Here is a 57,671-nt window from a genome sequence, read left to right on the forward strand (position 1 = left end):
CCGTGACCGGCGCCTATGCACGCATCCGCAAGCAGTTTGGCCTGTCGGTCGGCCGCTTCGAAGGCGTGGAAGAAGCGCTGGCCCGCATCGGCGGCAAGGCGTACAAGATCAGCGCACTTTCGCAGGCCACTGCGGCGGCGGTTGACCGTGGTGACGTGCCGTCGGTGCCGTCGGCGATCGCCAAGTACCACTGCACCAACATGAGCCGCGAAGTGATCTCGGACATGATGGACGTGATCGGCGGCAAGGGCATCATCCTGGGGCCGCGCAACTTCGCCGGCCGCAGCTGGCAGGCCGCGCCGATCGCGATCACCGTGGAAGGCGCCAACATCATGACCCGCAGCCTGCTGATCTTCGGCCAGGGTGCGATCCTCTGCCACCCATGGGTGCTGAAGGAAATGAAGGCTGCGCAGGATCCGGATACCCGTGCCGGTCTGCAGGAGTTCGATCGCAGCCTGTTCGGCCACATCCGCTATGGCCTCTCCAATGCCGTGCGTTCGTTCTGGTTCGGCCTGACCGGTGCACGCTTCGGTGCTGCCCCGGGTGACGCCTACACCCGCCGCTACTTCCGCAAGCTGGACCGTTACTCGGCCAACCTGGCGCTGATGGCCGACATCTCGATGATGACTCTCGGCGGCAAGCTGAAGTTCAAGGAATCGCTGTCCGGCCGCCTGGGCGATGTGCTGAGCCACGTCTACATGACCAGCGCCATGCTCAAGCGCTACCACGACGAAGGCGCACCGCAGGCCGACCAGCCGCTGCTGGCCTGGGCCTTCCATGACAGCGTGCACAAGATCGAAGAATCGCTGTCGGCCGCGCTGCGCAACTTCCCGATCCGTCCGATCGGTTGGCTGATGTGGGCGTTGATCTTCCCGCTGGGCCGTCGTGCCGAGGCCCCCGGCGACCGCCTGAGCCGCCGTGTTGCCGCTCTGCTGATGGCGCCGAACGAAGCCCGCGACCGCCTGGCCAGCGGCGTGTTCCTGACCCCGTGCGAGAACAACCCGGGCGGCCGTATCAACAGCTACCTGAGCAAGGCGATCATGGCCGAGCCGGTGGAGCGCAAGTTCCTGAAGGCGCTGAAGAGCAAGGGCATCGAAGCGCTGGACTTCAAGAGCCAGCTGGACGAAGCCGTGGCCGAAGGCGTCATCACCCAGGACGAGCGCAGCCTGCTGGAAGAACTGCGTACGCTGACCCTGGACACCATCACCGTGGACGACTTCGACACCCACGAACTGCGCGCGGCCAGCTACTACGACCGCCAGCACAAGGACCCGCATTCGCAGGCGGCCTGATCGCCCGCGACACGCGTTGCCACGACGGCGGGCCTCGGCCCGCCGTCGCTTTATCCGCCGACCGGAACATCAACCATGTCCACGCCCCTGCTCTCGCTTTACCACCGCCTGCAGCGCTGGCCTGCCGGCAACTGGCTGTTCTCACGCGCGGTGTGCTTCAAGGCGCCCTACTTCGCCAGCATCGCGCCCACCATCACCGCACTGGAGCCAGGCCGCTGCGAAGGCGTGATCCGCCAGCACCGCCGCATCAACAACCACATCGGCACGGTACATGCGATCGCGATGTGCAACCTGGCCGAGCTGGTCGGCGGGGTGATGGTGGACGCCAGCCTGCCGCCAGACATGCGCTGGATCCCCAAGGGCATGGAAGTGAAATACCAGGCCAAGGCCTTGGGCACGTTGAAGGCCGTGGCGACGCCCATGTTGTCCATCGTCAGTGCTGCGGACGGCTACGACCTGCCCGTGAAGGTCAGCGTGACCGATGCGGCAGGGACCGAGGTGTTCCATGCGACCATCGCGATGTGGGTATCGCCGCGCCCTCCGCGCACAGGCTGATCAACCATGACGACCGCTGAACTGCTTGTGCGCCTGGCAGGCATTCACAGCCTGGGGTTTGCCGCCTTCCATCTGGCGTTCTGGCGGCTGTTCGGCTGGAAACGCGAGCTCGCCCAGCTCGGCACGGTCAACCGCGCGATCATGCAGATCCTCAATCTGCGCGTGATCTATGTGTTCCTGGGAATGGGGCTGATCGCGCTGATCTTTGCCCCGGACCTGGTCGGCACTCGTCTGGGGTTGGTCCTGCTGGGTTTCATGGCGGTGTTCTGGGTGGGCCGCGCGCTTGAACAATTCGTCTTCCTGCGCATCAACGACTGGCGCGTACACCTGCTGACGGGCCTGTTCGTGCTGGGTGCGGCGCTGCATGCCGTGCCAATGTGGCTGGGCATCATGCGCGCCATCAGCCGCTGAGCGGCGGCGCCTGCCAGCACGCGCCGACTTCAGAACGCTCGCGACGCCAGCGCCAGAATGGCCGGTACGGCCTGGATCATGAAAATGCGCCGGCTCACGCTGTACGCGCCATAGCACCCGGCCACCACCACGCAGGCCAGCGAGAACGTCACCAGCACCGGCTGATCGATCACCAGCCCCACCACGATGCCCGCCGCCAGGAAGCCGTTGTACAGGCCCTGGTTGGCCGCCAGCACGCGCGTGGTCTCTGCCCTCTCGGGCGTGTTGCGGAAGGTCTTCAGGCCCAGCGGGCGGGTCCACAGGAACATTTCCAGCACCAGGAAGTACAGGTGCAGCACCGCGACCAGCACGGTCAGCAGCAGCGCGATCAGCGACATCGTTTCTCTCCTCAAAAAGACTGGACGGGATCAGCGGTCGCGCGGCAGCTTCTTTTCTTCGCGCAGCACACCGAATGCGGCGGCGGTCATGCACGCGGCAACCACCACGCCGCCGATGAACACCACGTGTGAACCAAACAGCGACAAGCCCTTGTGCACCCAGGTGAAGCTCAGGTCGGCACCACGGTAGACCACCGTGTCGATGGCCGCACCGGCCTTGTAGCGCCATTGGCGGTCCACCCGGGTGTAGATGGTTTCGCGTGCCGGCTTGAAGAGCGAGAATTCACTGGCGCGGGTCAGCACCTGCACCACCGCCACCATCATCGGCAGCGGCGATGCGGCCAGCACCGAGAAGCCGATCAGGATGGCGAACGCGGGAATCAGCAGGGCCGGGGCTATGCCGTGGCGCGACAACAGCCAGCGAGTCAGACTCAACTGCAACAGAAGCGTCAGCGCGTTCACCGCCAGGTCGATGCGCGAGAAGAACGCGGTGCTGGCAGCCGGGTCGTTGAAGGCCGCGCGCACGATGCTGGCCTGCTGGTTGTACAACAGGGTGCCCACGCCCACGCCGAACACCACCAGCACGGCCAGCCAGCGCAGCAGCGGCTCGCGTGCGATCAGCTTCAGGCCGTCAAGCACGCTGCCGCCCATCGGCTTCTCGCCCGAGACCAGCTGCTGCTCGCGTTCGCGCAGCACCGCCCAGTGCCGTAGTCGCCAGATGCTCAACAAGCAGACAATCAGGAAACCCGCAGATACCAGCATCAGGTTGGCGATGCCCACACGCTGTGCCAGCGCGCTGGTAATGAGCGGGCCCAGGAACGCGCCGATGGTGCCAGCCGCGCCGATGTAGCCGTAATACGCCCGCGCCTGCGCGTTGGAGAACACGTCGGCCATGAAGCTCCAGAACACCGCCACCGCGAACAGGTTGAACACCATCACCCAGAGGAAGAAGGCCATGCCGCGCCCCGGCACGTTGCTGTCGAACAGCGCGTAGAAGCCCAGCAAGGTGACGATGAAGAACCCATACACCGCCGGCAGGAACACCCGCCGTGGGAAGCGGCTGACCAGCCAGCCGTACACCGGCTGCAGCACCAGCATGATCACGAACACGCAGGAGAACAGGAACTGCAGGACGAAATCCTTCAGCGCGATGCCGTGGCTGGCGAACCAGGCGATCAGCATCGGCGGAAACACGGTCTCCAGATCGGCCGAGGCAGCCATCGCCTCACGCACCGGGCGCAGCACGTAGTAGCCGCTGAGCAGGCAGAAGAAGTACAGGAACGACCACCACAGCGCCGGCGACTCACGCAGTGCCGCCGTCAGCCCACGCAACGGCCCCTTGCCCTTCACCGCGCTCACGCGGTGTCCCTCGCCAGAAGACGGCGGTTGGACAGCGGCATGGCAGGCTCCGGGGGCGGTGAAGCGCGTACGTTAGCCAATGCACTGCAACATCGCCAGCAGCAGCCACGCAGAAGGCCGCAACGCAGTGTCACGGCCCCGCCCGGACGACACGTTCCGACACATGCTTTCGGGGCGTCAAAATTCCAACTTTTTCAACGAGATGCGCATTCATCTTCGCTTTGTTTGTGCACAAGGGAAAAGCGGCGCTAGAATCGCCATCAGCAGTCGCGCACGGGTCTCCACGATGAAAAAGAACAGCCTGCGTCGTCCGATCCGTTCGGCGGCCACCGGTTTGCTGGGCATGTTGATGCCCGTTGCCTTGTCCACCACCGCGCAGACCCCGCCGCCATTGCCGCCGATGCCGGCCAACATCGAATCCGCCGCCACCGCCGTCGCCCACACCCAGCCCGCCGCTTACCGCACCGGCCTGGTGCCGCAGGTGCAGCTGCCGGCGGCCGGCTTCAACGTGGCCAACATCGAATCGATGGCGCAGCAGCTCACCTATGGCGAGCGTGTGCCCGGCATGGCCGTGGCCATCGTGCAGGGTGGCCGCGTACTCAGCGCGCGTGGTTATGGCGTTACCGATGTCAACAACCCGCTGCCGGTCGACGCCCACACCGTGTTCCGCCTGGCATCGCTGTCCAAGGCCTTCGCCGGCACCATGGCCGGACTGCTGGTCAACGATGGCACGCTGCGCTGGGACAGCAAAGTCACCGACTACGTGCCGGGCTTCCGCCTGAACTCTCCGGAAGCGACCGATCGCCTGACCGTGGCCGACGTGCTCAGCCACCGCGTCGGCCTGCCGTACAACGCCTACGACCGCGACATCGAAGGCAACGCCGAGTACTACGCACTCACCCAGAAGCTGGCCAATACCAGCCTGAAGTGCCTGCCGGGCGACTGCTACGCCTACCAGAACGTGGCCTTCAGCCTGATCGGCGACGTGGTCTATGCCGCCTCGGGGAGCTTCTACGAGCAGTCGGTCGAGCGCCGCATCTTCAAGCCGCTGGGCATGAACGATGCCAGCCTCGGCCTGGCCGGCATCCAGGCCAGCTCGCGCTGGGCGCGTCCGCACGTGCGCAGCCGCAATGGCTGGGTGTCGCTGACACCGAAGCCGACCTACTACCGCGTCGCCCCGGCCGCCGGCGTCAACGCCAGCGCCAGCGACATGGCGCAGTGGCTGCTGGCCCACACCGGCCATCGCCCGGACGTGCTGCCGGCACCGCTGCTGGCCACCCTGCATTCGAGCCTGATCAACACCCCGGGCGAAATGCGTTCGGGCTGGCGCCGCGAGCGCCTGCATTCGGCCGGCTACGCACTGGGCTGGCGCACCTTCGACTACGCCGGCCACGATGTGGTGTTCCATGCCGGTGCCGTGCAGGGCTATCGCGGCCTGGTCGCGCTGGTGCCGGAACGCGATCTCGGCATCGCCATCATGTGGAACGGCGAAAGCGGCCTGCCCAGCGGCCTGCTGCCGACGGTGCTCGATTCCGCGCTCGGCCTGCCGACGCAGCGCTGGCTGGACGTGGACACCGACTTCGGCAGTGACAACCTGATGGCCGAAGGCGCGAGCCCGGCGCAGCAGGACAAGCGCAAGGGCAAGGGTGCTTCGAGCAACCGTGCGGTGGCCTCGCCGCGCTGAGTTGGCGGGCTTCACCGTGTGTGCGAAGGGCGGCCTGCGGGTCGCCCTTTTTGTTGGCAGTTGTAGAGCAAAGCAGTCGAGCACCGCTCGACTCTACAAACGGAAGGCTAATGCGCGAAGTAGTGCATGCCGCCATCCACCGGAATCACCGCGCCGGTGATGTAGCCGGCCAAGGGCGAGGCCAGAAAGGCCACCAGCGGCGCCACCTCCTCCGGATCACCAAAACGCCCGATCGGAATGTTGCGTTCGATGAACTCACGCCGGCTTTCTTCGGTGGGATGCAGCCGGTCCCGGATCTGAGCACTGTTGATGCGTCCCGGCGCGATTGCATTGACCGTGATGCCCTGTGAGGCCAGCGCCGACGACAGCCCTTTGCTCCACAGATGCAACGCCGCCTTCGCCGCCGTGGCAGCATTCACCGCGCGCGGCTCCATTGAACCGCTGAGGTTGATCACCCGCCCCCAGCCCTGCGCCTGCATCGCCGGCAGCAGTGCCTGGGTCAGGCGTCGTGCCGAAGAGAAGTTCAAGGCCATGGCTTCCTCCCAGACATCGTCCCCCGCATCCACGGTGGTCGGCCGGCCTCCTCCAGCCGCATTGACGAGGATGTCGACACGCGTCAGTGCCGCCGAGGCTGCATCCGCAATGTGGCGTACCTGCTCCGCATCGGTGAGGTCGCCCAGCAGGACGATCGGTGCCGGCGCGCCTGCAGATTCGATCTCTGCCGCCAGTGCATGCAGCGGCTCGGCACGCCGTGCGCTGATCGCAATGCGTACTCCCTGGGCCGCCAGCAGCCTGGCCACACCGGCACCGATGCCACTGCCCGCCCCGGTGACCAGCGCGGTACACCCTTCAAGCCCCAGATCCATGATGCTCTCCCAATCCGCCAGCCGGTACATCCGGCCCGTGCAGTACATGCTGTTTGATCACCCCTGATTGATAAACTCCGCGCAGGTTTCAGCATTCAACACCCGGGGTGTCAGATGAATCTGCTGGAGAGCATGCAGGTCTACGTGCTGATCGTGGACAAGGGCAGCCTCAGCGCTGCGGCGGCGGCGATGGATATCTCGGCGACGATGACCGGCAAGCACCTGCGTGCGCTGGAAGCACGGCTGGGAATGCAGCTGTTGAGCCGTACTACCCGGCGCCAGCACATGACGCCCTTCGGCGAGGACTACTACACCCGCTGCCGGGAGATCCTGCGGCTGGTGGAAGAAACGGACGCACAGGCGCAGCACCAGCAGCTGGCACCGGCGGGCACGTTGCGCATCAGTGCGCCGGTGATCTTCGGCACGCACGCACTGGTACCGGCACTGGCCGAATACATGGCGCGCCATCCGGATGTCCGGGTCGAAGTCACGCTGAGCGACCGCGTGGTCGACCTCGCCGAGGAGGGTTTCGAAGCGGCGCTGCGCATCGGCACGCTGGCCGACAGCAGCATGCTGGTGGCGCGTGCGCTGGCACCGTATCGCTTGATGATGTGCGCATCGCCGGCGTACCTGGCCAGGCATGGCACGCCTCGCAGCCTGCAGGACCTCGCCCTGCATCAGTGCCTGTCCTTCGAACCGAGCGCACTCGCACAGTGGCTGCAGGCCGATGCTGGCGAACTCGAGCGTGTGCCTGGCGGCCGGCTGCAGATCAACAACGGCGAAGCGCTGCGCACGGCAGCGCTGCATGGGCTGGGCATCGTGCTGCAGTCGGCACTGCTGCTGGCTGCCGACATCGACACCGGACGCCTGGTGCAGCTGTTCCCTGAGTTCGGCCAGACCGGTCGGCCGATGCACGTGGTCTACGCCCACGATCGCTACCACTCGACCCGCCTGCGCAGCTTCCTGGACTTCCTGGTGGAGCGCTTTCCACCGGCGCCGCACCGCTAGCGTCGACCGTCAGAAAAGCAGTCGAGCACGGCTCGACCCTGCAAACGGCCCATAAAAAAACCCCCTCCCCGCTGGGCAGTCAGGGAAGGGGGTTTCAGGATGCGGCTATCGGGAAGTACTTAGATCAGCGGCGCCGGGGTTGCCGGCAGAGCGACCGGAGCAGCCTTCTTCTTGCGGGCGGCCGGCTTGCGCTTGGCAACCTTCTTCGCTGCCTTCTTCGGGGCAGCCTTCTTGGTCGCCTTCTTCGCGGTCTTCTTTACTGCCTTCTTGGCGGTCTTCTTGACGGCCTTCTTGGCAGTTGCCTTCTTCGCGACCTTCTTGGCCGGCTTGCGGGCCGTTGCCTTCTTGGCAGTCTTCTTGGTGGCCTTCTTGGCTACCTTCTTGACGGCCTTCTTAGCGGTCTTCTTGACGGCCTTCTTGGCAGTGGACTTCTTGGCTACCTTCTTCGCCGCCTTCTTCACTGCCTTCTTCGCAGTGGTCTTCTTGGCGACCTTCTTCGCAGCCTTCTTCACTGCCTTCTTGGCGGTCGCCTTCTTCGCGACCTTCTTCACTGCCTTCTTGGCAGCGGCCTTCTTCGCGACCTTCTTCACCGCTTTCTTGGCGGCGGGCTTCTTCTTCGCAGCTTTCTTGGTTGCCATGGGATGGCTCCTCGTCAGTGATAGGGAGTTGAAACGCCCAGGTGGATCAAACCCGCGGATGCTGCGTGCGGGGACCGCCGGCGCGTCAGGCGCGCCGTTACGGATGCGGCAATGCCCGCCTCGATCGGCGGAGCGGACATCGGAACGGGAGTTGCCTTGCATTTCTCCGGGGGAAGCGGGGCCATGTCCACCGTCATCAGGGTCGCGGTGGTCTTGAAGGGGCTGCTTCGCATCGGACGATTGATTCTGCGCACTCGGTTGGGCAGGCAAGGTCTGCTGAGGCGAAACCTAATCACGGTTTTTTTTACTGTCAACAACCCCCGCGAAAAATTTTCACATCCGCGCCATCCCGGACGCCGTCCTCGCCACCGCCGTGCGCGCCCTGCAACGACCATTGAAGCGGCGCGCACGCGCGCCGCATACGACGAAGTCGATGCGCTCTCTGAACAAAAAACACTTGAAATAAGCACTCTGCGCAGATAGGCACATGTTCCGGACAACAGCGCACGTGCATCGCCGATGGTCACCCGCACCGTCGCCAACGCCAGCACAACGGGGCCGCAACGGGGGGCGAAAAGTTTTCACATTCGATCGCTTCGGCGCGGGGCGGAAACGCGGATTTGCGCAAAACTGCGCACGCTGATCGGCACCGTTCGTCTGTCGGCTGATGCCACGCCGAGGGTGCAGAGCGAACCCGCCGTCATGAGTCCGACGCACTCGCCAAAACAAAAACGGCCACCCGAAGGTGGCCGTTCCAGAACCCGGAAGTGACGACTCAGTGGTCGTCGTTTTCCAGGGCTTCGGCATACGCGTCCGGATCCAGCAGTTCGTTGACCTCTTCAGCGTTGGTCAGTTCGACCACGAACATCCAGCCTTCGCCGTAGGCATCTTCATTGATGGTTTCCGGCTTGTCGGACAGCGCCGAGTTGACCTCGACGACCTTGCCGCTGATCGGGCTGTAGACGTCCGAGGCGGCCTTCACCGACTCGACAACGGCGATCTGCTCGCCAGCCTTTGCGTCGGCGCCGACTTCCGGCAGTTCGACGTAGACCAGGTCACCCAGCAGGCCCTGGGCGTGGTCGGAAATACCGACGGTGACACGGCCATTGCCTTCGACACGGGCCCACTCATGGGACTTGAGGAACTTGAGGTCGCCGGGGATCTCGCTCATGGGACTGCTCCAGAGATATGCAGGGGTGGAAAAAACGGGGCTAGTGTAACCAACCGGCCGCCACTGCTGTCAGTGACGATCGGCAGTTTCGGATCAGGCGTCGGCGAGCACGCCGGGCTGGGCCTGGCCTTCGCGCACGAACGGGAACTTGACCACGCGCACCGGCACCTGCCGGCCACGGATGTCGACGGTGACCTCGCCGAGTTCACCGGCCGGTACACGGGCGAAGGCGATGCCCTTGGCCAGGGTCGGCGAGAAGGTGCCGGACAGGATCTCGCCCTGGCCGCCGGCGGTGGTCACCGCCTGACCATGGCGCAGCACGCCCTTCTCGTCCATCACCAGACCGATCATCTGGCGGGCGGTGCCGGCAGCCTTCTGCGCTTCCAGCACCTCGCGGCCGATGAAGTCGCGGCCTTCGTCCAGCGACACGGTCCAGGCCAGCGCCGCTTCGTACGGGCTGATCTCTTCGTCCATGTCCTGGCCGTACAGGTTCATGCCGGCTTCCAGGCGCAGCGTGTCGCGTGCGCCGAGGCCCGCCGGCTTCACGCCCGCCGCCAGCAGGCGGTTCCAGAACGCGACCACGGCGTCCTGCGGCAGCAGGATTTCGAAGCCGTCTTCGCCGGTGTAACCGGTACGGGCGACAAACAGTTCGACGCCGTCATCGGACTGCACCTGCAGGGCGGCGAAACGGCCCAGCTTGGCCAGCGCTGCGCGATCGCTTTCGCGGGCCAGGCCGATCACGATGTCGCGCGCCTGCGGGCCCTGCACGGCGAGGATGGCCAGGTCCGGGCGCTGCTCGACGGTGACGCCGAACGGTGCAGCCTGCTCGCGCAGCCAGGCCAGGTCCTTCTCGCGGGTGGAGGCATTGACCACCATGCGGAAGAAATCGTCGCCCAGGTAGTAGACGATCAGGTCGTCGATGACGCCGCCGCGCGGATTCAGCATGCACGAGTACAGCGCCTTGCCGGTCACCTTCAGCTTGTCGACCGAGTTGGCCAGCAGGCGGCGCAGGAACGGCTTGACCTGGTCACCGCGCAGGTCGACCACAGTCATGTGGCTGACGTCGAACACACCCGACTCGCGACGAACGAGGTGGTGCTCGTCGAGCTGCGAGCCGTAGTGGATGGGCATGTCCCAACCCCCGAAATCGACCATCTTGGCGCCAAGGGCGCGGTGGGTATCGTTGAGCAGCGTCTTCTGGGTCATGACCGGGTCCGGCAGCAGAGGAAACAAGAATCCCCATTATCCCAGATCGGTCGCCCGCAGGTCGCGCCGCAGCGCAGCGGGGTGTTTGGCAGGCCTGCGGCCGGCGCCGCCTTCTACAGCTGGAGCGCAAAGCCTGAGTTCATCGGCTCTGGATTGACTCGGCCTGGGCGGGTCGGAGCGAGTGCTTTTGCTCTTTGCTCTTTTTCTTTTTCCGTGGGCTGGACGCGCACGGAAACTGTCGGGGGCCGGGCGGGTTGGGTTCGCGGGACCGTTGGCGCCATGGATGGCGCCATCGAGCCCCCATGGGTGAGGGCGCTTTGCTTGCGAAGCACTGCTTCGCAAGCGACCGAACGCGCAGCCGCCAGCGGCTGGGCCGGACCGCGGAGCGGGGTCTACGGCGTGTCCCGCGAACCCAACCCGCCCGACCCAGACACATGAACCACCTTCCGCGACCACCCACGAGGGGCTCCGCCGTTGGCTGGGAACCCCTAGGCCACCGCTTCGACCAGCAGCGTGCTGCCCTGCACCGCCACCACCCGTACCCACGTACCTGCAGGCAGCTCCGGACCGCTCACCTGCCAGGACGCATCGTCAATGCTGACCCGTCCTTGGCCACCGACGATGGCCTGCTGCAGTACCACCTCCCGGCCGACCAGCTGCTCGGCACGGCGGTTGAGCAACGGCGCATCGCTGGGCCGTGCCCGCGGCCTCCCCCAGCGCCGGTAGCACTGGATCGAGACCACACTCAGCAGGACGAAAGCGATCACCTGCCACAACAGTGGAATGTCGCTGAACACCGCAACCAGTACGAACACCGCCGCCGCGCCAATGCCGATCCACAGCATGAACGCACCCGGCGCCAGCGCTTCGGCAGCGAACAGCAGCAGCGCCAGCGCGCCCCAACCGACGACTTCCCAGCGCATGTCAGCCTCCGAGCGGCGGCGGCCGCTTGCCGGCGGCCTTGTTGTCCTGGCTGGCCAGCGCCTGCTTCGCCAGTTCGGCCACGCCCGCGATCGAACCGATCACGCCACTGGCCTCCATCGGCATCAGCACCAGCTTCTGGTTCGGCGAACTGGCCAGCTCCTTGAACGCTTCCACGTACTTCTGCGCGACGAAGTAGTTGATCGCCTGCACGTCACCCTCGGCAATCGCCGCCGACACCACCTTGGTCGCCATCGCTTCGGCCTCGGCCAGGCGCTCGCGCGCCTCGGCATCGCGGAACGCAGCTTCGCGACGGCCTTCGGCTTCCAGCACGGTGGCCTGCTTCTCGCCATCGGCGCGCAGGATCTCCGACTGCCGTGAACCCTCTGCCTCGAGGATCTGCGCGCGCTTTTCGCGCTCGGCCTTCATCTGCCGCGCCATCGCATCCAGCAGATCGCGCGGCGGCTGGATGTCGCGGATCTCGATGCGGTTGACCTTCACTCCCCAGGGATTGGTGGCATGGTCGACCACGCTCAGCAGCTGGGCATTGATCACCTCGCGCTGGCTGAGCGATTCATCCAGGTCCATCGAACCGATCACGGTACGGATGTTGGTCTGCACCAGGGCGATCATCGCCACTTCCAGGTTGGCCACCTCATAGGCGGCCTTGGCGGCATCCAGTACCTGGAAGAACACCACGCCGTCCACGCGCACGGCGGCGTTGTCCTTGGTGATCACTTCCTGGCTGGGCACGTCCAGCACCTGCTCCATCATGTTCACCTTGCGCCCCACCCCGTACACGATCGGGATCAGGAAATGCAGGCCGGGGGTCATGGTGTGCGTGTAGCGCCCGAAGCGCTCGACGGTCCACTCGTAGCCCTGGGGCACCATCCGTACTGCCTTGAACAGGATGACCACGGCCACGAAGGCCAGTACCACGGTAAAGAACATGGTCGGGAACATCTTGCTTTCCTTATCTATGACGTCCAGGCCCCAGCATAGCGCGTGAAGGCCACATTCACAGCGGAGCTACCAGGGCACGCGCCCGCGCAGGATGTCGGCGAACATCACCCAGTCGCCCATGAACGAGTACAGCGGGTGCTGGAAGGTGGCCGGGCGGTTCTTCTCGAAGAAGAAATGGCCGACCCAGGCGAAGCTGTAACCGCAGAACAGGGCGGCCAGCAACAGCACCGGCTGCCCGCGCAGGATTGCTGCAACGACCAGCAGCAGCACGCCGCAGCTGCCGACGAAGTGCAGCCGGCGCGATACCGGGTGGCGGTGCTCGCTGAGATAGAACGGATAGAACTCGCGGAAGCTGGCGAAGCGGGACATATGCGTGCTCCGGGGGCCGTGGTCACCGCCATCATGCGCCTTCCTGGGAGGGAAAGCGGCCTGGACGGCGTGGCCGATTCTGACAAGGCAGTGCATGATCCGGTGGCGCTGCCTTTGTAGCGTCGAGCCATGCTCGACTGGCCCTCCCAGTTGCGGTCGAGCATGGCTCGACTCTACATAAGAGCGGAAGCCGTCGAGCATGGCTCGACGCTACAAAAGCCGAAGCGGCCGAACATGGCTCGACGCTACACCGGGGGCGTGCGCGGCCCGAACATGATCACCGCCATGCCGGCCAGGCAGAGGGCTGCGCCGAACAGGTCCCAGCGGCTGGGGCGGATGCCATCGACCAGCCACAGCCAGAACAGCGCGGTGCCGATGTAGACACCACCGTAGGCCGCATAGACCCGGCCACTGGCGGTCGGGTGCAGGGTCAGCAGCCAGGCGAACAGGGCCAGGCTGGCGGCAGCCGGCAGCAGCAGCCACACGCTGCCGCCCTTGCGCAGCCACAACCACGGCAGGTAGCAGCCGACAATTTCGGCCAGCGCGGTCAGCAGGAACAGCGCGAGCGTCTTCACGCCTTCTCCGCCGCCTTGGCGTGCTGCCACAGTGCTTCCTGCGCATCCAGGTCCATCGACGCCAGCGCTCCACCCTGGGCGTCAGCCTGCGCTTCCATCGCACGGAAGCGGCGTTCGAACTTGTGGTTGGCCCCGCGCAGCGCCGCACCCAGATCGATATCGGCGTGGCGTGCCAGGTTGGCGCAGACGAACAGCAGATCGCCCAGCTCTTCCTGCAGGCGCGCTTTGTTGCCGGCAATATCGCCGCGCTCGAACTCCTCGCGCAGCTCCTGCAGTTCCTCCGCCGCCTTGTCCAGCACCGGCAACGGGCCCGGCCAGTCGAAACCGACCTTGGCCGCGCGCGACTGCAGCTTCACCGCTCGCTGCCATTCGGGCAGGCCACGCGAGATGCCGGCCAATGCGGAGGTGTCCTGCTCGCCCTTGGCGGCACGCTCGGCACGCTTGATCGCATCCCAGTTACGCGTCACCCCGTCGGCGTCATCGACGCTGACATCGGCGAACACGTGCGGGTGGCGGCGCTGCATCTTGTCGCTGATCGCGCGTGCGACCTCGGCGAAGGCAAAGGCGCCCTGCTCCTCGGCCATGCGTGCATGGAACACCACCTGCAGCAGCAGGTCGCCCAGCTCATCGCAGAGATCATCGAGGTCGCCACGGTCGATCGCATCGGCCACCTCGTAGGCTTCCTCGATGGTGTACGGCGCGATGGTCGCGAAGTTCTGTTCCAGGTCCCAGGGGCAGCCGCCCTGCGGATCGCGCAGGCGCGCCATGATCGCCAGCAGGCGTTCCAGTTCGTTGCTGGCTGCACTGCCGGCGATGGGGGTGTCATGCGCGCTCATGCGGCCTCCAGGGTCAGTCGGACAACCAGTCGCGCCACGGCAGGCTGGTATCACCAAGGGCAATGAAATCGCCGTTCAACAGGGTCTCGCGGCGGTTGTAGCGGAACGGCTTGCCGGTCGCTGCCGACAGTACCGCACCGCCGGCGGCGTGCAGTACGCACTGGCCGGCGGCGGTATCCCATTCGGAGGTCGGGCCCAGACGCGGATAGACATCCAGGCCACCTTCAGCGATCCGGCAGAATTTCAGCGACGAGCCCTGCGCGATGGTCTCGATGCGGCCCATGCGCGCCAGCAGCGCCTCGGTTTCCGGTGAGCGGTGCGAGCGGCTGGCGGCAACCCGCAGCGGTGCGGTGGCCGGCGTGCGGGTGCGCAGCACGGTGTCGTGCAGGCCCTGCCGGCGATAGGCCAGCTCGCCGCGCATGGCATGCCAGACGATGCCCGTCACCGGGGCCAGCACCACGCCGAAGGCCGGTGCGCCCTGGTAGATCAGCGCGATGTTGACGCTGAACTCGCCGTTGCGCTTGACGAACTCACGGGTGCCATCGAGCGGATCGACCAGCCAGTAGGCGCCCCAGTGGCGGCGCTGCTCCCAGGGTACCTGCGCCGATTCCTCGGACAGGATCGGCAGATCCGGGGTCAGCTGCTGCAGGCCCTGTTCAATGACCTGGTTGGCCGCCAGGTCGGCACTGGTAACCGGGCTGTTGTCGTCCTTGATCTGCACGTCGAAGCCATCGGCATAGACCTGCATGATGGCCTGTCCGGCTTCCTGGGCAATGGCGATGGCGGTCTCGCGCAGGTCCGTGGTCAGTTTGATCATCGCAATCCCTGCAGCCACTGGCGGGCGATGAACAGCGCTGCCAGCGAGCGTCCCTCGGAGAAGTCCTCGCGCAGCATCAGCTGGTCCAACTCGGCCAGCTTCCACGGGACGACTTCCAGCTCTTCCGGCTCGTCGCCGGCCAGCTTTTCCGGGTACAGGTCGCGCGCCACCACCAGCCACGACTGGTGGCTCATGTAGGTCGGGGCCAGGGTCATCGCGCGCAGCACATCCACCCGGCGCGCGCCGTAACCGGCCTCTTCCTTCAGTTCGCGGTCGGCGGCCTGCTCGGGGGTCTCGCCGGCATCGATCCGGCCCTTGACCAGGCCCAGTTCGTAGCGGTGCATGCCGGCGGCGTATTCACGTACCAGCAGCACGGTTTCGTCGTCGAGCATCGGCACCACCACCACCGCGCCATGCCCCCGGCTGACCAGCCGCTCGAAGCGGCGGCGTTCGCCGTTGGAGAACTCCAGGTCCAGGTGCTGGCGCTGGAAGGGACCGTTCTCCTCATCGGTGATCCGATGGATGATCGGCAAGCGACGGCCGGCACGGTCATCGTTCATGCGGAATCTCCGCGGCGGCCGGCGCCTGCGCCGGGGCCGATAGAATGTGCAGGCAGCAACATGTTCATGAGCCCGAAATGCTAGCAGACCCAACCCCCTCCCCGCTGGCCCGCCATTGGCGGCAGCGCGACCTGCAGGTGCTGTGGCACCCCTGCACGCAGATGCGCGAGCATCCGGATACCCTGCCGCTGGTGCCGATCGCCCGCGGCGAAGGTGCCTGGCTGATCGACCACGACGGCAATCGCTATCTGGATGCGGTCAGCAGCTGGTGGACCAACCTGTTCGGTCATGCCGAACCGCGCATCGGTGGTGCCATCGCCGCCCAGGCCACGCAGCTGGAACAGGTGATGCTGGCCGGCTTCGGTCATGAGCCAGCCATCACCCTGGCCGAACGCCTGCTGGCGCTGGCGCCGCGGCAGCCCGGCCGCGAGCCGCTGGCCAAGGTGTTCTACGCCGACAACGGTTCAGCTGGCGTGGAAGTGGCGCTGAAGATGGCATTCCAGTACTTCCAGAACCGCGGAGAGCCGCGCCGCACGCGCTTCATCGCGCTGGAGAACGGCTACCACGGCGAGACCCTGGGCGCGCTCGCGCTGGGCGACATCCCCCTGTACCGCCGTGTCTATGCACCGCTGCTGGCCGAAGGCCTGTTCGCGCCCTCGCCCGACGCTTACCTGGCCGAGCCGGGCCAGAGTGCGGCAGATCGCGCGCGGCAGGCCGCGGATGGACTGGCCACGCTGTTCGACCAGCACCCGGGCGAGATCTGCGCGGTGATCCTGGAACCGCGCCTGCAGTGCGCCGGCGGCATGCGCATGCACGACCCGGTGTACCTGCAGCGCGTGCGCGAACTGTGTGATGCGCACGGTGCATTCATGATCGCCGACGAGATCGCCACCGGATTCGGCCGCACCGGCACCCTGTTCGCCTGCGAGCAGGCCGGGGTGATGCCGGACCTGATGTGCCTCTCGAAAGGCCTGACCGGCGGCTTCCTGCCGCTTGCCGCGGTACTGGCCACGCAGGCCCTGTACGACGCGTTCCTCGACGACTCGCGCGAGCGCGCCTTCCTGCATTCGCACAGCTACACCGGCAACCCGCTGGCCTGCGCGGCCGCGCTGGCGACGCTGGACATCTTCCGCGACGACGATGTGATCGCGCGCAACCGCGGCATCGCCTCGGTGATGGGCACGCTGGCGGCACCGTTCAGCGACCATCCGCACGTGGCCGACGTGCGCCAGGCCGGCATGGTGGTGGCCTTCGAGCTGTCGCGCGATGGCAACAAGCGCACACCGTTCGACCCGGCCATGCGGCTGGGCCTGCACGCCTACAAGGCCGCGCTCAAACGCGGCGTGGTACTGCGCCCGCTGGGCGATGTGCTGTATTGGATGCCACCGTACTGCGTGGACGATGAACAACTGGAGCTGCTGGCACACACCACGCTGGCGGCGATTGACGAGGCGATTGCATGCGCGTGACCCGCTGCCCCATCGACCTGGCGCTGCACAGCGGCCAGACCGTGACCCTGCCGGAAGAGACGGCCAACCATCTGGTACGGGTGATGCGCCTGCGCGAAGGCGATACCTGCGTGCTGTTCAACGGCGACGGCCATGACTACAGCGCCACGCTGACCGTGGCCGGCAAGCGCGAAGTGCAGGTGCGCATCGACGCCGTGCAGGCCATCGACAACGAATCGCCGCTGACGATCACCCTGCTGCAGGGCATCGCCCGTGGCGAGAAGATGGACCTGATCCTGCAGAAGGCCACCGAGCTGGGCGTGGCGGCGATCATTCCGGTCAACGCCGAGCGCACCGAGGTGAAGCTCGATGCAGCACGCGCCGAGAAGCGCGTGGCGCACTGGAACAACGTGGTGACCTCAGCCTGCGGCCAGTCCGGGCGCGCGCGCATTCCGCAGGTGGGATCCCCGCTGTCGCTGGCGCAGGCGGCAGCGGCGCTGCCGCCCGATACGCTGCGGCTGACCCTGGACCCGCTGGGCACACATCGCTTGTCGACGCTGGCGGCCGCTCCGGCAGGCGGCATCGTGATCGCGATCGGCCCGGAAGGTGGCTGGTCGCCGCGCGACCGGGATCAGTTGGCGGCGGCAGGATTCCAGGGCCTGCAGCTGGGCCCGCGCATCCTGCGCACGGAAACGGCCGGCCTGGCCGCGATTGCAGCACTGCAGGCGCGGTTGGGGGATCTGGGGTAAGGCCCGATTCCTGGTAGTGCCGGCCGCTGGCCGGCAACCGCATGATTCCGTGGATGCCGGCCAGCGGCCGGCACTACCAGGAATTCAAAATGCCCGGCGGATGTCCGATCAGGCCGCCAGCGAATCCAGGGCAGCTTCCAGCGCGTCCAGGTTCGGCAGCAGCGCGCTCTGCTCGCCCAGCAGCACACGCATGTGCACGATGTCCGGCAGGGTTTCTTCCGAGGCGTCAGCCAGCAGGCCGTCGCGCGGCACCGAAATCAGCTGCGGGAAGTTCTGCGTCAGCAGCGCGTAGTACGGACGCTGCGCGTTGCCGCTGAGGGCCTTCAGCACCACCACCTTGTTGTGGCCGCCCACGGCTTCTTCGCCCAGTCCCGAAAGACGTGCGAACGACACCAGCGGCACCTGCCAGCCATGCCAGCCGATCTTGCCGACCAGCCAGCGCGGCGCATCGGAGACCGGCTGCACCGGCACGCGCGACATCATTTCGGCCACGGTGGCATTGGGCAGCAGCACGCGCGCGTTGCCGGCCTGGATCAGGACGCCACGGATTTCGTCATTGCTGGCATAGCTCATGGTGCTTCTCCGTTGTCGTCCTGCTCACCCCAGCGCGCGGCAATCGCCTGCGCCAGTTCCTGCGGTTCACCGGCCACCATGCCGGCAGCAACCACCGCCGTGGCTGCAGCCGGGTCGTAGCAGCCCTCGCCCACCTGCCCGGCCACCCATGCACCAGCGGCGGCCAGATCCAGCGCCGGACCAACATGCGCAAGGTCAGCGCCGCTGAGCAGGACCAGCGCGGTGTGGTCAGCTGGCAGCGCGGCAATCGAGATGCCCTGTGCGTCGCTGATGAAATGCAGGCCATCACCGGCCGCCTGCACGCCGATGTCATCGGCCAGCACGTGCACTTCACCGGGCGTGGCGCGCTGACCGGCTTCAGCCAGCTGCACCGGCAACGGCGACACCCGTGCCATCTGCTTGACCAGGTTGCCGTAACGACCACCATCCAGCCGCATGTGCACCAGCACCGGCACGGCCAGCGACGCCGGCAGTGCGCCGAGCAGGCGCCGCAGCGCATCCGGGCCACCGATGCCGGCCAGCACCAGCAGCGATCCGGCGCGCGCGCCGACCGGCGCGGCAGCGTCCAGATCGACCAAGCTCAGGTGATCGGTATCGAACGAGGGCGGTGCCGCTTCGACCGCAGCGATGTTGGCAGCAGCGGCCGGTGCATCCACCACGTCATCGACCAGCGACCAGGCGGTGTGGTCGAAGGAGACCGGCGGTAGCGGCGGTACTGCGGACGCGGTCTCTGCCAGCGACGGCAGTGCGGGGGCCTGCAGCGGCTCAGGCACCACCGGCTGCAGCGCGGCCAGCGCCTGTTCCAGCGCGATCGGTTCGTGCAGCTGTGCAGGCGGCGAGTACAGAGTGTCAGCGGGGACCTCGTCGGCCCAGCTCAATGCCTGCTCCAGGTGCGGCTGCAGCGCTTCTTCCTGCGGCGCCGGTGCCGGTGCCGGGTGGCCCGGCTCCAGCTGCAGGCTGGGTTCTTCTTCGGCCCCCGGCGGCAACACCTGCTGGTGGCCATGCAGCTTGGCGGACAGATGACGGCCCCAGCGCTGAGCCTCCCAACCATCACGACGTGCAGCCAGTTCGGCCTCGTCGAAGACCAGGGTCAGACCCGGTGCGGACAGCACCGCTTCCAGGCGCTCCAAGGCGTCCTCGATGGCGGCTTCCAGCGCGATCACCACGAACTGTGGGCGCGCCTCCTGCAGGACCCGCGCCTCCAGCGTGTTGGGATCATCTTCCAGCACCAGCTGCACATCGGCGTGCGACAACGCCTCACGCAGGCGCTCACGCGCCGCGCCGGGACGGGCCAGCAGGGCCACGGCCGGAGCCGCTTGGGTTTCACTCACGGACACGGGCGATCCCCAGCAGGTCGTACACGTTACGCATCAGGTCCAGTTCCTGGTACGGCTTGCCCAGGTAACGCTGGACACCGATCTCGAAGGCGCGCTGGCGGTGCTTGTCACCGCTGCGCGAAGTGATCATCACGATCGGCACGTCCCTGTAGCGCGGGTCGGCACGCATCGCGGTGGCGAGCTCGTAGCCATCCATGCGCGGCATCTCGATATCCAGCAGCATCAGGTCCGGCACGCGCTCTTCCAGGCGTTCCAGCGCTTCCACGCCGTCGCGGGCGACGCTGACCTCGAAGTTGTGGCGTTCGAGGATGCGGCCGGTGACCTTGCGCATCGTCAGCGAGTCGTCGACCACCATCACCAGCGGCACCTGGCGCTCCTGGCGCGGTGCGTTGGCCAGCACAGGCAGCGTCGGGTTGGCGAGGAAGCGGCGCACCAGCGGCGCCACGTCCAGGATCACCACCACGCGGCCATCGCCGGTGATGGTGGCACCGTAGATGCCCGGCACCGACGCGATCTGCAGGCCGACCGGCTTGACCACGATTTCGCGATTACCCAGCACCTGGTCGATCGCCACGGCGGCACGCAGATCACCGGCACGGACCAGCAGCAGCGGCACCTGGTCCTGGCCATCGGCACGCGCCGGGGCCTGCCCGACCAGGCTGCCGAGGTCGTACAGCGGATAGTCTTCGCCGCTGTAACGGTAGCTGCTGTCGGCGGCTTCGAAACGCTCGCGCGACAGGCGGCCGATACCACTGACCGAGGCCACCGGCACCGCGAAGGTGGTTTCGCCGATCTGCACGAACACCGCCTGGGTGACGGCCAGCGTCTGCGGCAGGCGCAGGGTGAAGCGTACGCCCTGGCCCCGCACCGACTGGATGTCGACCGAGCCACCGAGCTGGCGCACTTCGTTGCGCACCACGTCCATGCCCACGCCACGACCGGCCAGCTGGCTGACCTGGTCGGCGGTGGTGAAGCCGGACGCGAAGATCAGGTTGTCCAGCTCCTGCTCGTTCGGCTGCGCATCGGCGGCCAGCAGGCCACGGTCGATGGCGCGGCGGCGGATCGCCTCGCGGTCCAGGCCAGCACCGTCATCGGCCACTTCCAGCACGATTTCCGAACCTTCGCGGTGCAGGCGGATGGCGATCTCGCCCTCCTCCGGCTTGCCGGCGGCGCGGCGCTGTTCCGGCGCTTCCAGGCCATGGGCCACGGAGTTGCGCAGCATGTGTTCCAGCGGCGCGACCATGCGGTCGAGGACGTTGCGGTCCAGTTCGCCGTGGGTTCCTTCCAGGGTCAGGTGGACCTGCTTGCCGGTATCCATGCCGGACTGGCGGACCACGCGGCGCAGGCGCGGCACCAGGCCATCGAACGGCACCATGCGCGCGCGCATCAGGCCATCCTGCAGCTCGGAGCTGACGCGCGACTGCTGCTGCAGCAGCGAATCGTACTGGCGCGACAGATCGTCCAGCACGCCCTGCAGGCCCCCCAGGTCGGCCGCCGACTCGTTCAGCGCACGGCTGAGCTGCTGCAGGGTGGAGAAGCGGTCCAGCTCCAGCGGATCGAACTTCTGGTCGGCCTGGTCCTGCTCGCGCTGGTAGCGGGCGACGATCTGCGCCTCGGTTTCCAGGTCGAGTCGCCGCAGCTGGTCGCGCAGTCGCGCATTGGTGCGCTCCAGTTCGCCCATGGCACCACGGAAGGCACCCAGCTGCTGTTCAAGCCGCGAGCGGTAGATCGCCACTTCACCGGCATGGTTGACCAGGCGGTCGAGCAGGTCGGCACGCACGCGCACCTGCTCCTGCTGCGGACGCGCCAGCGGATCTTCATCGACCACGCCCTCGGCCGGAAGCGGAGCCGACAGCGGCGCTTCGATCGGGGCCGCCAGTGGGCCCGCGGCCTGTGCGGGCACGGTCTCGATCTCGCTGGCCGCACGCGCGGCCGCAGCGGCTGCGGCGATATCGATGGTGGTGCGGACCTCGAAGGCTTCGACCAGATCCTGCGCCGGCTCCACCACGCGGTGCGCGCCGGTGCGGGTGAGCAGCTGGTGCAGGCGGTCAAAGCCACGCTCCAGCAGCTGCACGTCGCGACGTTCGATCTCGGTACGGCCAGCGGCCACCGCCTCCAGCAGCGATTCGATGCTGTGGCCAAGGTCGCCGATGGCATTGATGCCAGCCATGCGTGCGCCACCCTTCAGGGTGTGCAGATCACGCTGCAGGCCGGCCAGCACCTCGCGGTCCTGCGGTGCATCGCGCAGTTCGCTGATCAGGCCATCGCAGTGGTCGAGCAGGTCCTTGCCTTCCTCGACAAAGATATCGACCAGCTCGCGGTCGTACACGCTGAAGTCGAGTGCATCGGCGCCGTCTTCGGCATCCGCCGCAACAGGTGCCTGCTCGTGGTGCGGCGCACGCGGCACGATGTCGGTCGCTGCAACCTGTGCATCGGTATCGACCGTGCCCTGGCCCGGTGCGTCTTCCATTTCGAAGAAGCGCACCGCAGCAGTGCCGCCCTGCGGCGCCTCTGCGGTGATCTCCTCAATCACCGTCGCCGGGGACGGCTGATCGGCGCTCTCTCCTTCACCGACCGCCGCCTCCCCGCCGACGTCCGCATCCTCGGCAAAGGCATCTGCCTCACCCGGCGCGAGTTCGCTGGCCTGGAGGCCGATCACGGGCCATTGCCCGTCGTCGTCCAGGGTCTGCTCCTCCTCGATCACGTGCAGGCCGGCCTCGAGCGCGGCTGCCAGCGTGACCGGTTCTGCAAAACCCGGCACAGCCATTTCATCCTGCAGGCTCGACAGCTCGCTGTCGAGTGGCAGTGCAGCAGCGTCGTCAATGACGTTGTCATCGTCACTGTCCGAATCAAACGGCAACGGCGTATTCAGGTCGATCGCGTCAACTTCCGCAGACACCGGCAACTCTTCCGCGTCGCGGTCATCCACCGGCAGCGCACTGGCGTCGAGGTACGGCGACAGATCGTCCGCCATGGTCAGGTCAGCGTCGTCGACCGTCGCGATCGCCGGCACGGCATCTGATTCGTCCTGGGCGACATCAGGCGCACTTTCAATCGGCTGGATCGATTCAATCGCGCCGGTGTCGTCCGCGGCAGGTTCACCTTCGCCCGGCACCGACGGCCAGCCGGCGTCGAAGTAACGCGAAAGATCGTCGCTGGCGGTCAGCTCACCCACGTCCAGGCCGCTGTCGGCTGCGACGTCCAGCGCCTCCAGCCCGGTTGCAGCTGGAACCGGTTCCAGCGCATCTTCGGCATGCGACTGCGGCTCGGCAATGAGATCGGTCGCCGCATTGAAAGCGGACGGCATGCTGGTTTCGTCCAGCGTGTCCAGCCCGGCCAGCGGCGCTTCGGCCGCGGATGCCTGCTCGGCATCAGGCGCCAGCTCGACGCCCTCTTCGTCCTCGTCTTCCAGCGCGAACAGCGGCCAGCGCGCTTCCGGCAGCTCGCCGGCCAATGCCTGCAGCCGCTGCACCAGCGCGCCCTGCGGAACAATCCGCGGCTGTTCGGCCTGCAGCGCCTCCATGGTCGCGGTGATCGCCTGCGCGGTCGCATCCAGTGCGGCTACGCCCTCGTCGCCAGGCACCACGTCGGCGGCCAGGGCGCGCTTGATGTAGGACTCGGCACCGCCGGTGACCGCCGTGATTTCCGGCACTTCGGTCATCGCGAAGGCGCCGTTCATGGTGTGCACCGCACGCAGCAGTGCGTCGCTGACCGGCTGCGGTGCCTGCTGCGCCGAGCGCAGCCATTCCTGCAGGGTCGCCTGGTGGACTTCGACCTCGGCCTCAAGGATCTCGCGCAGTACGCTGTCGATGTTGGCCGGGGTACCGGCGTCTTCCGCCACCGCCGTGGCATCGGCCTGCGCCGACGCAGCGGCCTCGGCTTCCAGCAGGCGGCTGATTTCGTCTTCGCCTTCGGACTCGGCCAGTGTCGCTGCCGGTGCGGCCGCAGCCGGCAACGGCACGTAGAAGGTCTCCTCGCCGGCACCGACCCGATCGGCAATGGCCTGCATCGCCTGCAGGTCCACGCTGATGCGCTGGCCATGGCGCAGCGCGGCGTTCAGCTGCGGCAACGCGGCATGGGCGTTGTCGACCATCGCCAGCACCGCCGGAGTCGCCGGGCGACTGCCATCGAGCACGCGATTGAGCATGCCTTCGATCTTCCAGGCGAACTCACCCAGGGTGCGTGCACCCACCAGGCGGCCACTGCCCTTGAGGGTGTGGAAGATGCGGCGGATCGGCCGCAGCCGATCCATGTTGTCCAGCTGCATGCGCCATGCCGGCAGCAGCGTGCCCAGGTTGGCCAGCTCGTCGTCGAACTCTTCCAGGAACACCTCGCGGATATCCTCGTCGATGTTCTCGGCATCGTCGTCGAAGCCGGCCTCGAAGCCGGCCTCGGTCCCGGCCACGACCGGGATGTCCGCAACGGGCGGAGCCGCCATGGCCTGCGGATTGAAGTCGGCCGCCGCGGCGCTCAGCTCGGCGAAGAACTGCGCGTCGGCTTCGCTGAAGTCGATGGGCGCGATGGTGTCGATATCAATCACCGACACCGCCGGTGCCGGTGCCGGTGAATCGGAGACCGGCGTCAGCACCTCGGCCATCGGCGCGGGCACGTCCTCCTGCACATCCGCCGGAACCGCGTCCGCTTCGGCAACGACAGGGCTTTCGTCCACCCGCACGGGTGCAGCGGGATCGACGATCTCCAGCGCCAGGTGCAATCCGGCATCGTCGTCCAGCGACAGCGTCTCCATCGCGTGCAGCGACAGCACGTCGTCGGCATTGTCCAGCGCATCGGCGTCGAAACGGAACACCACGTCGTCACCAGCGGCGACCACATCGTGCTCGGCAGCCACCGGGTCGAACACGGGCGCAGCAACGTCAGCGGTGTCGAAGGGCACCGACGCGTCGACGTCATCCTCGACATCCATCACAGCCACATCGGCCAATGCCGGCGGTGTTGCCTCCGACAGTGTCCACTGCGGCGCCGGTTCCACGCTGGTTTCGGCCCGTTCGAAACTGACCGGGTCGAAGCTGGCGAAGGTCGGACTGCGCTCGTCTTCGGCACTCGCGGTCGGCTCGGAGTCCGGATGGAACGGTGCGAGATCCCATTGCGGTACCTCGGGCGCAGGCGCGCTGGACGCGGCGAAGACCAGCGGTGCATCCGCGTCGTCATGCAGCGACAGCGGTGTGGAGGCGACACTCCCCAGCGCCCCGAACATCAGGCGGTTGTCCACCACCTCCGGTGCAGGCGCGGCCGGTGGCGGATCGAAGGTGAATTCCGGCAGCGGCACCGGCACCGTGCCGGCGGCGGGCGCGGCCGGCTGCACCGGAATCTCGATGGGCTCCGGCTCTACCGGCTCGGCCTGCAGCGCGATCGGCTCGCGGTCCACCAGCAGCGATGCGAACGGAATCGGCGCGGCGGCAACAGGCGCCACCGCATTGCGGTCCGGCAACGGCCAATAGCGCAACGCTTCAAGGCTGCTGCGGGTGATGTCGAGGATGTCCTCGCGGCCCGGGCGGCGGTCGCGCAGAGCCTCGAGGTAGTACTCCAGGCTGGCCATGGCATCGGCCAGGGTGTCCAGCTGGCGGCCACTGGGCACGCGCTGGCGACCGATCAGCTCGGCTTCGATGTACTGCTGCACACCGCGCAGGTAATCGGCGGCGGTGTTCAGGTCGAGCATGCGCAGCGCACCGGACACATCGCCCAGCAGGCGCGGCACGTCCTGCAGCTCGGCATGGTTCCAGCTGGTTTCAATGAAAGCGACGAAATGCTCGCGGGCGGCGGCGAAGTTGGCGATGGCCTCATGTGCCAGCACCTCCACCGTGCGCCGGTTCTCCATCGCGCTGGGGTCATCTTCGCCACTGCCGCCGGCGCCCAGATGGGCGACCTGGTCGTCCAGCGACGCGTCCACGTAGAGCAATGCGCCGGCGATATCCAGCAGCAGGTTCTCGTCGATCTGCTGGCGCCCTTCGACCACGCCACGCAGCGCATCGCGCTGCTGCACGACCACCCCGCGGGCAACGCCCAGGCCCATCATGCCCAGCGTATCGGCCACGGCGCCAAGTTCGTTGGCCTGGGTCTGCAGCTGTTCGGGCGCACCGCCAGTACGCAGGTGCAGGTCCAGCGCATCCTTGATACGCAGCAGTTCTTCCTTCACCGCGCTGCCCACGGTATCCAGCAGCTCGCGGTTGCGCCCGCTCAGGCTGCCACGGGCATGGTCCAGCTCGGCCTCGGTGGCGCTGACGCTGTCCGGCGCGAACGCCAGCAGCACGCTGTCATGCACCCCTTCTTCGCCCCGCGCGGCACGGATTTCGTTGAGCAGCGGCATCAGCACGATCGGAATGTCGCGGTGACCGTTCTGCAGGCGCTCCAGGTAATCGGGCAGCAGCACGCTGCCGCGCATCAGGGTCGCGCAGGCTTCATCCCGATCAGCCACGCTACCGGCGCCGATGGCATTGGCCAGCTGCTCCAGCTCCTCGGCCACCATCGCCGGGGCGTACAGCTCGACCATGCGCAGGGTGCCCTGCACCTGGTGCAGGTAGCCGGCGCAGATGCGCATGCGGCTGGCGTCGGTCGGGTCTTCGGCGTAGTACTCGACTTCGTTGCGCACCTGGCGCAGGGTCTCGTCCAGCTCGGGCTTGACCCAGCCCAGCGCTGCGTGGCTCATCGCATCGCGCAGACTGCTCATGGACGCGCTCCGTTCGCCGCCGCGCGGAAGCCGCGCGAGTTCTGGCGTGGGGAATGGAAATGCTTCATCGACTGGTTCCTTGCTCGCCGCCCTGCCCGCGTCACGCCGGCAGCTTGAAGTCGGCGACCGAACGGCGCAGGTCGGCCGCCAGCTGCGCGAGGTGACCGATCGATTCGGCGGTCTGCCCGGCACCCTGCGAGGTCTGGCCGGTGATCTGCCGGATCACGCCCATGGTGCGGGTGATGTCCGAGGCCGCAGCCGACTGCTGCTGGGCGGCGATGGAGATGTTCTTGATGAGGGTGTTCAGTGCATTGGACACGCGCTCGATTTCGGTCAGTGCGGTGCCGGCGTCCTCGGCCAGGCGTGCACCGGACACCACTTCGGCGGTGGTCTGTTCCATCGAGGTGACCGCTTCGTTGGTATCGGCCTGAATGGCCTGGACCAGGTTCTCGATGCGTCGGGTTGCGCCCGAGGTGCGTTCTGCCAGGCGCTGCACTTCGTCGGCCACGACCGCGAAACCGCGGCCCGCTTCACCGGCCGAAGCCGCCTGCACCGCCGCGTTCAATGCCAGGATGTTGGTCTGCTCGGAAATGTCGTTGATCAGTTCCACGATCGAGCCGATTTCCTGCGACGACTCGCCCAGGCGCTTGATGCGCTTGGAGGTTTCCTGGATCTGGTCACGGATCTGGTCCATGCCCTGGATGGTCTCGCGCACCACGCCGGCACCTTCGGCGGCGATCACCACCGAGCGCTGTGCCACGTCGGCCGACTCGGCCGAGTTGCGCGACACCTGTTCGATGCTCGCCGCGATTTCACCGATGCGGTCCGAGGCCGAGGTGATCTGGTTGGCCTGATGGCCCGCCGCCTCTGCCAGCTGCATGGCGGTGGCCTGGGTTTCCTGGGTGGACAGCGCGACCTTGGCCGAGGTGTCGTTGATGGTGGTCACCAGGTGGCGCAGCTCGTCCACCGCGTAGTTGATCGCGTCGGCGATGGCGCCGGTCATGTCCTCGGTCACCGAGGCCTTCACGGTCAGGTCGCCCTCACCCAGCGAGGAGATTTCGTCCAGCAACCGCATGATCGCCTGCTGGTTGCGGCTGTTGAATTCCACCTGTGTCTGGTAGCGCAGTTCCTGCTCGCGCGAGCGGCTGCGCACGTTGGTGGAGACGAAGCCGATGATCGCGATCAGCGACAGCGCACCGGACACCACGCCGATCCAGAAGTTCGGGAACAGGCGGGTATCGGACACCGAGCCGAACGAGGAGAACGCCTCGAACAGCTTGCGGCTGTCGTCCAGCATGTGCGCCGATCCCTGGCCCAGCGCGGTGGCGGCGGACTGGGCGGCGAACAGCTGGCGCGAGCTGGCCAGGATCGCATCGGCGTCCTGCTTCATCGCTTCCCACTTCTGCTGCGACTGCTCCAGCGCGGCCACGGCGGCGGCACCGCGCACGGCGGTGATGCCCAGTTCCTCGTTGCCGTTGCGCAGGCCGTCGAGCACCTGCGAGAACACGGTGATGTCGCGTGCCAGTGCATCGCCCGAGGTGGCAGCGGCGCTGCCACCGGCACGCATTTCGGTCACGCGGCGGGCCATCGAACCGGCCACCACGACCTGCTGCAGTGCGCTGTACACCTGCGACGACGGCGCGCCCGAGGCGGACATCGCGCGCACCAGCTCGTTCAGCTGGGCCTGCAGGCCCGGCACCGCGCCGGTGAAGTTGTTGGCATTGCCGGCCAGCGCCAGCACCGCCGGTTCACTGGCAACCAGCTGCCCGGCCTGCTTGCCCAGCGGCGCCCAGGTCTCGGCCAGGGTGGCGATCGCACCGGACACGCCCGGTTCCTTGCCGTAGCGTCCCTGCAGGGTCGACACGTTCTGTTCGATCGCGTTGCGGGTGGCCTTGAAGGCAGTGAACGCCTGCGCGTTGCCGCCCACCGCATCACGGCCCTGGTTGGCCAGCTGCTGTGACAGCACCTGCAGGTCGGCCGCCTTGGAGCCGGCATCGGCCAGGCGACTGCCCTGCCAGGTGGCGACGCCGGTGTTGACGCCGAACAGGATCATCGATGCCAGCAGCAGGAACAACCAGAGGTTGCTGCCGCCCAGCCGCAGCTTGCCGGTCTTGGTGGCGTCCGAAGCAGTACTCATCGTTCAACCTCGATCTTCAATGCAGGGGGCGATGCCCGGCCTCAGGCCGCGGCTTGCCGGAATTCAGGGGTACGCGACAGCAGCGAGAGCGAGAACACGCCCCAGTCGTGGCCGTCGGCGTGGAAGGCGCGATCGACGAAGTGGCCGTAACGTCCTTCGGCCAGCGTGCCGGCCGCGATCTGCTGGTCCAGTTCGAAGCTGCGCTGGCCGAACAGTTCATCGATGGTCAGCGCGACGTCGCCACCCGACTGGCGCATGATCAGCACGCGCTGGCCTTCCTGCTGCACGGTGCGCGTGCCTTCCAGGAAGTACTTCAGGTCGACCACCGGGAACAGGTTGCCGCGCAGGTTGCCCACGCCCAGCAGCCACGGCTGCGCGCACGGCACCGGGGTCACCGGCGGCATCGGCACGATTTCCACCACTTCGCGGAAATCGGATACCAGCCGGCGCTGGCCGACGCGGTAGCCCACGCCACGCCAGAGGTCCTGGGCGAACTGCCGCTCGGGCAGCTGCACCGCATGGGCCAGGCTGCGCCGTTCATAGGCTTCGAGGATGTCGAAGGGCGAGCGCATCAGGCCACCAGTTCGTTGATCCGCGCGATCAGTTCATCCTCGCGCGGCGGCTTGACGATGTAATCGGCTGCGCCCTGGCGCAGGCCCCATGCCTTGTCGGTTTCCATGGCCTTGGTGCTGACGATGATCACCGGGATGTGCTTGATCGCCGCATCACGGGCCATCGCGCGGGTGGCCTGGAAGCCGCTCATGCCGGGCAGGACCACGTCCATCAGCACCAGCTGCGGCACCTGGTCGCGGACCAGCTGCAGTCCATCCTCGGCGTTGTCCGCTTCCAGCACCTCGTGGCCGGCACGGCGCAGCCACTGGGTGAACACCGCGCGGTCGGTCGGTGAATCCTCGATCAGAACGATACGAGCCATTGTGCCTTTCCCCCCTGGTCAGGCGTTGACGTATGTGCGGATGGCACCCAGCAGTTCTTCACGCGTGAAAGGCTTCGTCAGGTACTGCTCCGAGCCGACGATGCGTCCCCGCGCCTTGTCGAACAGGCCATCCTTGGACGACAGCATGATGACCGGGGTCGCCTTGAACAGCTGGTTGCCCTTGATCAGCGCACAGGTCTGGTACCCGTCCAGGCGCGGCATCATGATGTCGACGAAGATGATCTGCGGTTGCTGGTCTGCGATCTTCGCAAGCGCTTCGAAGCCGTCGGTGGCGGTGACCACCTCGCAACCTTCGCGCTTGAGCAGCGTTTCCGCAGTCCTGCGGATGGTCTTCGAATCATCGATGACCATCACCCGGAGTCCTGCGAGTTCCCCGCCCGCAGTCGTGTTTTCAGTCATTGCCTATCCCCAAGCGCACGGCCCGATCTCTGGCGGGGGCCGCTACGAAAGCGTATCTATATCGCACTTTCCGCGCCCGCTTCAAGGCCGCCCCATGGCGCGGGGCATGGCACCCTCCTGAACGTGACGGGTTTCGCAATGCGTGCGCGACCGCCGGGCGGACGCTGCGTTGCAGTACGGCGGGGAGGCGCGCGACCGGCGTTGCCGCTACCATCAACGCCTTGCCAGACAGGTGCGCCCATGCCGTTGAACGTCATCGTGGTGATGGACCCCATCGCCCACATCAAGATCGCCAAGGACACCACCTTCGCCATGTTGCTGGAAGCCCAGCGCCGCGGCCATGCCCTGCACTACGTGCGCCCGGGCGGGTTGGCCCTGGAAGGTGGCGTAGCGGTGGCCCAGACCGCACCGCTGCAGGTGCGCGACGACCCGGCCGGCTGGTATGAGCTGGGTGCGTTCAGCCGTACCGAGTTCGGTCCCGGCCAGATCGTGCTGATGCGCAAGGACCCTCCGGTCGACGCCGAGTACATCTACGACACCCAGGTGCTGGACGTGGCCGCCGCTGCCGGTGCCTGCGTGGTCAACAACCCGCAGGGCCTGCGCGACTACAACGAGAAGCTTGCCGCCCTGCTGTTCCCGCAGTGCTGCCCGCCGACCCTGGTCAGCCGCGATGCCAAGGCGCTGAAGGCCTTTGCCCTGGAACACGGCCAGGCGGTTCTGAAGCCGCTGGATGGCATGGGCGGCCGCTCGATCTTCCGCAGCGGCCAGGGCGATCCGAACCTGAATGTGATCCTGGAAACCCTGACCGACGGCGGCCACAGGATGGCGCTGGCACAGAAGTTCATTCCCGACATCACCGCCGGCGACAAGCGCATCCTGCTGGTCGATGGCGAACCCGTCGACTACTGCCTGGCGCGCATCCCGCAGGGTGATGAATTCCGCGGCAACCTCGCCGCCGGTGGCCGCGGCGAAGGCCGCCCGCTGAGCGAGCGCGACCGCTGGATCGCCGCCCAGGTCGGGCCGGAGATGAAGCGTCGCGGCATGCGCTTCGTCGGCCTGGACGTGATCGGTGATTACCTGACCGAGGTCAACGTGACCAGCCCGACCTGCGTGCGCGAACTGGACGCACAGTACGGCCTGAACATTGCCGGCACCCTGTTCGACGCACTCGAGGCCGGCCTGCGCTGATGTCTGCCGCACCTGCCGTACTGCCCCCGCCGCCGCGCGAAGCGCAACGGCTGGGGGCGACCATCGCGCTGTCGGTGCTGGTCCACGCCCTGCTGATCCTGGGCGTGGGCTTCGCCGTGAAGGGCGATGCACCGCTGGTGCCGACGCTGGAAGTGATCTTCAGCCAGACCCGCACCGCACTGACGCCGAAGCAGGCTGATTTCCTGGCCGCAGCCAACCAGGAAGGCGGTGGCGAACACGACCGCGCACAGCGTCAGCGTGACAACCAGGCCGGCATCGTGCCGCAGGCCCAGTCCGGAATCAGCCCGATTCCGCAGCAGCAGCAATCGGCCGCACCGGTTCCGCCGCCGCAGGCGCGGGTGGTCAGCAGCCGCAATGGCGAAGAGGTGGTCGCGCAGGCGCAGTCCCGGCCCACGCCGGATCAGCCCGAACCGGACGCACCGCTGAGCGCGCGCGAGCAGCGCGATGTGGAAATGGCCCGCCTGGCCGCTGAAGTGCACCTGCGCTCGGCGCAGTACGCCAAGCGTCCGAACCGCAAGTTCGTGTCGGCCAGCACGCGCGAATATGCCTATGCCAACTACCTGCGTGCCTGGGTCGATCGCGCCGAGCGCGTCGGCAACCTGAACTACCCGGACGAGGCCCGGCAGCGCCGCCTGGGTGGCCAGGTGGTGATCAGCGTGGGGGTGCGCCGCGATGGCAGCGTGGAAAGCAGCCGGATCCTGCGTTCGAGCGGGACGCCGTTGCTGGATGAGGCCGCACTGCGGGTGGTGAAGCTGGCGCAGCCGTTCCCGCCGTTGCCGAAGACCGAGGATGAGATCGATATCCTGCAGGTCACGCGCACGTGGGTGTTCCTGCCGGGCGGCACCCTGCACGACGACCGGTAGGGTTCTGTTGCCCGGGCCTGCGGCCCGGGACCCGCTGAACGTCAACGTCAACGTCAAAGGCGGCGGTTGGACTGTGGATTTGGTGTGGCGGGGTGGCTGGGCAGGAGACGCCGTAAACCCATCCTTGGGGGCTCGATGGCGCCTTGCTCGTGCGCGCTGTCCTGCGCACACGGCAAGACCGGGGTTGGGCATCCTTCCCAACCCGCCCGAGGCATGCCTCGGGCCCATGGCGCCAACGGTCCTGCCCAGCCCCCCCGCCCCACCTCTGACAGATCCCGGCGCATCGCGTCCCGCTCCGCTGTTGGTAGGTGTCGACCTTGGTCGACACACATCCACGCTATGCGTGGATGCGAGCGAAGCGATCCGCTTTTGACTTTGATTTTCTTTTGATTTTCCGTGGCGGACGCACACGGAAACTGTCAGAGGTCGGGCGGGGTGGGTTCGCGGGGGTATCCGCGCCATGGATGGCGCGGCTAAGCCCCCAGGGACGGGTTCACGGCGTCCCCCGCGAACCCACCCCGCCCGGCCAAGCGCGGCTTTTGATTTACGCGATCCCCCCCCCGCCACGAGGGGCTCAGCCGTTGGCCTTCGCCTTCGCCTCGCGCGCGGCCTGTTGCTCGACCAGGGTCAGTGCCACGTTGTCGCGCAGGTACGCCGGCTCGACCTTCTCCGGTGCGATGGCTTCGCCGCGGGCGAAGGCCGGCACCGCCAGTGCCAGTACGTCCGACGCGCGCGGCAATGCGGCGGCATCGAATCCACGCAGGCCAGCCCCAAGTTGCGCCACCAGTGTGCCCTCGGCTGCGCCGAAACCGGTACCCACACCGTAGGCGGACAGCCCTTCCGGCAGCGATACCGCAGCGGGTGCGCATACGCGCTCGGCATCACGCGCCACCGGCAGGCCGTCCACGCGCTCGAAGCGGGCAACGTAGAGTTCGCCCATCCGCGCATCGATCGCCGACAGGATCTGCGTTTCCTCGGCCGGTGCCCGCAGCGCCAGCACCTGCAGCGTCGAGACCGGCAGCAGCGGACGGTCCAGTGCCAGTGCGATGCCCTGGGCGATGGCAATCGCTAGGCGCACGCCAGTGAACGCACCGGGGCCGCGACTGAGCGCGATGCCGTCCAGCTGGCGGCGGCTGATGCCGGCGTCGGCCAGCAGCGCCTCCGCCCACGGCAGGCTCAGTTCGGCGTGCCGGCGCGGGGCGATCTCGAAGCGTTCCAGCACCTGCCCATCGACATGCAGGGCAACGGAACAGGCTTCGGTGGCGGTTTCAAAGGCGAGCAGTTTCATCGGATCGGGTCAGAACAAGGGGAACGTGGCACCGGGCGCCGGCTCGGGGCCGGTCGCAACAGCGACTGGGGCAGCCGCATCATCGGCCGCAGGCGACCATTGTGGCGTAAAGAAGGCCTGCACATCGGCCAGGCTGCGAGTACGCCGGAACGGCGGCAGCGAATCGAGGAAGACCCGGCCATAGCCACGGTTGAGCAGGCGCGGGTCACACAGTACCAGCACGCCACGGTCGCTCTCGCTGCGGATCAGGCGGCCGACGCCCTGCTTCAGCGCGATCACCGCCTGCGGCAATTGCTCGTCGCGGAACGGATTGCCGCCCTGGCTGCGGATCGCCTCCAGCCGCGCCTCGTACACCGGGTCATCCGGCGCCGCGAACGGCAGCTTGTCGATCATCACCACGCTCAGCGCTTCGCCGACCACATCCACGCCCTCGCGGAAACTGGCCGAGCCGAGCAGCACGCCATTGCCCGATTCACGGAAGCGCTGCAGCAGCGTCGCGCGCGGCGCCTCACCCTGCACGAACAGCGGCCACGGCCCGTCGCGCAATGCCTCGGCGGCCTCACGCAATGCACGGTGCGAGGCGAACAACAGGAAGGCCCTGCCCTGCGAGGCCTGCAACACCGGCCGCAAGGTCTGGATCAGCGCGGTGCCAAACCCGCGCGCCGCCGGATCGGGCAGGCCTTCGGGCAGGTAGCACAGCGCCTGCTCGGGCCAATTGAACGGGCTTGGCTGCACCAGCGTGTGCGGATCGTCCAGGCCCAGGCGGGTGGCGATGTGATCGAAACCACCGCCCACGGTCAGCGTTGCCGAAGTGAAGATCCACGCGGCACGGCTGCGCTCGCGATGCTCACGCAGCGGACCGGACACATCCATCGGCGTGCGCTGGCAACGGAAACCACGCGGCGTAAGCTCGTACCAGAGCACATCGGCCGCACTGCTCGCTTCCGACGGATCGGTGTCGAAATCGAGAGTGGGTTCGTCATCGCCCAGCCAGCGGCTGAGCCGCGAGACCGCCTCGCGCGCCCGCGCATGACAGGCATCCAGACCCGCCGCCGCTTCGCGCAGCGGCTGCAATGCCTGCTCCAGGTTCACCAACCCTGCCATCACCGTATCGAATCCGTCGCGCACCTGTGGCATCGCCAGCGCGCGCCATTGCGTGCCACGCGGCGGCAGTCCCTCCATCGCCGAACGCAGCGCCAGCAGCGCCTGCTGCAACTGGTCGACCGGTTCCTGCAGCGCCGACTGCGCGCCGCCGACACCGCGTGCTTCAGCCAGGCAATCGCGCCCGAGCTCCTGCCACGGGCGCATGCCAAAACCCTCGCCGAAGAACTGCGCGGCCAGTTCGGGCAACTGGTGCGCCTCGTCGATGACGAAGGCCTGGGCGCCCGGCAGCAGTTCACCGAAGCCATCCTGCTTCAGGGCCAGATCGGCCAGCAGCAGGTGATGGTTGACCACCACCACATCGGCAGCCTGTGCACGCTGCCGCGCACGCACCACGAAGCAGTCATCCCAGAACGGGCAATCGGTGCCCAGGCAGTTGTCGACGGTGGAGGTGACCATCGGCAGCAATGGGGAGTCGTCGGCCAGCCCGTCGAGCTCGGCGATGTCACCGAACTCCGAGCGACCGGACCAGGCCAGGATGCGCTGGAACTGCGCCGCCTGTTCAGGGCTGGAAAAACGCGGCTCGCCGCGCGCCTGCTGCAGGCGATAGCGGCACAGGTAGTTCGCACGCCCTTTCAGCAGCGCACTGCGCAGGCCGACCCCGAGTGCTTGACGCACCCGTGGCAGATCGCGGTGGTAGAGCTGGTCCTGCAGCGCGCGGGTGCCTGTGGAGATGATGGTGCGCAACCCGGACAGCAGCACCGGCACCAGATAGGCAAACGTCTTGCCGGTGCCGGTACCGGCCTCGGCCAGCAGCAGATCACGCTGCTGCAGCGCATCGGCGATGGCTTCGGTCAGGTGCAGCTGTGCCGGACGCGGTACGAATGCATCCAGGTGCGAGGCGAGCGCGCCGCCGTCGCTGAGGGCTTCGCGGCTGGCATGGACAAGGTCGGACATCAGAGGGAAAGGATACCCGGCCGGGCGCTGCCGGGCACCCGTTTCAAGCCAGAGCCAGAGCACCAGCAACGGCAACGGTGTTGTTCACGGCTCTGGGTTTCTGCGTGCAGGGTGGGGCGGGAGGGGCAGGCAGGACACGCCGTAAACCCATCCATGGGGGCTCGATGGCGCCATCCATGGCGCCAACGGTCCTGCCTGCCCCTCCCGTCCCACCCTCGACAGTTTCCCGGTGACGGATGCACGGGCGGTGTAGCGTCGAGCTTGCTCGACTGGGATTTCAGAAGCGGTGGGTGGAACAGGAAAGAAGAATGACGGCGAGTGCGCGCAGCGCGCGACCCGCTCTTGATCTGATTTTTTCTTTTCCGTGGCTGGACGCACACGGAAACTGCCAGGGGCCGGGCGGGTGGGCTGCGCAGGGGCGTGAGCCGCATGGATGCGGCGACCGAGCTTACACGGACGTACTTGCAGCGCCCCCTGCGCAGCTCACCCGCCCGGCCCACCTCGCCGACCCGCAGTCGAGCAAGCTCGACTCTACGCAGTATGCCCAGCCACGAGGGGCTGCGCCGTTGGCCGGAAACTCAGTACCGCTTGATCCCCGGCACGGTGCAGCCTTCCAGCTGCGCATGCGCCGACACCGCATTCTCCTTCTCGCCGCGCGCCAGACGCGACTGCTCGATCGTCGCCCAGTGCCGGCGGCACAGCGGCCCGGTCTTCGAGCCCAGATCCACCGCCTTGCGCGCGAACGTCTCAGCCTGTGCCCATTGGCCCTGCAGCAGCGCCAGCTCGGCACGCTCCTGCAACACCGCCGGGTCACCGGCCACGATTTCCAGCGCGTGGTCCAGGCTGCTGGCGGCACCGGCCAGGTCGTTGGCCTGGCGCTGCGTCTGTGCGGTCACCCGCAGGTCTTCCACCTGCGAATCACGCAGCGGCTGCACCGACAGCTCCTTGTCGTCCGGACCTGCGGCCGCATCCACCGCAGCCAGGCGCTGTGCCGGCGTAGTGGTATCAACCGGCGGCTTGGCCACCGGCGGTGCGCTGCTGACGCAGGCGGCCAGGGCCAGGCTGAGGCCGGTCAGGGCCAGGGGCTGCAGCATGGATCGCATGTTCATCGGCATCATCGGCTCGGAGGAGGAGTGGCGGCGGCGGGCGCCGCAGCAGGTTCAGCAGGCGGCTCAGGCTTGCGGTCCAGGCCGAACCAGCTACGCCAGCCACCGCCCTCGCCTTCGGCACCCTGCCCGTCCGGCGACACCGCCGGCGCACACGGTGCATAGGCCGGCGCGTAGCCCACCACGAACGGGAAACGACGCGCGCCCGGACAGCCTTCATCCGTGCTGTTGAGTCCGGTCGGCGCCACCGACTGCCAGTCCAGGCCCTTGTTGCTGACCCGCAGCGGCGCACTCGGCAGGCGCTGGAAGATGCCCGACCACACCCGCATCGCACCGGTGGCACCGTACAGGCCGGCCTGCTCGTTCTGGTCGTTGCCGATCCAGATCACCGCCAGATGATCGCCGGTGTAACCGGCGTACCAGCTGTCACGGCCATCGTTGGTGGTACCGGTCTTGCCGGCCGGCTGCAGGCGGCCGAGGCCATCGGCGTTGAGCCGCTGCGCGGTGCCGCTGGCAACCACCTGCTGCAGGCCGACACTGATCAGGTTGGCGGCAATCGAGTCGCCTTCCTGGGCCGGTGCCGGGGTCTTGTCGTAACGCTTGAGCAGCTTGCCCTGCGGATCGAGCACGCCACGCACCGCATGCAGCGGCTGGATTTCGCCACCGGACGCGAGGAACTGGTACAGCTGGGCCATCGCGTACGGGCTCTGGTCGGTCGAACCGAGAATCACCGCCGGATTCGCCTCGGCCTTGATGCCGGCCAGCACGTGGATCAGCTGGGTCACGCGCTCGGGGCCGACCTGCATGCCCACGCGCACCGTGGCCTGGTTGTAGGAATGCGCCAGCGCGTCGATCAGGCGCACGGTGCCGTGGCTGCGGTTGTCGGCATTGCCGGGATTCCAGTTGCGGCCGCGGCCGAGCTGCACGGTCACCGGTGAATCGTCGACCCAGCTGGCCAGCGAGTAGCGGTCCGGCTGCGCCAACGCGAGCAGGTACACGAACGGCTTCAGCAACGAGCCGACCGGGCGCTGTGCTTCGATCGCACGGTTGAAGCCGACCTCGGACACTTCACGGCTGCCGATCACCGCCAGCACGTCACCGTTGTGCACGTCGGTCAGCACCATGCCGGCCTGCAGTTCGGGGCGACGCTTGCTCTCCAGCGACTTGATGGTGCGGGTCACCGCGCCTTCGGCATAGGCCTGCGCGGACGGCGACATACCGGTCATCACGCTCAGGCCGGCGCCCTGCAGGGCAGATTCCGGATAGTCGTGACCCAGTTGGCGGCGGACCAGATCGACATAGGCGGGGAAGCGGTTGGCGGCAACCAGGCCCGGCGTCTTGGGCACGCCCAGCGGGGCCTTCAACGCACGCTGGTACTCGGCGTCATCGATCAGCGTGGCTTCGTGCAGTTTGCCCAGCACGAAGTTGCGGCGATCCAGCGCGCGTTCCGGATTGCGCCGCGGGTCGTAGAAGGACGGGCCCTTGACCAGGCCGATCAGCAGCGCGATCTGCTCGGTCTCCAGCGACTGCAGGTCGCGACCGAACCAGAACTCGGCGCCAGAGGACATGCCATGGATGGCCTGGCTGCCACGCTGGCCCAGGTACACCTGGTTGAGGTAGGCCTCGAAGATGGTGCGCTTGTCGTAGCGCGCTTCCATGATCAGCGCGTAGAGCACTTCGTTGAATTTGCGGGTAACCGTCTGCTCCTTGCCGATGCCGAGCAGGCCGCTGCGGGCCAGCTGCTGGGTCAGCGTAGAGGCGCCCTGGCGGCTCTGGCCACCGGAGCGGATGGTTACCCACACCGCGCGCGCGATGCCGGACAGGTCGATGCCGTGGTGGCGGTTGAAGTCCTTGTCCTCCACCGCCTGCAGGCCGGTCACCAGCAGGTCCGGCGCCTCGTCCATGCGGATCAGGCGGCGTTCTTCCTGCTTCTGGCCGTACAGGGTGGCGATGCGGGCCGGGTCCAACCGCGCGGCCTTCAAGGCCTTGCGGTTGTCGGCGTCGCGCAGCGAGGCGACCGCACCATCGGCCAGTGACAGCTCGAGCCGGCGCGGGGCAACCCGGCCATCGACGTCGTTGTAGCCGCGGCTGGAGATGACGAAGCGCCCGCCGTTCACCGCATAGGTGGCCGGCTCCTTGCCCTGGCCGTCATCGCGGTAGGCGGAGGCGGCCAGCTCGGTCTTCAGCGTGGATGCATCCATCGCCTTGCCGGGGGTGAGCACCAGCGGGCGCGCGTAGACGCGCGTCGGGATCTGCCAGCGCAGCTCGCCGAAACGCTGGGTCACCTGCTGGTTCAGGTACAGCGTATAGGGAATGAGGAAACCCAATCCCAACGCGACCGCAGCCATGCTCCAGGTGATCAGCCGGCGCCGCCACAGCGGGCCGTTGTCCTGCTGGTCGTCGTCGTCGAAATCGTCGATGTCGTCGGAATCGTAGCGTCGGGGCACGGGAATGCGAGAATGTAGGGTCTGGCGAGTCTACCCCAGCCGCTGCGGCTGGCGAATTCTCCCGGGTTCCCCTGCTTAAGCTGGAGTTGCAACCGGATGGCGATGTCCCTGGCCGAGATCCGATACCTGATCAACCGCCTCACGGGCCTGGCCCGCCGGAGCCTGGCCAGCCTGCGTACCCGTGGGTGGCGGGCGACCTGGCAGCGCATCCGCGTGCATACCCAGCGCGCCGTTCCCGCGCCGCGAACGCCGCTGTTCCTGCCGCCGGTACAGGATTTCGCCCCCTTCACGGTGCCGTTCAGCGAAACGCCGCAAGTGAGTATCGTCATCCCGGTCTACAACCACGTCGGCCATACCCTGGCCTGCCTGCGCGCCCTGGCGGCACATCCGCCGCTGGCGGCGTGCGAGATCCTGGTCGTGGATGACGGCAGCAGCGACGCCACCGTGCAGTGGATGCCGCAGGTCGCCGGACTGCGCTATGAGGTGCGCGAGCACAACGGCGGCTTCATCGAGGCCTGCAACGATGGCGTGTCGCGCGCACGCGGCCGCTATGTGGTGCTGCTCAACAACGATACGGTGCCACAGCCGGGCTGGCTGGATGCCCTGCTGGACACGTTCGCCAGCACGCCCGACGCCGGCCTGGTCGGCAGCCAGCTGCTGTACCCGGATGGCCGCCTGCAGGAATCAGGGGGTGTGATCTTCGCCAACGGCAGCGGCTGGAGCTACGGCCGTTTCGAGGCGGCGGACGACCCACGCTTTGCCAGCCTGCGCGACGTCGACTACTGCTCCGGCGCGGCGCTGATGCTGCCGCGCGCCCTCTGGCAGCAGCTGGGCGGCTTCGATACCCGTTACAAGCCGGCGTACTACGAGGACACCGACCTGGCCTTCCGCGTTCGCGCCCAGGGCCTGCGTGTGCTGGTGCAACCAGCCAGCCGGGTGATCCACGATGAAGGCACCAGCAACGGCACCGATACCGGCAGCGGGGTGAAGGCCTACCAGGTGCGCAACCAGGCCATCTTCGCCGCCCGCTGGGCCACCGAGCTGGCCCGCCATCCGGCGGTGGGCGAAGTGCCGTCACCCGCGCTGCTGCTGCGTGGCCGACGCCAGGTGTTGATCCTGGACGAGGAAGTACCCCAACCGGATCGCGATTCGGCGTCACTGCGCCAGGTGAACCTGATCCGCCTGCTGCTGCAGGGCGGCGCTCATGTGGTGTTTGTTCCCACCCGCCGCGAACATGGCGGTGCCGCCACCGAAGCACTGCAGCGGATGGGCGTGGAAGTCTGGTATGCGCCGTTCCTCGATGGCGTCGCCAGCTGGCTGCGAACGCACGGTGCGCGTTTCCACGTGGCGCTGCTGGTCCGCCACCATGTCGCCCACGAGTGCCTGCCGCTGCTGAAGCGCTATGCGCCGCAGGCCCGCACCGTGTTCGACACCGTGGACCTGCACTACCTGCGCGAACGTCGTGGTGCCGAAGTCGCCGGTGATGCCGGGTTGCTGCGCGCCGCCGAGCGTACCCGCGCCAGCGAGCTGGCGGTAATGGAGCAGTGCGACGTCACCGTGCTGGTCAGTGCCGCCGAGCGCGAGCAGCTGCAGGCCGACGCCCCTTCCGTGCAGGTGGAGCTGATCTCCAACCTGCACGACGTCGCCGGCGCCGGCAAGCCGTTCGAACAGCGCCATGATCTGGTGTTTGTCGGCGGCTTCCGCCATCCGCCGAACCTGGATGCCATGGAGTGGTTCATCGGCGAAGTCTTTGCCGGCATCCGCGCCCGCCTGCCCGAGGTACGCCTGCACTGCATCGGTGCCGCCACACCGGAATCGCTGCTGGCATTGGCCGCACGCCAGCCCGGCGTGCAGATGCACGGTTTCGTCGAGGACATCACGCCCTACATGGACGGCGCACGCATTTCCATCGCGCCGCTGCGTTTCGGCGCCGGCGTGAAGGGCAAGATCAACCTGAGCATGGCCCATGGCCAGCCGGTGGTGGGTACCACCTGCGCCGTGGAAGGAATGCACCTGCACCCGGGCCAGGACGTGCTGGTGGCGGATGATGCGGCGGGCTTCGCCGATGCGGTGGTCCGCCTGTACCAGGATCCGCAGCTGTGGCAGCAGTTGTCCGACGCCGGCCTGGCCAACATCGCAGAGCACTTCTCCCTCGACGCTGCCCGCGCGACCGTGCAGCGGGTGTTCTTCACCTAATCCGGGCGACCGCCGGCGCGGCGCAGGCGGTCTTCGAACGCCGGCAGCTCGGCCAGGTCCGGTTGCAGCAACCGGGCCTGTTCGGCGGCGTGTGCCGCGAAAGCCAGATCGCCGTTGCCGAGCCGTTCGCTGCCGATCGCCAGCCAGCGCTGGGCCAGGCGCAGGCGTGCCGAGGGAAGCCCGGCCGCGGTCGGCGACAGGGTCTGCCACGCCTGCAGGCAGGCACCTGCGGCCTGCACGCGATTCTGCCGCAGGTTGTCGTCGAAGCAGCGGCGACTGGCGGGCAGCAGCCGCGCTGCGGCAGCCTTCACCCGTGCATCGCGTGGCGCCAGTGACTGCGCTTCGCGCAACGCGTCGAACGCACTGTGCCCGGGGGGGCTGATCCATTGCCCGGCACGTTCGGCGCGCTCGATCCTGCGCAGGTGGTCGCGCAGTTGGCGCTCGCGCTGCGTGTTGCTGACCGCCGGCTGCTGCAGCGCCTTCTGCGCCTGTTGGGCGCGCTGCAGGCGTTGCGCGAGCTGCTGTTGCGCCGCCGGCGAAGCACCCAGTTCCGCTGCCAGTGCGGCATCGGCCTGCGCCGCTTCGAACTGGAAATCGTCGGCCTGCTTCTGGCTGCGTGCCAGCACCGCCTGCAAGGTCTGTTCGCGGCCGCGCTGGGCACTGGAATCATCAACCGCCACTGCCAGCACGGCGAGGAATCCCTTCGCTGCGGATTCCAGCTGCCGACGCTGCAAGGCGCGCTGGGCCTGGCGCAGGCGCTGGTCGACGGCCTGTGCCAATGCTTCCTGGCTGGCGGGCAGATCGGCGTGGCCGGCATCGAACTGGCGCGCACGCTGCAGTATCGCGGCTGCCTCGGCCAGCTCGCCGCGCCCGGCCAGGATGCGGGCCTGCTGCAGCAGATCGCTCAGTGCGTCCTCGCGACCTTCCAGCGCCGGCAGATTGTCCGGCTGCAGTACCAGGATGCGCTGGAACAGGGGCAGCGCGCTGCTGTCACCGTCGTCCAGCCGGCCCGCTGCAAAGGCGTTGCGCGCCTGCGCCAGCAGTGCACCGATGCCGGCGCCTGCGCTGCGCCGGGCCTGCAGCTGGCGTGCCACGGCGTCCGCATCGCCCTGCGGCACCTGCAGTTCCCGGGCCAGTGCCAGCGCCTGCGCGCTGCCTTCGAGGTCGTTGGCCTGCAGTTTTTCGCTGGCCTGCTGCAGGGCCGCGGCGCCGGTACGGGCCAGCCCCTCACGGGCCTGCGGACGATCACCATCCAGCGCCAGCACGGCCTGGTAGCGCTCACGCGCACCACTGCCATCGGCGGCACTCAGCCGCCCAGCCGCCAGTGCGCGATCGCCTTCGGCCAGCAACTGTTCAATCTGAGGCTCATCCCAGAACCAGTCGGCCAGCGGCTTGCGCAGCAGCACCAGCAGCACGAACACCGCCAGCGCCGCGACCAGCGCCCAGCGCCACACCCGGCGCGCGTGACGTGCCTGCAGCCACCACCAACGGCCTTCGCGGCGGACGCGGTCCAGCGCAGGATGTTCAGCGCCATGCGGGCGATGCGGAGGCTCGCGTTCCATGCGTGCAGGGTAGCCGGGGCAGCGTGAAGCTCAGCCGAGGCGACGCGCCTCGCTCACGCCGGGCAGCGCATCCAGCTTGCCCAGCAGGGTCGACAGCTGGCCGTAGTCGCTCACCTTCAGGCGCAGGCGCAGGTGGGCACGGCCACTGTTGCGCACGTTGTCACTGTGGATGTCGAGCACGTAGGCGTCTTCCTGGGCGATCAGGTTGGTGATGTCCTTCAGCAGCCAACGGCGGTCGACTGCAGTGACCACCACGTCCACTTCGTAGCCGCCACCGGCCTGGCCCCACTCCACCGGCAGGATGCGCTGCGGGCTGGTGGCTGCCAGCCGGGCCAGCGCGGCACAGTCTGCACGATGCACGGTGACACCCCGGCTACGGGTCAGGTAGCCGACGATCGGTTCACCGGCCACTGGCTGGCAGCAACGCGCCAGCTGCACCAGCAGGTTGCCCACGCCCTGCACGGTGAACTTGGACTTGCCCAGGTTCTCACGGCGCGCGGTCGGCCGCGGCAGGGCTGGCACGGGCGCCGGCTGGCTCGCTGCACGTTCGGCTTCCAGCAGGGTACGACTGACCTGGTTCGGGCCGGTGTCACCCAGCGCCACCTGGATGTAGAGGTCGTCAACGCTGTCGGCATGGAACTTCTTCGCCGCCACCGCCAGATCAGAATGCTGCAGGCCCAGACGCTTCAGCTCGCGCTCGAGCAGTTCGCGCCCGGCCTGCACGTTGCGCGCGCGGTCCAGCTTGTGGAACCAGCTGCGTACTTTTTCGCGCGAGCGGTTGCTGGCCAGGAAGCCGTTGGCCGGCATCAGCCAGTCGCGGCGCGGATCGGCCTCCTTGCCGGTCAGGATCTCGACGCGGTCGCCGCTGCGCAGGCGGTAGGTCAGCGGCACGATACGGCCATTGACCTTCGCACCACGGCAGCGGTGGCCCACCATCGTGTGCACCTGGTAGGCGAAATCGAGCGGTGTGGCGCCCTGCGGCAGGTCCAGCACCTCGTCCTTCGGGCTCAGTGCATAGACCCGGTCCTCGGTCAGCTCGGCATCGAGCGCCCCGGCCAGTTCATTGCCCTGCCCGTCCTGCGCCTGCTCCAGCAGCTGGCGCATCCAGGTGATCTTGCGGTCGAAGGACTTCTCCGCGCCCTTGCCGCCTTCCTTGTACTTCCAGTGCGCGGCCACGCCCAGCTCGGCCTGCGAATGCATCTCGTGGGTACGGATCTGCACTTCGATGGTGCGCCCTTCCGGGCCGACCACGGCGGTATGCAGCGAGCGATAGTCGTTGGCCTTGGGCCGGGCGATGTAGTCGTCGAACTCGCTGGGCACCGGCGCCCACAGTGCATGCACCACGCCCAGCGCGGCGTAGCAGGCGGCGACATCGTCGACCATGACGCGCACCGCACGGATGTCGTACAGCTGGTCGAACGCCAGCCGCTTCTTCTGCATCTTCCGCCAGATGCTGTAGATGTGCTTCGGGCGGCCACTGACCTCGGCCTTGATGCCCTGCGCGACCAGTTCGCGCGACAGCACCTTCTTGACGTTCTCGACGTAACGCTCGCGGGCGATGCGGGTTTCGTCCACCTCCCGCGCAATGCGCCGGTAGGTCTCCGGTTCCAGGTGGCGGAACGCCAGGTCCTCCAGCTCCCACTTCAACTGCCAGATGCCCAGGCGGTTGGCCAACGGCGCATGGATGTCGCGGGTCAGCTGCGCCAGCGCGCGGCGCTGCTCGTCGTCCAGCTTGTCGGCCGCGCGCATGCGCGCCAGCTGCCGCGCCAGCAGGATGGGCACCACGCGCAGGTCACGGATGATCGCCAGCAGCAGGCGGCGCAGGCCCTCGCTGTTGCGCCCGGCCTCGCGGCCGGCGTGCAGCGCCCACACCGGATCGGCCGCATCCTGGCCATCCAGCAGGCCGATCACTGCGGCCTTGTGGTTGCCCAGCGGCAGTTGCTCCAGGCTGGCGCGCAGGCCGGGCAGATCGAACAGCAGGGCCGCGACCACCGCGCCTTCGTCGGCCGAGAGCATCGCCAGTGCGTCGAGGGTGTCGCCCAGCACCGACCAGCTGGCGCGCATCTGATGGTCGCAGTCCGGCGCTTCCCAGTGCCCGCGCAGGGCCTGGCGCAGCGGAGCAGGCAGCACGGCTGCCGAGGGGCGGTTCAACAAGGCATCCAGGCCGGGGACGGAAGCGCGGTTCACAGCATCGAGCAGGCAAGACAGAGGCCCCTACACTAGCGCCGGCGCCGTTCAGGGACAATCACCGCGGCCACCATCACCCGGCATGAAGACATGCCGCTACACTCGCGGGCAAACCCAGGAGAGTCCCGACATGTCCTCGATCGTCCCGCGTTTCCGCCTACGGCTGCTGGCCTGTGCCGCACTGTTGCTGTCCCTGTCGGCGCCTGCGCTGGCCCAGCGCGTGGTGGAGGGTGACCTGCAGCAGCAGATGTCACCGGCCGAGTTCAAGGCGGCCGGCCTGGACAAGCTCAACGCGCAGGAACTGGCCACGCTGAACCGCTGGCTGCAGGGCAAGGTCGAAGCGGCCACCACCCAGGCGGTTGCGGCCGTACGGGAAACGGCGCGCGAGGAAGGCCGTCAGGAAGTGATCGTGAAGAATCGCGGCTTCTTCGATTTCGGCAGCAGCGAGCCGATCACCGGCGTGCTGCAGGGCGAGTTCCGCGGCTTCGGCAAGGGCCGCGTCTACGTGCTGGACAACGGCCAGGAATGGGAGCAGACCGATGCAAGCACCCTGGCCGGTGTGCGCAAGCAGTCCCCCGCCGTCAGCATCAAGCCCGGTGTGATGGGCGTGTGGTACCTGAAGGTCGACGGCGTGAACACCCAGCCGAAGGTGCGCCGAACCAAGTAACGCCGTGACCTTGCTGCAGAGCCGAGCGTGGGCTCGGCTCTGCAGCAACGACGTCACGCCTGGCGCAATGCGGTCACCCGCTGCGCCAGCTTCTTCGCAGAGATGCCGGTGCGCGCACCCAGCTCCTGCGCGAACAGTGACACCCGCAGCTCTTCCAGATCCCAGCGCAGCGCCTGCCATTGCGGGCGCTCGCGCAGTCCCTGCTGCTCCCCCGCTGCCAGCGCTTCCAGGAACGGATGCAGTTCCAGCATGCGTGCCTGGTCACGTGGCGGATCACGCTTGGCACGCTCGGTGCGCAGGATCATCGCCTTCAGATAGCGCGGGTACTGCGCCAGCGCGTCGGCCGGCGTGTCGCGCAGGAAGCCGGGATGGATCAGCCCGACCAGCTGCGCTTCCATGTCGTCCAGATTGCCGCGTGCCCAGCCCATCAACGGTGCTTCCAGCATCGGCTTCAGTTCCGCCACCAGCGCCAGGATGGTCTCGGCCAGTTTCAGCCGCGACATGGCCTCGCCGAACAACGCCTTGGCCGCATGCTCACGGCGCTGTTCGAAGGCCGCCGCATCGCGGATGTCTTCCAGGCCCTCGGCCAGCACCGCGTTCATCGCCGCATCGACCAGGTCGCCACGCAGGCGCTCCTGCGACTCGATCGCCGCATACAACAGGCCGGTCTTGGCACCAACCGGCAGCTGCTTGCGCGCCTGCTTCACCTTCTCGGCCAGGGCAATCTCCAGCAGCCGGCGCACGCCCAGCGGATGGGTCTCCTGCGCCTGCTGGCAACCGGCGAAGATGCGCAGCGCCACGCTGTCGCCCTCGTCCAGCAGCGCCGGATAGGCCGGCACGCCTGCTTCACCGGGTACCTGCAGCGGAATCGGCGTGGCCGGGAACGTGCGCAGGCCATCGGCGGCCATCTCGCGCCCAGCGCGTGCAGCGAACGCATCGCCGGCACGACCACCGAATTTCGCGCGCAGTGCGTCCAGATCGCGCGAGGTCGCCAGCACCTTGCCCTGCTCGTCGCGCAGCCGCAGGTTCATGTGCAGGTGCGGTTCGATCGAACCAGGCTCGAAATCGAGCGCGGTCACCGTTGCGCCGGTCGCACGTGACAGGAAGCGCGCCAGTTCGCCGGTAATGGCATCGGCGCTGGGCTGCGGGAACGCCTCGTAGAACGCGCGGCCGAAGTCCGGTGCCGGCACGTAGTTGCGGCGCATCGCCTTGGGCAGGCTGCGGATCAGTGCCGAGGCCTTGTCGGCGACGAAACCCGGCGCCAGCCAGCCCAGTTGCACCGGGTCCAGTGCGTTGAGCAGGTGCAGCGGTACGTCCAGGGTCACGCCATCGTCGTCGGCACCCGGTTCGAAGCGGTAATGCAGCGGCAGGCGCGCCTGGCCCAGCGGCAGGTACTTCGGGTAACGCTCCTGTTCGCTGCCCTCACCCGGCAACAGATCGACCAGCGACCAGTGCAGAGTCTTGCGCAGTTCCGGCGCCAGCCCCTTCCACCAGGTGTCCAGACCCGCCGCCGAATGGATCTGCGGCGGCACCCGGTCCAGGTACCAGCGCGCCTGCCAGTCCTCGTCGGCAACGATGCCAGCACGGCGCAGCTTGGCTTCTTCCTCGCGGGCGATCTCCAGCACTTTCTGGTTGTCGGCCACGAAGCTGGCGCGGGTGTTGATCTCACCGGTCACCAGTGCCTGGCGCACGAAGATGTCATGCGCTTCGCCCGGCGCGATGCGACCGTAGTGCACCGGCTTCTTCGGCGCCAGCACCAGGCCGAACAGGCTGATCTGCTCGGAGGCCAGCACCTGGCCCTGCGCGCGCGACCAGTGCGGATCGAAGTGCTTGCGCAGCAGCAGGTGCGGCAGTTCGGCGATGACCCAGTCCGGCTCGATCGCCGCCAGGGTCATGCCCCACACCTTCTGCGTATCCAGCAGGTTGGCCACCAGCAGCCACGGCGGCGGCCGCTTGGACAGCGCCGAACCCGGGAACGGCAGGAAGCGGCGCTGGCGTGGCGCCTGGAAATCTCCCTTCTCGGTGCGGTGGCCGATCTGCGTCGGCAGGCCCGCCACCAGCGCCCGATGCAGGGTCTGGTACGCAGCGGCACGCACGCGTTCGCTGAAACCGCCGCCAACCGGTGCCTGTTCCTTCTGCGCACGCACGGCTACCGGCGCCGGGGCCGCCTCGGCCTTGCCTTCGCGGGCCAGGCGCGCGGCACGGTGCAGCTGGCCTCGGGTGGCTTTCACTGCGGCGGCATCATCACGCGCCGGGGCCGGTGCACTGCTGCCAGCCAGCAACGGCGCCATCGAGGCCTCGTTGGCCTCTTCCTTCCAGCCCAGTTCTTCGCACAGCAGGCGCAGCTGTCGATGCAGCTCGCGCCATTCGCGCATGCGCAGGAAACCGAGGAAATGGCGACCGCACCAGTCGCGCAGTTTGGATTGGGTCAGGTCTTCGTGAGCCTGCCGATAGGCATCCCACAGGCGCAGCACGCCGACGAATTCGGACCGCCCATCGGCGAACTGCGCATGCGCGCTGTCGGCCGCGCCACGCGCTTCCGGCGGGCGTTCGCGCGGGTCCTGGATGCCCAGGAACGAGGCGATCACCAGCATCGGCCGCAGGCAGCCGGCAGCCTGCGCGGCCACCAGCATGCGCGCCAGCTTCACGTCCACCGGCAGGCGTGCCATCTGCTTGCCGATGGTGGTCATGCGCCGCTCGGCGTCGATCGCGCCCAGTTCGGTCAGCTGCTGCCAGCCATCGGCCACCGCACGCTCGTCCGGCGCTTCCAGGAACGGGAACTCTTCGATGCGGCCCAGGCCCAGCTGCAGCATGCGCAGGATCACCCCGGCCAGGCTGGAGCGGCGGATTTCCGGATCGGTGAACTCGGGCCGCGCCTGGAAATCGGCCTCGGCGTACAGGCGGTAGCAGATACCCTCGGCGATACGGCCGCAGCGACCCTTGCGCTGATTGGCGCTAGCCTGCGAGATCGGCTCGATGTGCAGACGGTCGAGCTTGTTGCGCGGACTGTAGCGCTTGACGCGGGCAAAGCCCGGATCGACCACGTAGCGGATGCGTGGCACCGTCAGCGAGGTTTCCGCCACATTCGTGGCCAGCACGATGCGGCGGTTCGGGCCGGGGTTGAACACCCGGTCCTGGTCCTGGTTGGACAGGCGCGCGTACAGCGGCAGCACCTCGGTATTGCGGTACTTGCGGCGTTCCAGCGACTGGTGCGCATCGCGGATCTCGCGCTCGCCCGGCAGGAAGATCAGCACGTCGCCGCGCGAATCCAGACGGGTGATTTCGTCGATGGCCGACACGATGGCGTCGTTGACGGTGCGCTCGCCCTCCTGCTCGCCCTCGCCTTCCAGCGCGCGGTAGCGCACTTCCACCGGGTAGGTGCGGCCTTCAACGCTGATCACCGGCGCATTGTCGAAATGCTGGGCGAAGCGTTCGGTGTCGATGGTGGCCGAAGTGACGATCAGCTTCAGGTCCGGGCGCTTGCGCAGCAGCTGCTTCAGGTAGCCCAGCAGGAAGTCGATGTTGAGGCTGCGTTCGTGCGCCTCGTCGACGATGATCGTGTCGTAGTTCGACAACCAGCGGTCACTGGCGATTTCCGCCAGCAGGATGCCGTCGGTCATGAACTTGATTCGGCTGTCTTCGCTGACCTTGTCGTTGAAGCGCACCTGGTAGCCGACCAGCTGGCCCAGTTCGCTCTGCAGTTCCTGCGCCACGCGGCTGGCCACCGCACGTGCGGCAATCCGTCGCGGCTGGGTGCAGCCGATCATGCCGGCCTGGCCACGGCCTGCGGCCAGGCACAGTTTCGGCAGCTGGGTGGTCTTGCCCGAGCCGGTTTCACCAGCGATCACCACGACCTGGTGGTCGCGGATCAGCCCGATGATGGCGTCGGCTTCACGCGCAATCGGCAGCTGCGGGTCCAGAGTAATGGACGGCTGCTGCTGCGCCCGTGTCATCCGGCGCTGCACCGACGCCTGCAAGGCCTGCTCGAAAGTGGCGGCCAGTGCCGCATCCTGTGGCTTGGCCTGGCAACGCGAGAGCATCCCCAGCAAACGGCCCCGGTCGCGGCTCATGGCGCCGTCGATGGCGGCGCGCTGTTGGCGCAGGCGGGGCGATGGATTTTTATCGATAGAGTTCATCAATCGGTTCGTTCAAAACTTTGAAAGCGACCAGTCATCACGACCGGTTTATTGTGAAGGCCAACGATTCCACAAGGAGGAACCCCATGGCGAAGACCAAGAGCACGACCAAGGCCAAGACCGGCAAGCAGAAGCTTGCAGCGGCGGCACCGTCGGCGCCGAACATCGATATCGGGATCACCCAGGGCGACCGCAAGAAGATCGCCGACGGTCTGTCGCGTTTCCAGGCCGATGCGTTCACGCTCTACCTGAAAACGCACAACTTCCACTGGAACGTGACCGGGTCGATGTTCAACTCGCTGCACACCATGTTCGAGACGCAGTACACCGAGCAGTGGGCGGCACTGGACGACGTGGCCGAGCGCATCCGCGCGCTGGGCTTCAATGCCCCGGGCTCCTACCGGGAATTCGCTGCGCTGACCTCGATCGCCGAGGAACCGGGCCTGACCGACAGTGCGGACTGGCGTGAAATGGTACGCCAGTTGGTGGTCGCCAACGAAGCGGTCTGCCGTACGGCACGTGAAGTGCTGGACGTGGCGGCCAAGGGTGAAGACGCCCCGACCGAGGATCTGATGACCCAGCGCCTGCAGACCCACGAGAAGTACGCCTGGATGCTGCGCTCGCTGCTGCAGTAAGGGTTGGGGGTGTTCGGCAGGGCTGCGCCCTGCACCCGCAGAGGCCTTGAAGCCAAGGCCAGAGCCAGAGCAGAAGCTGGCTATCTGTGGGTTGGCGGGGTGGGTTCGGTTGCGGGGGACGCCGTAAATCCATCCATGGCGCTCACGCCCCCCGCAACCGGACACCCCCCGCCTTCGACAGTTTTTCGCGATCTGCCGGGACAGCGTCCGCTCTGGTAGGTGTCGACCTTGGTCGACACGGATGAATTCATTCGATATCTGACAGATGTGTCGACCAAGGTCGACACCTACCAACAGCCGCGTGAACCTGTCGAGGGCGGGGCGGTGTCGGATTGCGGGGTGTCAGCCGCATGGATGCGGCTGCCAAGCCTACACGGACGTACTTGCGGCGTCCCCGCAATCCGACACCGCCCCGCCAACCCACGGATCACCCCAGAGCCGGCTGTTGCCTTTGACGTTGCTCTGGCTTGTAGCAGGTGCGGGGCGCAGCCCTGCCGAGCCCCCCCCGCCGGGGTAAACTAGCCGGATGGCTTCCCGTCCCGCGCACGACCTGCTCCAACGCGTCTTTGGTTACGACGATTTCCGTGGTCCCCAGCAGGACATCGTGGAGCATGTGGCTGCCGGTCACGATGCCCTGGTCCTGATGCCCACCGGCGGTGGCAAGTCGCTCTGCTACCAGGTGCCGGCCCTGCTGCGTGACGGTTGTGGCATCGTCATCTCGCCGCTGATCGCGCTGATGCAGGACCAGGTCGAAGCCCTGCGCCAGCTCGGCGTGCGTGCCGAGTACCTGAACTCGACCCTGGACGCCGAGACCGCCGGCCGCGTCGAGCGCGAACTGCTCGCCGGCGAGCTGGACATGCTCTATGTCGCCCCCGAGCGCCTGCTGACCGGCCGCTTCCTGTCGCTGCTGTCGCGCAGCCAGATCGCCCTGTTCGCCATCGACGAAGCGCACTGCGTGTCGCAGTGGGGCCATGATTTCCGCCCCGAGTACCGCCAGCTGACCGTGCTGCACGAGCGCTGGCCACAGATCCCGCGGATCGCGCTCACCGCCACCGCCGATCCGCCGACCCAGCGCGAGATCGCCGAGCGCCTCGATCTGCAGGAAGCACGCCACTTCGTCAGCTCCTTCGACCGCCCCAACATCCGCTACACCGTGGTGCAGAAGGACAACGCCCGCAAGCAGCTGACCGATTTCCTGCGCGGCCACCGCGGCGAGGCCGGCATCGTCTACTGCATGTCGCGGCGCAAGGTCGAAGAGACCGCCGAATTCCTCTGCGGCCAGGGCTTCAACGCCCTGCCCTACCATGCCGGCCTGCCACCGGAAGTACGCGCCAGCAACCAGCGCCGCTTCCTGCGCGAGGACGGCATCGTGATGTGCGCCACCATCGCCTTCGGCATGGGCATCGACAAGCCGGACGTGCGCTTCGTCGCGCATACCGACCTGCCCAAGTCGATGGAAGGCTACTACCAGGAAACCGGCCGCGCCGGCCGTGATGGCGAGGCCGCCGAGGCCTGGCTGTGCTACGGCCTGGGCGACGTCGTGCTGCTCAAGCAGATGATCGAGCAGTCCGAAGCCGGCGAAGAGCGCAAGCAGCTGGAGCGGTCCAAGCTGGACCACCTGCTGGGCTACTGCGAATCCATGCAGTGCCGCCGCCAGGTGCTGCTGGCCGGTTTCGGCGAGACCTATCCCCAGCCCTGCGGCAACTGCGACAACTGCCTGACCCCGCCCGCCTCCTGGGACGCGACCATCCCGGCGCAGAAGGCGCTGAGCTGTGTCTATCGCAGCGGCCAGCGTTTCGGCGTCGGCCACCTGATCGATGTCCTGCGCGGCAGCGAGAACGAAAAGGTGAAGCAGCAGGGCCACGACAAGCTCAGCACCTACGCGATCGGCCGCGACCTCGACGCGCGCACCTGGCGCAGCGTGTTCCGCCAGCTGGTCGCCGCCAGCCTGCTGGAAGTGGACAGCGAGGGCCACGGTGGCCTGCGCCTGACCGATGCAAGCCGCGACGTGCTGACCGGCCGCCGCCAGATCAGCATGCGCCGCGATCCGGCCAGCAGTACCAGCAGCCGCGAGCGCAGCGCACAGCGCACCGGGCTGTCGGTGCTGCCGCAGGATCTGGCCCTGTTCAACGCCCTGCGCGGCCTGCGCGCCGAGCTGGCGCGCGAGCAGAACGTGCCGGCCTTCGTGATCTTCCACGACAGCACCCTGCGCAACATCGCCGAACAGCGCCCGACCAGCCTGGATGAACTGGCACGGGTCGGCGGCATCGGTGGCACCAAGCTGAGCCGCTACGGCCCGCGCCTGGTCGAGATCGTGCGCGAAGAAGGGTAGCGGCTCTACATTGGTGCTGGTCCAACCTTGAACCGGCCATTCAGCCGGAAGTGCATCCGCGCCCGCTTGCAGCTAGATTAGCGTCATGTCCCTGGCCTCGACCCTGCTCCGTGTCGTGCTCATGCTCAGCCTGTTGCTCAACGGGCTGAACGCGGCCATGGCCAGCGGTCACGAGGAAATGGGCCGGATGGCCCACGCCGCAGCCACTGCTGTTGACGGCGGCACCGCCGACTGCCACCACCACGCCGGCATGCAGGCCGACGAGGCTCCGCAGGCCAAGGCCCCCGCCCATGACGCTCATTGCCAGATCAAGGACTGCGTGCGCAGCTGTGCCCAGCACCCGCTGCTGGTAGTGCTGCCGTTGCCGGTCATGGCCGGCCCGGCATTGTCGCTGGCCCCGCAGCCGATGCCGGCCAATGGCCGTCCGGCGCCGCCGCTGCCGCCGATTTCGCGTCCTCCCATCGGCTGATTCCACACGCACCGTGCGCCCTGCGCACCGCAGCCGGCCGCCTGCCGGCGTCTTTACGTGTCTGGAGTCACCACCATGAATACCCGCATTCCCCCCGGTCCGGGCGCTGTGCCCATGCCGTCGCGCCGCCTGTTCGTGCAGGGCCTGGCCGCCGGCGGCGTGGTTGCCGGCATCGCCGCTGTCGGCGTGCCGCAGCGCGCGCTCGCCGCCGCCACGGCCGCCCCACGGCTGGCCGGCGCCCCCGCCGTGCTCAGCGACACCCGCATCGAACTGGCCATCGGCGAATCGCTGGCCAATTTCACCGGCCGCACCCGCCCGGCGATCACCGTCAACGGCTCGCTGCCGGCACCGATCCTGCGCTGGCGCGAAGGCCAGACCGTCGACCTGTTCGTGCGCAACACGCTGGAACGCCACCCGACCTCGATCCACTGGCACGGCATCCTGCTGCCCGCCAACATGGACGGCGTGCCCGGCCTGAGCTTCAACGGCATCGGCCCTGGTGAGACCTACCACTACCACTTCGAGCTGAAGCAGTCGGGCACCTACTGGTACCACAGCCACTCCATGTTCCAGGAGCAGGCTGGTCTGTACGGCGCGCTGATCATCGACCCGGCCGAACCGGCGCCGTACCACCACGACCGCGAGCACGTGATCATGCTGTCGGACTGGACCGACATGGACCCGGGCGCGCTGTTCCGCCGCATGAAGAAGCTGGCCGAGCACGACAACTACTACAAGCGCACCCTGCCCGACTTCCTGCGCGACGCGAAACGCGACGGCTGGTCGGCGGCGCTGTCCGACCGTGGCATGTGGGGCCGGATGCGGATGACGCCCACCGATATCTCCGATATCAACGCGCACACCTATACCTACCTGATGAACGGCACCGCCCCGGCCGGCAACTGGACCGGGCTGTTCCGCAGCGGCGAGAAGGTGCTGCTGCGCTTCATCAATGGCGGGTCGATGACCTACTTCGACGTACGCATTCCTGGCCTGAAGATGACCGTGGTCGCTGCCGACGGCCAGTACATCCACCCGGTGAGCATCGATGAGTTCCGCATCGCCCCGGCCGAAACCTACGATGTGATCGTCGAACCGAGCGGCCAGGACGCCTTCACCATCTTCTGCCAGGACATGGGCCGCACCGGCTACGCCGCCGGAACATTGGCGGTTCGCCATGGCCTGCAGGCACCGATTCCCGCGCGCGACCCACGTCCGTTGCTGACGATGAGCGACATGGGTCACGACATGGGCAGTGGTGGCCACGGCGGTCACGACATGGCCGCGATGAAAAGCATGGAAGGTGGCTGCGGCGCCAGCATGGGCCACGGCGCGCACGGCGGCGGCGATGCCGCCAGCAAGGCACCGAAGCACCCCGCCAGCGAACGCAACAACCCGCTGGTGGACATGCAGAGCTCGGCCTCCGAACCGAAGCTGGACGACCCCGGCATCGGCCTGCGCGACAACGGCCGCCAGGTGCTGACCTACGGCGCGATGCGCAGCCTGTTCGAAGACCCGGATGGCCGCGAGCCGAGCCGCGAGATCGAACTGCACCTGACCGGACACATGGAGAAGTTCTCCTGGTCGTTCGATGGCATCCCGTTTGCCAGCGCCGAACCACTGCGGCTGAACTACGGCGAGCGCATGCGCATCGTGCTGGTCAACGACACCATGATGCAGCACCCGATCCATCTGCACGGCGTGTGGAGCGATCTGGAAAACGCACAGGGCGAGTTCCAGCTGCGCAAGCACACCATCGACATGCCGCCGGGCACCCGCCGCAGCTATCGCGTGCGCGCCGATGCACTCGGCCGCTGGGCCTACCACTGCCATCTGCTGTACCACATGGAAGCGGGCATGATGCGCGAAGTGAGGATCGAAGAATGAGCCGCTCACTGCTTTCCCCCAGCCTGCTGGCCCTGGGCCTGGCCGCTGCATTGCCCGTGTTCGCGCAGTCGCACGCTGGTCACGACATGGCCGCGATGGATCCGCCCGCGAAGACCGTGAAGGCACCGGTCGAACCGGTCGATCATTCGAAGATGGATCATTCGAAGATGGATTCGGGTGCGATGGACCACTCAGCCATGGACCACTCGAAGATGGACCATGGCGCGAGGCAGCCGGCGACGATGGACCATTCCACGATGGATCATTCCACGATGGACCACGCCGCGATGGGCCACGGATCGCCTGCACCGACCGAACCGCGCGAACCCATCCCGGTGCCGACCGACGCCGACCGCGCCGCGGCCTTCCCGCCCATCGCCCACGGTGCGATGGAGCATGCGCCGGAGATCAACAGCCTGCTGCTGATCGACCGTCTGGAACATTGGGATGGCAAGAGCAGCAATGGTCAGGCCTGGGAGGCGACCGGTTGGATCGGCGGCAACATCAACCGCCTGTGGCTGCGCACCGATGGCGAACGCAGCCGTGGCCGCACGGAATCGTCGTCACTGGAAGCACTGTATGGCCGCAGCGTGTCGCCATGGTGGGACGTGCTGGTCGGCGTGCGCCAGGACTTCCGCCCGGCCGACTCGCGCACGTGGGCGGCCGTCGGCATCCAGGGCCTGGCGCCGTACAAGTTCGAGAGCTCGACCACGCTGTACATGGGCTCCGGCGGCCAGGTGCTGGCCAAGGCCGAAGTCGAGTACGACGTGCTGCTGACCAATCGCCTGATCCTGCAGCCGCTGCTGGAAGCCACCGTCGCGGCCAAGGACGAGAAGGAGTACGGCATCGGTCGTGGCCTGAACAAGGTCGAAGCCGGTCTGCGACTGCGCTATGAGTTCAGCCGCCGCTTCGCGCCCTACATCGGCATCAGCCACGAACGCACGTTTGGTGACACCGCCGACTATGCCGGTGACCACGCGCGCGACACGCGCTGGGTGGCTGGCGTGCGCATGTGGTTCTGAGCAGCAGATCGTGAGCAATGGCCAGCCCCGGCAGCCGCCGGGGCCGGCTACACTGCGCCACGTTCCAATGCAGGCACCGCTATGTCGTTGCAGATCCGCCGCGCCACCCTTGCCGACGTCGACGCGTTGTCGGCCATCGCGATTGCCACCTACAACGAAACCTGGGGCGATTCCTATCCGCCGCAGGAGCTGCACGATTTCCTGCAGGCGCACTACAGCAGCGAGCCGCAGCGCATCGAACTGTCCGATCCACGCAGTGCCATCTGGCTGTTGATGGACGGTGACGCCGTGGTCGGCTATCTGGCCGCCGGTGCCAACACCCTGCCGCACACGGATGCACGAGAGGGCGACATCGAACTGAAGCGGTTCTACATCCTGGCCGCACACCAGAACGGCGGCCATGGTGCACGCCTGATGGACGCGTTCATGGCCTGGCTGGACCAGCCGCAGCGCCGCACCCTGTGGGTGGGCGTGTGGGAAGAGAATTTCGGCGCACAGCGCTTCTATGCGCGTTACGGCTGCAGCAAGGTTGGCGAGTACGACTTCATCGTCGGCGACACCCACGACCGCGAGTTCATCCTGCGGCGGCCGTGATCACGCGCTCCATGTAGAGTCGAGCCATGCTCGACTGCACCTAACCTGTAGAGTCGAGCCATGCTCGACTGCACCTAACCTGTAGAGTCGAGCATGGCTCGACTCTAAAAAGCGCGAAGCGCCTAGAAGTCGAACAGCTCCGACAGGAAGCTGTCCTTCTTCTTTTTCTTGTATCCGTGGCCCCGATTGTCCTCGTAGCGCTGGCCCAAGTGGCGGGTATCACGGTGCATCACCGGCGGCGGAGAGGATGCCGGATGCTGCTGTACAGGCGCGGGCGGCGGCACGGCCGCACCGGCACCGGCACCGGCACGCTCGATGATCTTGTCCAGTTCACCACGATCCAACCACACGCCCCGGCAGCCGGGGCAATAGTCGATCTCGATGCCATGGCGTTCGGCCATCTGCAGGGTCTGGGTCTTGCACACGGGGCACAGCATCGGCATTGCTCCTGTCGGTCCTGCATCGACTGTACCTGTGCGGTGATGACTGTGCGGCAACGCATGACCGATGGCACAGGGACTTCCGACGCGTGCCGATGCGGCGGCAGTCGCACACACTGGGCCCCTGTTCCGCAGGGAGTGCGTACATGACCGCGTTGTCCCGCCTGCCCACCGCCGCGCGCCTGCTGCTGGTCCTGCTGGGCGTTGGCCTGGGCCTGAATCTGCGCGATATCGCTGCGGCCGCAGGGACTCCGATTCCCGCCCTGCCCATACCCTACGGCGGCAGCCTGCTGGACAACGCGCTGGCGGTGCTGGTGGCACTACTGCTGGCCACGCTGCTGCGGCCCCGTGGCATGGGCCTGCTGGGCAGCCTCGGGCTGCGCGGGAATGGTTGGGGCGGCCCGATGTGGGTGTTGCTGGCCAGCCTGCCGTGCTGGCTGGGCCTGGCGATGCTCGGCACCCCGAACACCGCGCTGACCGCGCTGGACGCCACGATGCTGGCCGTGCTGTTCCCACTGGCCGAGGAAGTGCTGTTCCGCGGCCTGGGCTTCGTGCTGCTGGTGAAGATCGTGCGTGGTCCGTGGCCGCTGCTCGCGCTGCCGCAGGCGCTGCTGTTCGGCATGGTGCACTGGCTGGGCTTCGGTGGGTTCGACGGTGGCGGCATCGCGCTGTTCGTCGGCGC

47 protein-coding genes (2 of these 47 only partly in view) are annotated in these 57,671 nt (G+C 67.5%); 19 read left to right on the forward strand and 28 right to left on the reverse strand.

The window, feature by feature from the left end:
• The 3 genes from ACZK2R_RS17340 to ACZK2R_RS17350 all read left to right on the forward strand — a co-directional run.
• Positions 1-1,292, forward strand: the 3' portion of a protein-coding gene (locus tag ACZK2R_RS17340) for an acyl-CoA dehydrogenase (RefSeq protein ID WP_125895573.1). Its footprint begins 1,186 nt before the window's first position; 1,292 of the gene's 2,478 nt are visible here — the last part of the coding sequence; its start codon lies off the left edge, out of view; its stop codon occupies positions 1,290-1,292.
• 75 nt (positions 1,293-1,367) lie between these two features.
• Positions 1,368-1,847: a hotdog fold domain-containing protein gene (locus ACZK2R_RS17345; RefSeq protein WP_032130063.1), complete on the forward strand. Its 480-nt coding sequence runs from the start codon at positions 1,368-1,370 to the stop codon at positions 1,845-1,847.
• 27 nt (positions 1,848-1,874) lie between these two features.
• Positions 1,875-2,258, forward strand: coding sequence for a hypothetical protein (locus ACZK2R_RS17350; RefSeq protein ID WP_260467374.1), 384 nt, complete (start codon positions 1,875-1,877; stop codon positions 2,256-2,258).
• Between the two features lie 29 nt (positions 2,259-2,287).
• Here the strand turns inward: ACZK2R_RS17350 and ACZK2R_RS17355 are convergent, their stop codons facing one another.
• Together ACZK2R_RS17355 and ACZK2R_RS17360 are read right to left on the reverse strand one after the other, a co-directional pair.
• The gene (locus tag ACZK2R_RS17355) at positions 2,288-2,635 is read right to left on the reverse strand and encodes a DUF1304 domain-containing protein (protein WP_180838342.1); all 348 of its coding nucleotides are present in this window, start codon (positions 2,633-2,635) and stop codon (positions 2,288-2,290) included.
• Between the two features lie 30 nt (positions 2,636-2,665).
• Positions 2,666-3,994 carry an NTP/NDP exchange transporter gene (locus tag ACZK2R_RS17360; RefSeq protein ID WP_125895570.1) on the reverse strand — a complete coding sequence of 443 codons (1,329 nt, stop codon included), beginning with the start codon at positions 3,992-3,994 and terminating at the stop codon, positions 2,666-2,668.
• Positions 3,995-4,280: 286 nt separating this feature from the next.
• Between ACZK2R_RS17360 and ACZK2R_RS17365 the strand changes: the two genes are divergently transcribed.
• Positions 4,281-5,678, forward strand: coding sequence for a serine hydrolase domain-containing protein (locus ACZK2R_RS17365; protein WP_032130059.1), 1,398 nt, complete (start codon positions 4,281-4,283; stop codon positions 5,676-5,678).
• Positions 5,679-5,785: 107 nt separating this feature from the next.
• Here ACZK2R_RS17365 and ACZK2R_RS17370 read toward each other — a convergent pair whose 3' ends face one another.
• Entirely contained in the window at positions 5,786-6,544 is a 759-nt protein-coding gene (locus ACZK2R_RS17370; RefSeq protein WP_125895569.1) for an SDR family NAD(P)-dependent oxidoreductase, read from the reverse strand.
• A 114-nt stretch (positions 6,545-6,658) separates the two neighbouring features.
• Between ACZK2R_RS17370 and ACZK2R_RS17375 the strand changes: the two genes are divergently transcribed.
• Complete coding sequence (locus tag ACZK2R_RS17375; RefSeq protein WP_125895568.1) at positions 6,659-7,552, forward strand: LysR family transcriptional regulator; 894 nt, start codon at positions 6,659-6,661, stop codon at positions 7,550-7,552.
• A 119-nt stretch (positions 7,553-7,671) separates the two neighbouring features.
• Here ACZK2R_RS17375 and ACZK2R_RS17380 read toward each other — a convergent pair whose 3' ends face one another.
• Positions 7,672-8,190, reverse strand: a complete 519-nt coding sequence (locus ACZK2R_RS17380) for a hypothetical protein (RefSeq protein WP_032130057.1) — start codon at positions 8,188-8,190, stop codon at positions 7,672-7,674.
• Positions 8,191-8,373: 183 nt separating this feature from the next.
• On the opposite strand from ACZK2R_RS17380, the gene ACZK2R_RS17385 reads away from it, so the two are divergent.
• Positions 8,374-8,673 (forward strand): hypothetical protein, encoded by a 300-nt coding sequence (locus tag ACZK2R_RS17385; RefSeq protein WP_125895567.1) that lies wholly within the window; start codon positions 8,374-8,376, stop codon positions 8,671-8,673.
• A 292-nt stretch (positions 8,674-8,965) separates the two neighbouring features.
• On the opposite strand, the gene gcvH is transcribed toward ACZK2R_RS17385, so the two are convergent.
• From gcvH to nudE, 9 genes are all read right to left on the reverse strand, one after another.
• Positions 8,966-9,361 carry a glycine cleavage system protein GcvH gene (gcvH, locus tag ACZK2R_RS17390; RefSeq protein ID WP_005410701.1) on the reverse strand — a complete coding sequence of 132 codons (396 nt, stop codon included), beginning with the start codon at positions 9,359-9,361 and terminating at the stop codon, positions 8,966-8,968.
• Positions 9,362-9,454: 93 nt separating this feature from the next.
• Positions 9,455-10,567, reverse strand: coding sequence for a glycine cleavage system aminomethyltransferase GcvT (gcvT, locus tag ACZK2R_RS17395; protein WP_125895566.1), 1,113 nt, complete (start codon positions 10,565-10,567; stop codon positions 9,455-9,457).
• Between the two features lie 488 nt (positions 10,568-11,055).
• A complete protein-coding gene (locus ACZK2R_RS17400; protein WP_125895565.1) occupies positions 11,056-11,490 on the reverse strand; it encodes an NfeD family protein in 435 nt (144 codons plus the stop codon).
• A 1-nt stretch (position 11,491) separates the two neighbouring features.
• Complete coding sequence (locus ACZK2R_RS17405; protein WP_005410704.1) at positions 11,492-12,451, reverse strand: SPFH domain-containing protein; 960 nt, start codon at positions 12,449-12,451, stop codon at positions 11,492-11,494.
• Positions 12,452-12,517: 66 nt separating this feature from the next.
• A complete protein-coding gene (locus tag ACZK2R_RS17410; RefSeq protein WP_049422150.1) occupies positions 12,518-12,820 on the reverse strand; it encodes an Mpo1-like protein in 303 nt (100 codons plus the stop codon).
• A 245-nt stretch (positions 12,821-13,065) separates the two neighbouring features.
• Positions 13,066-13,395: a YnfA family protein gene (locus ACZK2R_RS17415; protein ID WP_032130110.1), complete on the reverse strand. Its 330-nt coding sequence runs from the start codon at positions 13,393-13,395 to the stop codon at positions 13,066-13,068.
• The gene (gene mazG / locus ACZK2R_RS17420) at positions 13,392-14,231 is read right to left on the reverse strand and encodes a nucleoside triphosphate pyrophosphohydrolase (RefSeq protein ID WP_049422149.1); all 840 of its coding nucleotides are present in this window, start codon (positions 14,229-14,231) and stop codon (positions 13,392-13,394) included. The genes ACZK2R_RS17415 and mazG overlap by 4 nt, the downstream gene beginning before the upstream one ends.
• 13 nt (positions 14,232-14,244) lie before the next feature.
• Positions 14,245-15,048: a 3'(2'),5'-bisphosphate nucleotidase CysQ gene (gene cysQ, locus ACZK2R_RS17425; protein WP_121504658.1), complete on the reverse strand. Its 804-nt coding sequence runs from the start codon at positions 15,046-15,048 to the stop codon at positions 14,245-14,247.
• The gene (gene nudE, locus ACZK2R_RS17430; RefSeq protein ID WP_010482713.1) at positions 15,045-15,608 is read right to left on the reverse strand and encodes an ADP compounds hydrolase NudE; all 564 of its coding nucleotides are present in this window, start codon (positions 15,606-15,608) and stop codon (positions 15,045-15,047) included. The genes cysQ and nudE overlap by 4 nt, the downstream gene beginning before the upstream one ends.
• A gap of 77 nt (positions 15,609-15,685) precedes the next feature.
• On the opposite strand from nudE, the gene bioA reads away from it, so the two are divergent.
• Both bioA and ACZK2R_RS17440 read left to right on the forward strand, forming a co-directional pair.
• A complete protein-coding gene (gene bioA / locus ACZK2R_RS17435; protein ID WP_049400404.1) occupies positions 15,686-17,077 on the forward strand; it encodes an adenosylmethionine--8-amino-7-oxononanoate transaminase in 1,392 nt (463 codons plus the stop codon).
• Positions 17,068-17,805 (forward strand): 16S rRNA (uracil(1498)-N(3))-methyltransferase, encoded by a 738-nt coding sequence (locus ACZK2R_RS17440; RefSeq protein ID WP_049422147.1) that lies wholly within the window; start codon positions 17,068-17,070, stop codon positions 17,803-17,805. Before bioA ends, ACZK2R_RS17440 begins: the two co-directional genes overlap by 10 nt.
• Positions 17,806-17,913: 108 nt before the next feature.
• Here the strand turns inward: ACZK2R_RS17440 and ACZK2R_RS17445 are convergent, their stop codons facing one another.
• The 7 genes from ACZK2R_RS17445 to pilG form a co-directional block, all read right to left on the reverse strand.
• Positions 17,914-18,378, reverse strand: coding sequence for a chemotaxis protein CheW (locus ACZK2R_RS17445; RefSeq protein WP_049400402.1), 465 nt, complete (start codon positions 18,376-18,378; stop codon positions 17,914-17,916).
• Entirely contained in the window at positions 18,375-19,715 is a 1,341-nt protein-coding gene (locus tag ACZK2R_RS17450; RefSeq protein WP_125895866.1) for a chemotaxis protein CheB, read from the reverse strand. Before ACZK2R_RS17450 ends, ACZK2R_RS17445 begins: the two co-directional genes overlap by 4 nt.
• On the reverse strand, positions 19,702-26,400 hold the full coding sequence (locus tag ACZK2R_RS17455) for an Hpt domain-containing protein (RefSeq protein ID WP_478487436.1): 6,699 nt from the start codon (positions 26,398-26,400) through the stop codon (positions 19,702-19,704). The genes ACZK2R_RS17450 and ACZK2R_RS17455 overlap by 14 nt, the downstream gene beginning before the upstream one ends.
• A gap of 100 nt (positions 26,401-26,500) precedes the next feature.
• On the reverse strand, positions 26,501-28,537 hold the full coding sequence (locus ACZK2R_RS17460; protein WP_032130100.1) for a methyl-accepting chemotaxis protein: 2,037 nt from the start codon (positions 28,535-28,537) through the stop codon (positions 26,501-26,503).
• A gap of 41 nt (positions 28,538-28,578) precedes the next feature.
• Positions 28,579-29,109, reverse strand: a complete 531-nt coding sequence (locus ACZK2R_RS17465; RefSeq protein WP_049400398.1) for a chemotaxis protein CheW — start codon at positions 29,107-29,109, stop codon at positions 28,579-28,581.
• Positions 29,109-29,471 (reverse strand): response regulator, encoded by a 363-nt coding sequence (locus ACZK2R_RS17470; RefSeq protein WP_005410717.1) that lies wholly within the window; start codon positions 29,469-29,471, stop codon positions 29,109-29,111. Before ACZK2R_RS17470 ends, ACZK2R_RS17465 begins: the two co-directional genes overlap by 1 nt.
• Positions 29,472-29,489: 18 nt before the next feature.
• The gene (gene pilG, locus ACZK2R_RS17475) at positions 29,490-29,891 is read right to left on the reverse strand and encodes a twitching motility response regulator PilG (RefSeq protein WP_005418455.1); all 402 of its coding nucleotides are present in this window, start codon (positions 29,889-29,891) and stop codon (positions 29,490-29,492) included.
• Positions 29,892-30,131: 240 nt separating this feature from the next.
• Between pilG and gshB the strand changes: the two genes are divergently transcribed.
• Both gshB and ACZK2R_RS17485 read left to right on the forward strand, forming a co-directional pair.
• Complete coding sequence (gene gshB / locus ACZK2R_RS17480) at positions 30,132-31,079, forward strand: glutathione synthase (RefSeq protein WP_012511876.1); 948 nt, start codon at positions 30,132-30,134, stop codon at positions 31,077-31,079.
• The gene (locus ACZK2R_RS17485; RefSeq protein ID WP_478487438.1) at positions 31,079-31,963 is read left to right on the forward strand and encodes a TonB family protein; all 885 of its coding nucleotides are present in this window, start codon (positions 31,079-31,081) and stop codon (positions 31,961-31,963) included. Before gshB ends, ACZK2R_RS17485 begins: the two co-directional genes overlap by 1 nt.
• Before the next feature lie 574 nt (positions 31,964-32,537).
• On the opposite strand, the gene tsaB is transcribed toward ACZK2R_RS17485, so the two are convergent.
• The 4 genes from tsaB to mrcB form a co-directional block, all read right to left on the reverse strand.
• Complete coding sequence (tsaB, locus tag ACZK2R_RS17490; protein ID WP_180837847.1) at positions 32,538-33,251, reverse strand: tRNA (adenosine(37)-N6)-threonylcarbamoyltransferase complex dimerization subunit type 1 TsaB; 714 nt, start codon at positions 33,249-33,251, stop codon at positions 32,538-32,540.
• Positions 33,252-33,260: 9 nt separating this feature from the next.
• Complete coding sequence (locus ACZK2R_RS17495; RefSeq protein WP_180837846.1) at positions 33,261-35,309, reverse strand: DNA repair helicase YoaA; 2,049 nt, start codon at positions 35,307-35,309, stop codon at positions 33,261-33,263.
• A gap of 578 nt (positions 35,310-35,887) precedes the next feature.
• Entirely contained in the window at positions 35,888-36,427 is a 540-nt protein-coding gene (locus ACZK2R_RS17500) for a hypothetical protein (protein WP_180837845.1), read from the reverse strand.
• Positions 36,424-38,862 (reverse strand): penicillin-binding protein 1B, encoded by a 2,439-nt coding sequence (gene mrcB, locus ACZK2R_RS17505; RefSeq protein ID WP_032130201.1) that lies wholly within the window; start codon positions 38,860-38,862, stop codon positions 36,424-36,426. Before mrcB ends, ACZK2R_RS17500 begins: the two co-directional genes overlap by 4 nt.
• A 96-nt stretch (positions 38,863-38,958) precedes the next feature.
• Between mrcB and ACZK2R_RS17510 the strand changes: the two genes are divergently transcribed.
• Entirely contained in the window at positions 38,959-41,058 is a 2,100-nt protein-coding gene (locus ACZK2R_RS17510; RefSeq protein WP_180837844.1) for a glycosyltransferase, read from the forward strand.
• On the opposite strand, the gene ACZK2R_RS17515 is transcribed toward ACZK2R_RS17510, so the two are convergent.
• On the reverse strand, positions 41,055-42,620 hold the full coding sequence (locus tag ACZK2R_RS17515) for a hypothetical protein (protein ID WP_107431691.1): 1,566 nt from the start codon (positions 42,618-42,620) through the stop codon (positions 41,055-41,057). The two genes, ACZK2R_RS17510 and ACZK2R_RS17515, sit on opposite strands and share 4 nt — an antisense overlap.
• Positions 42,621-42,650: 30 nt before the next feature.
• Complete coding sequence (locus tag ACZK2R_RS17520; protein WP_125892796.1) at positions 42,651-44,807, reverse strand: RelA/SpoT family protein; 2,157 nt, start codon at positions 44,805-44,807, stop codon at positions 42,651-42,653.
• 130 nt (positions 44,808-44,937) lie between these two features.
• Between ACZK2R_RS17520 and ACZK2R_RS17525 the strand changes: the two genes are divergently transcribed.
• Positions 44,938-45,474: a hypothetical protein gene (locus ACZK2R_RS17525; RefSeq protein WP_032130197.1), complete on the forward strand. Its 537-nt coding sequence runs from the start codon at positions 44,938-44,940 to the stop codon at positions 45,472-45,474.
• A gap of 53 nt (positions 45,475-45,527) precedes the next feature.
• Here ACZK2R_RS17525 and hrpA read toward each other — a convergent pair whose 3' ends face one another.
• Positions 45,528-49,610, reverse strand: coding sequence for an ATP-dependent RNA helicase HrpA (gene hrpA, locus ACZK2R_RS17530; RefSeq protein ID WP_180837843.1), 4,083 nt, complete (start codon positions 49,608-49,610; stop codon positions 45,528-45,530).
• Between the two features lie 86 nt (positions 49,611-49,696).
• Between hrpA and ACZK2R_RS17535 the strand changes: the two genes are divergently transcribed.
• The 6 genes from ACZK2R_RS17535 (at position 49,697) to ACZK2R_RS17560 (ending at position 56,549) form a co-directional block, all read left to right on the forward strand.
• Complete coding sequence (locus ACZK2R_RS17535) at positions 49,697-50,245, forward strand: Dps family protein (protein ID WP_125892792.1); 549 nt, start codon at positions 49,697-49,699, stop codon at positions 50,243-50,245.
• 526 nt (positions 50,246-50,771) lie between these two features.
• A complete protein-coding gene (gene recQ, locus ACZK2R_RS17540) occupies positions 50,772-52,577 on the forward strand; it encodes a DNA helicase RecQ (protein WP_180837842.1) in 1,806 nt (601 codons plus the stop codon).
• Between the two features lie 85 nt (positions 52,578-52,662).
• Positions 52,663-53,046 carry a CopL family metal-binding regulatory protein gene (locus ACZK2R_RS17545; protein ID WP_071229586.1) on the forward strand — a complete coding sequence of 128 codons (384 nt, stop codon included), beginning with the start codon at positions 52,663-52,665 and terminating at the stop codon, positions 53,044-53,046.
• Positions 53,047-53,121: 75 nt separating this feature from the next.
• Positions 53,122-54,933 carry a copper resistance system multicopper oxidase gene (locus tag ACZK2R_RS17550; RefSeq protein WP_032128515.1) on the forward strand — a complete coding sequence of 604 codons (1,812 nt, stop codon included), beginning with the start codon at positions 53,122-53,124 and terminating at the stop codon, positions 54,931-54,933.
• Positions 54,930-55,955: a copper resistance protein B gene (locus ACZK2R_RS17555; RefSeq protein ID WP_180837841.1), complete on the forward strand. Its 1,026-nt coding sequence runs from the start codon at positions 54,930-54,932 to the stop codon at positions 55,953-55,955. Before ACZK2R_RS17550 ends, ACZK2R_RS17555 begins: the two co-directional genes overlap by 4 nt.
• Before the next feature lie 81 nt (positions 55,956-56,036).
• A complete protein-coding gene (locus ACZK2R_RS17560) occupies positions 56,037-56,549 on the forward strand; it encodes a GNAT family N-acetyltransferase (RefSeq protein WP_180837840.1) in 513 nt (170 codons plus the stop codon).
• A 122-nt stretch (positions 56,550-56,671) separates the two neighbouring features.
• Here the strand turns inward: ACZK2R_RS17560 and ACZK2R_RS17565 are convergent, their stop codons facing one another.
• Positions 56,672-56,986, reverse strand: coding sequence for a TFIIB-type zinc ribbon-containing protein (locus ACZK2R_RS17565; protein ID WP_032128518.1), 315 nt, complete (start codon positions 56,984-56,986; stop codon positions 56,672-56,674).
• Positions 56,987-57,135: 149 nt separating this feature from the next.
• Between ACZK2R_RS17565 and ACZK2R_RS17570 the strand changes: the two genes are divergently transcribed.
• On the forward strand, positions 57,136-57,671 hold the 5' portion of the coding sequence (locus ACZK2R_RS17570) for a CPBP family glutamic-type intramembrane protease (RefSeq protein WP_180837839.1). The gene runs 232 nt beyond the window's last position; the window shows 536 of its 768 coding nt (coding positions 1-536); the start codon lies at positions 57,136-57,138; its stop codon lies beyond the right edge, outside the window.

This window comes from Stenotrophomonas sp. 96582_Sma (assembly GCF_056480905.1).

Excerpts from the sequence above, each read along its gene's own strand:
- ACZK2R_RS17345 (WP_032130063.1), top strand. The coding sequence starts at position 1,368 with ATGTCCACGCCCCTGCTCTCGCTTTACCACCGCCTGCAGCGCTGGCCT.
- ACZK2R_RS17355 (WP_180838342.1), bottom strand. The coding sequence starts at position 2,635 with ATGTCGCTGATCGCGCTGCTGCTGACCGTGCTGGTCGCGGTGCTGCAC.
- ACZK2R_RS17365 (WP_032130059.1), top strand. The coding sequence starts at position 4,281 with ATGAAAAAGAACAGCCTGCGTCGTCCGATCCGTTCGGCGGCCACCGGT.
- ACZK2R_RS17370 (WP_125895569.1), bottom strand. The coding sequence starts at position 6,544 with ATGGATCTGGGGCTTGAAGGGTGTACCGCGCTGGTCACCGGGGCGGGC.
- ACZK2R_RS17375 (WP_125895568.1), top strand. The coding sequence starts at position 6,659 with ATGAATCTGCTGGAGAGCATGCAGGTCTACGTGCTGATCGTGGACAAG.
- ACZK2R_RS17380 (WP_032130057.1), bottom strand. The coding sequence starts at position 8,190 with ATGGCAACCAAGAAAGCTGCGAAGAAGAAGCCCGCCGCCAAGAAAGCG.
- ACZK2R_RS17385 (WP_125895567.1), top strand. The coding sequence starts at position 8,374 with ATGTCCACCGTCATCAGGGTCGCGGTGGTCTTGAAGGGGCTGCTTCGC.
- gcvH (WP_005410701.1), bottom strand. The coding sequence starts at position 9,361 with ATGAGCGAGATCCCCGGCGACCTCAAGTTCCTCAAGTCCCATGAGTGG.
- gcvT (WP_125895566.1), bottom strand. The coding sequence starts at position 10,567 with ATGACCCAGAAGACGCTGCTCAACGATACCCACCGCGCCCTTGGCGCC.
- ACZK2R_RS17400 (WP_125895565.1), bottom strand. The coding sequence starts at position 11,490 with ATGCGCTGGGAAGTCGTCGGTTGGGGCGCGCTGGCGCTGCTGCTGTTC.
- ACZK2R_RS17405 (WP_005410704.1), bottom strand. The coding sequence starts at position 12,451 with ATGTTCCCGACCATGTTCTTTACCGTGGTACTGGCCTTCGTGGCCGTG.
- ACZK2R_RS17410 (WP_049422150.1), bottom strand. The coding sequence starts at position 12,820 with ATGTCCCGCTTCGCCAGCTTCCGCGAGTTCTATCCGTTCTATCTCAGC.
- mazG (WP_049422149.1), bottom strand. The coding sequence starts at position 14,231 with ATGAGCGCGCATGACACCCCCATCGCCGGCAGTGCAGCCAGCAACGAA.
- cysQ (WP_121504658.1), bottom strand. The coding sequence starts at position 15,048 with ATGATCAAACTGACCACGGACCTGCGCGAGACCGCCATCGCCATTGCC.
- nudE (WP_010482713.1), bottom strand. The coding sequence starts at position 15,608 with ATGAACGATGACCGTGCCGGCCGTCGCTTGCCGATCATCCATCGGATC.
- bioA (WP_049400404.1), top strand. The coding sequence starts at position 15,686 with ATGCTAGCAGACCCAACCCCCTCCCCGCTGGCCCGCCATTGGCGGCAG.
- ACZK2R_RS17440 (WP_049422147.1), top strand. The coding sequence starts at position 17,068 with ATGCGCGTGACCCGCTGCCCCATCGACCTGGCGCTGCACAGCGGCCAG.
- ACZK2R_RS17445 (WP_049400402.1), bottom strand. The coding sequence starts at position 18,378 with ATGAGCTATGCCAGCAATGACGAAATCCGTGGCGTCCTGATCCAGGCC.
- ACZK2R_RS17455 (WP_478487436.1), bottom strand. The coding sequence starts at position 26,400 with ATGAGCAGTCTGCGCGATGCGATGAGCCACGCAGCGCTGGGCTGGGTC.
- ACZK2R_RS17460 (WP_032130100.1), bottom strand. The coding sequence starts at position 28,537 with ATGAGTACTGCTTCGGACGCCACCAAGACCGGCAAGCTGCGGCTGGGC.
- ACZK2R_RS17465 (WP_049400398.1), bottom strand. The coding sequence starts at position 29,109 with ATGCGCTCGCCCTTCGACATCCTCGAAGCCTATGAACGGCGCAGCCTG.
- ACZK2R_RS17470 (WP_005410717.1), bottom strand. The coding sequence starts at position 29,471 with ATGGCTCGTATCGTTCTGATCGAGGATTCACCGACCGACCGCGCGGTG.
- pilG (WP_005418455.1), bottom strand. The coding sequence starts at position 29,891 with ATGACTGAAAACACGACTGCGGGCGGGGAACTCGCAGGACTCCGGGTG.
- gshB (WP_012511876.1), top strand. The coding sequence starts at position 30,132 with ATGCCGTTGAACGTCATCGTGGTGATGGACCCCATCGCCCACATCAAG.
- ACZK2R_RS17485 (WP_478487438.1), top strand. The coding sequence starts at position 31,079 with ATGTCTGCCGCACCTGCCGTACTGCCCCCGCCGCCGCGCGAAGCGCAA.
- tsaB (WP_180837847.1), bottom strand. The coding sequence starts at position 33,251 with ATGAAACTGCTCGCCTTTGAAACCGCCACCGAAGCCTGTTCCGTTGCC.
- ACZK2R_RS17495 (WP_180837846.1), bottom strand. The coding sequence starts at position 35,309 with ATGTCCGACCTTGTCCATGCCAGCCGCGAAGCCCTCAGCGACGGCGGC.
- ACZK2R_RS17500 (WP_180837845.1), bottom strand. The coding sequence starts at position 36,427 with ATGATGCCGATGAACATGCGATCCATGCTGCAGCCCCTGGCCCTGACC.
- ACZK2R_RS17510 (WP_180837844.1), top strand. The coding sequence starts at position 38,959 with ATGGCGATGTCCCTGGCCGAGATCCGATACCTGATCAACCGCCTCACG.
- ACZK2R_RS17515 (WP_107431691.1), bottom strand. The coding sequence starts at position 42,620 with ATGGAACGCGAGCCTCCGCATCGCCCGCATGGCGCTGAACATCCTGCG.
- ACZK2R_RS17525 (WP_032130197.1), top strand. The coding sequence starts at position 44,938 with ATGTCCTCGATCGTCCCGCGTTTCCGCCTACGGCTGCTGGCCTGTGCC.
- hrpA (WP_180837843.1), bottom strand. The coding sequence starts at position 49,610 with ATGAACTCTATCGATAAAAATCCATCGCCCCGCCTGCGCCAACAGCGC.
- ACZK2R_RS17535 (WP_125892792.1), top strand. The coding sequence starts at position 49,697 with ATGGCGAAGACCAAGAGCACGACCAAGGCCAAGACCGGCAAGCAGAAG.
- recQ (WP_180837842.1), top strand. The coding sequence starts at position 50,772 with ATGGCTTCCCGTCCCGCGCACGACCTGCTCCAACGCGTCTTTGGTTAC.
- ACZK2R_RS17545 (WP_071229586.1), top strand. The coding sequence starts at position 52,663 with ATGTCCCTGGCCTCGACCCTGCTCCGTGTCGTGCTCATGCTCAGCCTG.
- ACZK2R_RS17550 (WP_032128515.1), top strand. The coding sequence starts at position 53,122 with ATGAATACCCGCATTCCCCCCGGTCCGGGCGCTGTGCCCATGCCGTCG.
- ACZK2R_RS17555 (WP_180837841.1), top strand. The coding sequence starts at position 54,930 with ATGAGCCGCTCACTGCTTTCCCCCAGCCTGCTGGCCCTGGGCCTGGCC.
- ACZK2R_RS17560 (WP_180837840.1), top strand. The coding sequence starts at position 56,037 with ATGTCGTTGCAGATCCGCCGCGCCACCCTTGCCGACGTCGACGCGTTG.
- ACZK2R_RS17565 (WP_032128518.1), bottom strand. The coding sequence starts at position 56,986 with ATGCTGTGCCCCGTGTGCAAGACCCAGACCCTGCAGATGGCCGAACGC.